This window comes from Acinetobacter junii (genome assembly GCF_018336855.1).
In the GTDB taxonomy this organism is placed as follows: domain Bacteria; phylum Pseudomonadota; class Gammaproteobacteria; order Pseudomonadales; family Moraxellaceae; genus Acinetobacter; species Acinetobacter junii.
In genome coordinates this window covers 2,595,211-2,652,881 of record NZ_CP059558.1, presented here as the reverse complement: position 1 = coordinate 2,652,881, position 57,671 = coordinate 2,595,211, and the positions used below count along the sequence as shown (strand labels likewise).

The window sequence follows — 57,671 nt, the reverse complement described above, 5'->3', positions numbered from 1 at the left end:
GCTTGGTTGTGCTGTTCTTTGACTGGCGCATGCCTTATGTGATTCAACCTGCAAGGGATGTCTTGTATGCCGCGTATAATCCAATTTATGCGCTGGCAAGCTATCCTGTACTGTCGAGAGAATGGCTTAACCAACAAACCAAATCTGAAGCCCAATTGCGCCGTGAAAACACCGCAATGCAAGCTGAACTTCTACAAGCTCAAGTTCGATTACAGAAACTATCTGAACTCTCTGCGGAAAATAACCGTTTAAGAGGGCTTTTGGATACGCCATTAATTATTGATGGGCGTATGCAGATTGCAGAAGTGATTGGAACAGATGCTGATCCATTACGTCACATTATTATTATCAACCGTGGTTCTGTTGATCATCTAAAAGTTGGACAAACAGTTTTGGATGATAAAGGGATTATGGGGCAGTTGGTTGATGTCTATCCGCATAGTTCACGCGTCATGTTGCTTTCCGATAAAGAACATTCATTGTCTGTTCGCTTAGAGCGTACGGGGATGCGAGCGATCGTTTCTGGTAAAGGCGATTTGGGTCAACTCAAAATGGATTATGTCCCAACCAGTGCCAATATTAAAATCGGGGATAAGGTCTTTAGTTCAGGTTTAGGTGAACACTTTCCTGCGGGTTATTTAGTTGGAACAGTGTCTAAAGTGAGTCGGCATACATCGGGTGAATTCGCTGAGATTGGTGTTCAACCAGCAGCACAATTGGCCAGTGGTCATCACGTCGTGATTCTGTTTTCAGAGTCTTTAGCGAAGGAGCAACCTTATGCCGATCGCTAGACTAAATTATGAGAAACGAAAAGATCCACTTTGGATGATCATTATTTCGATTTTGATTGGATCAGTACTGCTCATCTATCCAATTTCATACGAAGCAGCGGGTTGGCGCCCGCCAATCATGATGATGATCATGTTGTTTTGGATTCTTTATCAGCCTGTATGGTGTGGGGTGTGGTTTGCATTTGCAATAGGGATTTTTACTGATCTATTGCTCGATGCACCATTGGGATTGAACGCACTTAGTTTTGTGTTCATTACGTTTGGAACACGTTATTTTATTCGCGAAAGACGTATTCTCACTTTTGGCAATTCATGGGTAATTGCGATACTTGCGATTATCGCGCATTTGTTGTTTTTATGGATTAGTCAGACTATTTCAGGTACTCATTTCTCAATTGCTCGTCATTGGCAACCTATTTTGACGACAACTTTGGCATGGCCTGTTGTGTATTACTGTTTACATAAATGGCGAATATAATTCTTGCATCAAGCTCGCCTCGACGGCAGGAGCTGTTAACACAACTGGGCTTGGACTTTAAGGTTCATAGTCCTGATGTGGATGAGACGGTTTATCCTGATGAAAGCGTTGAGTGTTATGTTGAACGCTTGGCTCGTGAAAAAGCCCAAGCTGTTTTAACTCTGTATCCTGATGCAATTGTGATCGCTGCTGATACCAGTTTGAGTTTTGCAGGTAAAATTATTGGTAAGCCTGATTCAAAACAGCATGCTTTTGAGATTTGGACTCAGTTATCAGGTCAATGGCATGACGTATATTCAGGCATATGTGTTGCATCTCGATCTAAAATGTTAAGTGACGTGGTACGTACTCAGGTTGAGTTTATGCAGCTTAGCTCAAGCGCAATGGAAGCGTATTGGGAAACTGGTGAGCCTATAGGTAAAGCAGGGGCATATGCCATTCAAGGTATTGCTGCGCGATTTATCCCTCAAATAAGAGGGAGTTATAGCAATGTTGTGGGCTTGCCTTTACATGAGACAGCACAGTTATTAGAAAGCGTTAAGGCATTTGGCTAATACACTTTCGGGTATAAGAATTTTTATAAAAGTTTTGAGTTGGTTATGGCAGAAGAATTGCTGATTAACGTTACGCCGATGGAATGTCGTGTAGCTTTAATTGAAAACGGTACAGTAAACGAGTTATTTGTCGAACGTACTGTGAAACGTGGTCTCGTGGGGAATATCTATAAAGGTAAAGTTGTGCGTGTGTTACCAGGCATGCAAGCTGCTTTTGTGGATATTGGTTTATCTCGTACAGCATTTCTACATATCAACGACATGGTTTGGCCGCGTTCACAGCCTACGCCAAATGTTTTCGAGCTTTTGCATCCTGGGCAGACCCTTACTGTTCAAGTGATGAAAGATATGTTGGGGACTAAAGGCGCACGCCTGAGCACAGACCTTTCAATACCTTCACGTTATTTGGTTTTGATGCCATATGGAAATCATATTGGTGTATCGCAACGCATTGAACAAGAAGAAGAGCGTGATCGTTTACGCGGTATAATTGAGCATATTCAGACTGAACATAAACTACCCGGTAGTGTGATTGTACGAACCGCAGCAGAAGGTGTCGATGAAGCCTCAATTGCTCAGGATATGTGTTATCTGAGTAAATTATGGGAATTTATTCAACGCAAACAAAAAGAAGTTTCTACACCAGAGCTGATATTCGAAGAACTCCCTCTACCTCAACGTATTGTTCGTGATTTAGCTAGCGATGAAACTGCCAAGATATATGTCGATTCACGGGAAATTCATGGCAAGTTGAGTGAATTTGTCCATGAGTTTGTGCCTTCTATTGAAAACCGCTTAATCCATTATCCTGGTGAAAAACCGTTATTTGATTTATATAACGTTGAAGAAGACATCCAAAAAGCATTACAGACGCGTGTCGCATTGAAGTCTGGTGGTTATTTGATGATTGACCAGACGGAAGCGATGACCACGATCGATGTAAATACTGGGTCGTATGTAGGTGGTCGTAGTTTAGAAGACACTGTATTTAAAACCAATATGGAAGCAACACAGGTGATCGCACGCCAACTTCGTTTGCGGAATCTGGGTGGTATCATCATTATTGATTTTATTGACATGCAAGAAGCCGAGCATCGTGCCGAAGTCATGCGACAGTTTGAAAAAATGCTAGAGCGCGACCATGCTAAAACCAAAATTACTCAGGTTTCTGAGCTTGGTTTGGTTGAAATGACGCGTAAAAGAACACGCGAATCTTTAGAACATTTGCTTTGTGAATCCTGCCCAACTTGTCAGGGGCGTGGATATGTGAAAACAGCAGAGACAGTGTGTTACGAAATATTTCGAGAAATTTTGCGTTATGCGCGTGCTTTTGATTCGAAGAGTGGCTTTACTGTTGTTGCACATCCAGCCGTGATTGATCGACTTTTAACAGCAGAAGCCCCAGCCGTCGCGGATTTAGAGCATTTTGTGAACCGCGTCATAAAATTCCAAGTTGAAAATTTATATACGCAAGAGCAATACGATATCATTTTAAGCTAAAGTTGTAACAAGATTTCGCTTAATCCTTGTTACAACTGAAATTTTACTTTCTATCACGAATTTTAAATACTAGAACCATAAGATTAGCCATAGGCATCTTCGGATGTCTTAGCCAACGATAATGAGGTCTATAATTATGAATGTGAGTGAAAGATTAGTGAACCACGGTTTTAAACATGTTTTGGATAGTAACCCAGTAAATACATGTTACATGGTGGATAGCCAAGGTAAAGAAGTGCAGATCACAACTGCGATGATTCGATCAGCCTGCCATCAGCTTTTACAGCGTTGCAGAACGATTAAAAAATAAGGGGCAATTTAAAGCCCCTTAATTTTTTCAGGTTTAACCTTCAGTTGCCTGTTTAGGCAAACTCAAAATTGCGCTTTCAAAGCGTTGAATTTCGTCTTCTAGATGAGTCAGTAAGTTTTGCATTTTAGGTAATGCATTACGGCAAGCAATTAAACCTACTTCTAATTTATCTAAATAACTGGTCATTGTGATATTTAACGCCTGACCATCCATCACAATTGATGCTGGATAAAGTGCATCAAGCTTTGCTCCATTCCAATACAAAGGTTCACGTGGACCAGGTACATTGGAAATCACAAGGTTAAATGCTTGGCGTTTAGGCAACATACCCGAAACAATATTGAGTCCTGCTGGACCATATACAAGCGCACTATAATTCAAAATTTCATTAGCAGTCATACGGCTAAAACGTTGTTTAGAGTTTTGCACGCTACGACGAATGATTTTCAGACGCTCGATAGGATCTTCAATGTGTGTTGCTAGATTTGCCAAAATCATGGTGATGCGGTTACTTACATCAGAATCATCTGTACGCAGTGAGGCTGGAACCATTGCGATAAGCGGTTTCTTTGGTAAGCTTTCATGGCTAATTAGGTATTCACGTAAAGCACCAGCACAGACTGCTAATACAACGTCATTGATCGTCACACCTAATGATTTAGCAATATTACGGAAACGATCAAGCTCAAAAGATTGAGCTGCAAAACGACGTGAAGAACTGACACGTTGGTTTAAAATCGAAGGTGGTGCTTGGAATGTTGAAACGTAATCTGGATTTTTACCAATTTCTTTGAAGATGGTTTGTGAAAGCTCTTGCATGACTTTCGGCGTTACTTCAAGTTGTGACTTGATACCATCCATAATGCCTTTAATTTTACTAACAGATGGTGGTTTTGGTGCTTTTAAACGTTTTGTACGTTTACCCTCAACACACCACAAAGGCACTACATGCTTTTCATTTGGATCTTTAGATAATGATTTTTCAATTAGACGCATACCCGCTACGCCATCGACCATCGCATGGTGGATTTTGAAATACATTGCAAAGCGATTGCCTTCAATGCCTTCAATAATATCACATGTCCAAAGTGGCTTAGCGCGATCAATCAATGAGCTATGCTGTTGTGAAATATAAACCAGTAATTCACGAATACGGCCAGGGTTGGGTAGGGCGATATGGCGGAAATGGTGGTCAATATCAAACTCTGGATCTTCTCCCCAAAAAAGACCATTGAGCTGATTATTGAACGGTGGCACAGGAATGCTTTTCGATTGACGAATATCTTGAACTAAGTCATGTACAAAAGTAGGTGACGCATTTTCTGGAATCTCAAATAGAAAAAGACCGCCAACATGCATTGGCTGTTGTCGTTTTTCTAGAGATAGAAAAATGAAATCAATAGGGTGTAATGGGCGCATAGCAGATATAGCCTCTCATTGCATTTTTTCTAAGATACTCTTGGAGCTCTTAATTAGAATTATTGAACCGTTAAACGAAGTATATACGGTTTGTTCTGGTTAAAATATGACTTTGTACACAGTAGTCAATAAAAATAAAACCACTGATGAATCAGTGGTTTTAGTTATTAATCTCGTGATTTTTTATTTTTTGAGATTGCCTGCATGAAGCCCGCATTCTTTGTGGGTCGCTTCTTCCCACCACCAACGACCTTCACGTTCGTGTTGGTTCGGGAGAACTGCGCGTGTGCATGGCTCACAACCGATGGAAATAAAACCACGTTCATGTAGTGGGTTGTATGGAATTTCCATCATGCGGATGTAACTCCACACATCGGTACTTGACCAGTTTGCAAGTGGGTTGTATTTAATAAGTTGTTTACCTTCACCTGAGAATCCAACGTCAGCTTGAACTACAGGTACATCACTACGTGTCGGGCTTTGATCTTTACGCTGCCCTGTAATCCAACCATCTAAAGTCGCTAATTTTTTGCGTAGAGGTTGTACCTTACGTACACCGCAGCATTCTTGATGACCATCTTCAAAAAAGCTAAAGAGCCCTTTTTCATTGACCAATTGTTGCACTGCAGCAGATTCGGGAAAACAAATTTCAATATTGATATTATAGTGTTTACGGACTGTTTCGATGAATTGGTAGGTCTCTGCGTGCAAACGGCCCGTATCTAAACTGAAAACACGAAAAGGTTTGCCAATTCGAGATGCGATGTCAATGAGAACTACATCTTCTGCACCTGAAAATGAAATAGCAATTTCACCTTCTTGATTTAAGGCTAATTCTAAAATTTCTCTTGGTGATTTATCTGCATATTCAGCAGCGAGCGCATCTACATGGTCAATAGTCGGAATAACAGTCATGAATGTTCCTGGCGATAGGCTTGGGCACAATTGTAAATCATTCTAAGCAAAACCGTTTGCTTGCTTTCGACTTTAATCTTGCAGAATAAAATCGTTTTCTTCAACAACAGCGCAAAAGTGAAAATGTTAATGGTATGATACAGCAATTTTTAACCAACATTGGAAGCATTCATGGAAATCGTATGCCTAGATCTTGAAGGGGTGTTAGTTCCGGAAATCTGGATTAATTTTGCAAAAAAAACAGGGATTAAAGAGCTCGAGGCGACTACACGTGATATTCCAGATTACGATGTCTTAATGACTCAACGTTTAAACATCCTAAAAGAGCACGGTTTAGGATTAAATGATATTCAAGAAGTGATCGCAGACATGGGGCCTTTTGAAGGTGCTAAAGAGTTTGTTGAATGGGTACGCACACACTTTCAATTGATTATTCTGTCAGATACATTCTATGAGTTTGCACATCCATTGATGAAGCAGTTAGGCTGGCCGACAATTTTCTGTCATAAGCTTGAGACAGATGAAAATGGCATGATTACGGCTTATAAATTACGTCAACCTGATCAAAAGCGTCAGGCTGTAAAAGCATTACATGGTTTGAATTTCCGTGTGATTGCAGCTGGTGATTCTTATAATGATACGACAATGCTTGGTGAAGCTGATCACGGTTTCCTGTTCGATGCACCAGCAAATGTGATTGCTGAATTCCCACAATTTCCACCACTTCATGGTTATGAAGCATTGAAACAGGCGATTCGTTCTGTATCACAACGTAATATCCCTGAATAATCGATTTCCCTCAACTATCTTTTGAATATGTTGTGGAACATTAAAAATAAAAGGCGCTTAAATAGCGCCTTTTATCTTGAATAAATAATTAAAATTTATAACCAATTTTCATACCGTAAGCGATGGCATCATTATTCTCAAATTCAGCCACATAATTCGGTGTATCAAACTGAGAGCCTGATTGTGCTTTGGCATCACCCAACCAAAAATATTTTACTCCACCAGCAATAAAGTAGTTGGGAGCAGGGCTATATTGGATACCTAAACCAATATTCCAATATCCTTCTGTTGGTCCTAATGTGGTCACAGGGTTACCTGCACCTGAGTCCCAACCAATCGATACATTACCTGCCCAATGATCATTCACTTTACGACCTACACCAGCAGTAATTGAGTATTGATCTTCTGTATAGGCTACTAGATCAAAACCATCTTTTTTACCTGTTGCTGCAACAATTGGTGGTAATACAGAAGCGGCACCGAATTTGTAAGGGCGAATCGCAAAATCTTTCCAATTCACCCAACGTAGGTTGGCGAATGCCACTGTATTTTCCATAATGCCTGTCTGGAAATCAAAGTTCACTGATTGAGGTGTGGTGATTTCAGTTGTGCCTTCAGAATTATTAATTTTATTTAAAATAGCATCAAAACCAGCATTACCCGTCATTCCCGCAATACCATGATTTTCATAAGCATTCATCTCATGCTTGATTTTAGCGCGGTAAGTGATCGAGGCTTTGAGAGCGATTTCGGGGATTTGATATGCTGCACCTGCTAACCACCCTACGGCCTCATCTTTACCTGTTTTAAAGTCATAGCCACTATAAGCGCTATAACTCGTTCCACGTAATAGGACTGTACTGTCAAGTGTTTGGTAAACTGCGCCAGCATAAAGATTCCAGTTTTGGTTAGGTTGAAAACCAAATAATAAATTTAAATTTTCAGTATCAACAGTAACTGATGTACCACCTTTGAATGGTAGGGGGCGACTTTCAATGAAATTACTTTTTCCTATATATTCTGCATCAGCACCATAGGGTTGATCATAAATTAGTCCGACTGAGAGTTGTTCAGTGGCTTGAATCTTTAATGCAGCATGTGGAGAGTAGTAATGATTTGCCATATTACCAGTATTGTTTTGAGAGGTATCCTGACCTGTAACATTTGGATCAAGTACTGTTAGACCTGCTTCAAAATAATTATTGGGTTGTAGGAAGGGTGCAATCGACTGACCAGAGCGGTCAAGTGCAGCTGCAAATGTTGAACCTGCTGGAACCGTACACAAAAGAATAGCTTTAGTAATAGCATGAAGCTTCATTAAAAATGTCTCGTATTTCAAGATGGAACTAGAAAGGAGCGCAAAGTAACATAATTTTTTTCAATGCAAATATTCTACAAATGTCAATAAATGAACTGCTAAAGTCATGAAAGATGCTTGAGTTAAATAATTAATTTTGATTGTATTTTTATAGATAATATTTTACTGATTTATTTTTTCTATATTTGTATTTACGTGATAATGGTAGGTATAAAAAAGACCATCACTCGGATGGTCTTTTTGTTTATAGATTTTTGATTAGAAGCGGTAGCCCATTTTTAGACCGTAAGCGATTGCTTTATTGTCTTCGAATTTAGCCACGTAATCATTACTACCTGCTTGAGCACCAGTTTGAGCATCTGCATCACCTAACCAGAAGTATTTAACACCACCAGAGATGAATGTTGCAGGAGTAGGGCTATATTGAACGCCAAAACCAACGTTCCAGTAACCTTCAGTAGGGCCAAGTGTTGTTACAGGATTACCTGCGCCAGAATCCCAACCTACAGAAACGTTACCAGCCCATTTGTCATTTAATTTACGACCAACACCAGCATTTACAGACCATTGATCTTCAGAATATTCAACAAGATTGAAGCCATCAGGACGTCCTACAGCAGCTCCAACTTCTTTCGAAAGAAGACCAAATTTATATGGTTGGATTGAGAAGTCTTTCCAGTTCACCCAGCGAACGTTTGCAAAAGCCACAGTATCCGCCATGATGCCAGTTTGTAGGTCTAGGTTTACAGACTGTGGTGTAGTAATTTTTGTGCGTTCTGTACTGTTATTGATTACATCAATAGCATCACCACGACCTAAAAGTGCTAAAGCAGGCAAAGTAGGAAGTTCTTCATTTACTTTTACTTTGTGATCGATTTCAGAGCGATAAGTGATCGCAGCTCTTAATGCGATTTCAGGAATTTGATAAGCAGCACCCGCTAACCAACCTGTACCTGTTGTTTCTTTAATGTCAGCATCGTAGCCGTTATAGATACTATAAGCTTGACCACGAAGACTTACTTTACCTTTAACTGTTTGAAGTACAGGGCCTGCATAGAAGTTAAAGTTTTTATTTGGTTGGAAGCCAAAAATAAACGATAAGTTTTGTGAGTCAACTTCAACAGTTGTGTTGCCTTTACCTAATAGACCATTAACTTGTTGCAAGCCTTGATCAACTAAATTTGTTACACCTTGCTTAACAGCGGTATCAATTTGTGTTTTTACAGCTGGGTTGTTGTTATAAGCATTTAATGTATTTACAAACTGTTGTTGACCTGCTGGTGTTGTTAAATCAACACCTTGTGCTGTTAAAGCAGCACCAACACGTTGTTGCGCTGATAGGTTATTAAATTGAGTGTCGATAGTTGATTGGCGAATAACATCTAAACGATCTTGAGCCAAGATGGTATCAGTCGGGCTTGAAACAAAAACGTTATTGCCGTGGTAAGCCGCATCTGCACCAAATGGTTGATCGTAAATTAAACCAAAAGAAATATTGTCAGTTAGTTGAAGCTTTAATGCAGCGTTAGGGAACATGTAGTCATCGCCCATGTCGCCAATTTTGCGTTGAGTAGTAGAATCCCCAGCTTCTTTACCTTCAACTGTTGGATCTAGAACCGAAAGACCAGCTTCAAAATAATTACCTGGTTGGAAAAAAGCTGACATTGATTGACCTGAGCGGTCTAAAGCTGCTGCAAAAACTCCAGTTGCAGGTAGCGTCGCTAAGATCATGGCAGTGCTAAGATGTTTTAATTTCATTTTAAATCTTTCCTTGAATTTCAAGATTTTCTAAGTAAAGAAGCTATGATTGGCACGCCAAACTGATTATTAAATGTATTTGGCTATAACTTCATGTAACAAAAATACCATAATTAGAATAAGAGTAAATGTTCTAAATGAACTATCCAGTACGAATGATTGCATGAAAATGGATAAAAAAAATGCTATAAATAATTATATACATATGTGTTTTTATTGATAATATGATGAAATATATAAAGTATTAGTTTGAATTTTCGTACTCAAATAATTGCATTTTTGCAAAAAAAAATTTTTATTAGGTCAAAGATTTTTTGTAAAAAATTAGATTCTATCTACATAATTTGTCATATATGTGCAATTTCTCTGATCAAATAATTTTTCATATAAATTTTACAGAAAATTTACGCGGTTCACTTTTTCTAACATAGAGAATTTACGCAGTCAATTTCCATACTAGTGCTGACTTATTTTTTTAATGGCATGTGCTATGTGGGAATTTATTTCCGTATTTATCCTTGCATTGGTTTTAGCCTATCCATTAGGACGCTATCTTGCAGATGTGATGCAAGCTCAACCAATGAGAAGCGATCGTTTCTTTAAATGGATCGAACAACCAATTTATTCCATTTTGAACGTGAAACAAGTGGGTATGAATTGGCGACAATATCTTGGTGCATTTATCCTCAGTAATCTTTTGTTGTTGGGTATAAGTATAGCGATCTTGATGACGCAAGCTTGGTTACCGTTGAATCCAGATCGTATTCCAAATATGAATTGGGATTTAGCAGTACACACAACGATTTCATTTCTAACCAATACCAATCAGCAGCATTATTCAGGACAAGCTCAATTGTCTTATCTGTCGCAAATGACAGTGATTGTTGGTTTGCAATATTTATCTCCAATTATGGGTTTGGCTTTACTAACAGCCATGTTAAGAGCTTTATTTTTACAGCCCAAAGATCAAGCTTTGGAAAATATTGAACCCAAAAATGCGTCACAAATTAATCTTGGAAATTATTGGATGGATATGATCCGACCACTGTTCCGATTCTTTATTCCTTTGGGTTTAGTTTTTTCTCTATTACTGACTTTTCAAGGTGTGCCATCGACACTTTCTGCTAGTCCAACCGCGCAAGTTTTAGATCGAAGCACCGAAGTACAGACACAACATATTACACTTGGACCCGTTGCACCGATGGTGGCGATAAAGCAATTAGGTAGTAATGGTGGTGGTTGGTATGGTCCAAACAGTAGTGTGCCTTTAGAAAATCCAACGCCATTATCCAATGTGCTGGAGATGCTTGCGATCTTACTGATCCCAATGTCGGTTGTGTTTATGCTAGGTCGTTTTGTGCAACGCAAAAAATTAATGTGGATGATTTTGGGCACGATGTTGTGGATGTCATTGGCTTCTTCTTTATTCACTTTATGGGCTGAAAAATCCTCCTTGATTCCTAATGTTGCATTAATGGAAGGTAAAGAAGTTCGTTTTGGAGCTGAAGCTTCTGCTTTGTGGGGAAGTTTAACCACACAGGTAAATAATGGTTCGGTCAATATGATGCATGACTCAGCTTCACCATTAACGGGTTTGGTTGAGCTATGCAATATGCTGATCAATGCCATTTGGGGGGGGATTGGTTGTGGTTTATTACAGTTCTTTATTTATCTATTTTTAGCTGTATTTATTGCAGGTTTGATGACAGGTCGTACGCCAGAATTATTTGGACGAAAAATTGAAGTCACTGAAATTAAGTTATTGGCATTGGTCATTCTATTACAACCAGTGGTAATTCTTGGTTTAACTGCTATCGCCATCGCTTTCCCATCTTTAACAGGAAATTCAAACCCTGCATCGCATGCTATTAGCCAAGTCTTTTATGAATATGTGTCTGCGTTTGCCAATAATGGTTCTGGTTTTGAAGGCTTAGCCGACAACACTATATGGTGGAATCTAAGCACCAGTGTTGCGTTATTAGCAGGTCGTTATAGCGTACTGATCATTCCAGTTTTAATTGCAGTCAGCCTAGCAACTAAACCTAAAGCAGATGAGACCAAGGGTTCATTACAGATTGAGTCGCCTACATTTGCACTGACTTTAATCGGAATTGTACTGATTTTAACGCTATTGCAATTTATGCCAGTGTTGGTGATTGGACCAATTGCTGATTATTTATCTGTAAAGATCTAGTGGAGCAAGTATCATGAATCACTCTAATGCGACACAAATGGATATCTTGAATAAAGAAATTATTCAGCAAACCTTTTATAAATTATTACCGCAGCATGCTTTTAAAAATCCTGTAATGGCATGTGTATGGATTGGAACAGTGTTAACCATCGTGGCAACGTTGATGGGGAGTACCAGTTTTGGATTTGGTATTTTACTGAGCTTGATCTTATTGGTAACCGTTTTGTTTGCCAATTATGCAGAAGCAGTAGCAGAAGCCAAAGGACGTGGACAGGCATCTTCTTTACGCCAAGCCCGTGAAAACTTAATGGCAAATAAAATTGCTGATTTGAATGCTACAGCAACGGTGATTTCTGCAAATTTATTAAAAAGAGATGATTTGGTGATCATTAAAGCAGGTGAAATTGTGCCTGCTGATGGTGAAATTATTCAAGGTTTTGCCACCATTAATGAGTCGGCGGTGACAGGTGAGTCTGCACCTGTATTACGTGAAGCCAATACGGATCGGTCAGGTGTGATTGGTGGTACCAAAGTTCTATCTGATCAAATTATTGTTCGTGTCAGTAATGAGGCAGGCAATAGTTTTTTAGATCGAATGATCGCTTTGGTTGAAGGTGCAAACCGTCAAAAAACACCGAATGAAATTGCGCTGAGTATCTTACTCAATATCATGACCATTACTTTTATTGTTGTGGTTGCCACATTGCCGTTTATTGGTTCTATGGTGGGGATCAAAATCAGTCTGGTGATGTTGATTGCATTATTGGTCTGTCTCATTCCAACAACAATTGGTGGTTTGTTGCCTGCGATTGGGATTGCAGGGATGAACAGAGCCTTAAAAGCCAATGTATTGGCGAAGTCAGGTAAGGCAGTTGAGGTTGCTGGTGATATTGATGTATTGCTGTTGGATAAAACAGGCACAATAACCTATGGTGATCGCCAAGCGACCGCTTTTTACCCATTGGCTGGTGTGAGTCCAAGTGAATTACGCCAAGCAGCAATGCTCACGTCTTTTGCTGACCCAACGCCTGAAGGTAAATCGGTCGTGAGTTTAGGTAAAGAAATGGGTGAAAGTATCCGTGAACCTAAAGACGCAGAATTTATTCAGTTTAGCGCTTCAACACGGTTATCTGGTGTTGATTTAGCGACAGGGCAAAAGATTCGCAAAGGTGCAGTAGATGCTATTCTAAAATTTACTCAGCTAGAGATTAAAGACAATATTGAGCTGAAAACTCGTGTAGAACAAGTCGCGTCTAAAGGCGCAACGCCATTGGTTGTTGCATCGAATCATACAATTTTAGGTGTGATTGAATTGTCGGATGTGATTAAACAAGGAATTAAAGAACGCTTTGCATTGTTACGAGAGATGGGGATTAAAACCATCATGGTAACAGGGGATAATCCTTTGACTGCTGCCGCAATTGCCGCTGAAGCAGGTGTAGATGATTATATTGCTGAAGCTCGACCTGAAGATAAGTTAGCCTGTATTCGTAAAGAACAAGCCGCAGGAAAATTGGTCGCGATGGTTGGCGATGGAACCAATGATGCACCCGCTTTGGCACAAGCAGATATTGGTTTGGCAATGAACTCAGGAACGCAAGCTGCAAAAGAAGCTGGAAATATGGTCGATCTAGATTCTGATCCAACCAAACTGCTTGATGTAGTAGAAATTGGCAAGCAGCAGTTGATTACTCGAGGCGCTTTAACCACATTTTCTTTAGCAAATGATGTGTCTAAATACTTTGTGATTTTACCTGCATTGTTCGCCGTTGCGATTCCTCAGCTTGATGTCTTGAATATTTTACAGTTGAGTAGTCCAAGTAGTGCGGTGATTTCTGCATTGATTTTTAATGCGCTGATCATTCCGATGTTGATTCCTTTAGCGCTGAAAGGGGTGCAATTTAAACCTGCCAGTGCCTTACAGCTATTGCGTCGTAATATGCTGATCTATGGCGTAGGGGGCGTGGTTTTTCCGTTTATTGCGATCAAATTGATTGACCTTGTTGTGTCGTTGTGGATTTAGGAGTACATCATGAATACATTAGAAAATCTTCCCTTATCGACTGAAGCACAATCCATTTTTCGATCTAGTCTAGGTTTAGTGCTGGTTGGGTTCTTGATCGCAGGCGTATTGTATTGCAGTGTGAGTGTATCTTTGGCTCAATTGTTATTTCCAAAACAGGCCAATGGTAGTGTCATCGAGTTAAATGGAAAAATTGTCGGGTCAAGCTTGGTGGGACAGAACTTTGTGAGTGAACAATATTTCCATAGTCGTCCGAGTGCTGTGAATTATAATGTGGATGGCATGGCAGGAAGTAACTTGGCGGTTTCTAATCCTGAATTGCAAAAGAAAATTAAAGAAAGAACCTTGCAGTTTGCTCAAAACAATCAAATTCTTGAGCAACACGTACCACCAGAGATGATCACTGCATCGGGTAGTGGGATTGATCCAGATATTTCACCTGAAAGTGCACTATTACAAGTGAAACGTGTGGCACAACAACGTGCATTATCCGAGCAGAAAGTGAGAGATTTAGTGCAACAACAGATTCAACCTGTTCAATTGGGCTTGTATGGGCAGGCGCGAGTCAATGTGCTTCAGCTCAACATCGCTTTAGATCAATTGTCATCAAGTTCACGTTGATAGAGCTGAGCCTATGCAGATCGACCGAAATAACAAAGCAGATGCATGGTTGGCACATAGCCAACGTGAACAATCTGGACGTTTAACCATTTTCTTGGGTGCAGCACCTGGTGTGGGCAAAACCTTTGCCATGTTGTCGAGAGCACATGAGTTGATGCGACAAGGTCATCATGTGCTGGTGGGTGTGGTCGAAACGCATGGTCGAGCTGATACAGAAGCTTTGATTCAAGGGCTGAATGTTGTTCCTAAAAAGACTGTTGAATATCAAGATCGATTTTTAGATGAAATGGATCTTGATCAAATTCTGAAATTAAAACCTGAAATTGTTTTGGTTGATGAACTCGCACATCGAAACGTACCAAATAGTCGTCATAAATATCGTTGGCAAGATGTGAATGAACTATTAGATGCGGGTATTGATGTGTATAGCACATTGAATATTCAGCATCTCGAAAGTTTGAATGATGTGGTCTATCAAATTACGGGCATTCGGGTAACAGAAACGGTGCCTGATGCATTATTAAAAAGATTAAAAGATATTCGCTTGGTTGATCTTCCTGTACCTGAACTATTGGAGCGTATGAATCATGGCAAAATTTATTTAGCGGATGTCGCTCTACATGCCTTGCAAGGCTTTTTTAAGCCAGCCAATCTTATTGCTTTACGAGACCTTGCGATTCAAACAGTTGCAGGGCAGGTGGATATTGATTATCGGGAGAAATTTGTAGCTCAGGGACAAATTATTCCGATTCAAAATCATGTCATGTTAGCCATCGATGGAACTGAATTTTCTGAAGATTTGGTCAGACGAGCACATCGGATCGCTGAAAGGAGGAATGCAACTTGGAGTGTGATTTCAATTCAAAAAAGCAAGATTGAAAACACGCAAACTTTTGCTGTCACTAAAGCATTTAATTTGGCACGTAAGTTAGGTGCAGATACCTATTTATTGTATAGCAATCAAATCGCAGCAACGATTTTACAGGCTGCTTATGATTATGGCGCATCTAATATTTTATTGGGTAAGAGCGCTAAAAAATCTTTATGGCAACGTTTATCTTCAGATCATATTGCTGATCAGCTTTTAGAAAAACAACATCCTTTTGAGATTACTTTTGTTCAGCCTTTAAAGTCTAAGTCACAGGAGTTAAAAAACTCACTACTTGATATGGCTCAGTCTGAGCAGAAATTTAGTGTTGACCATAAAGAATTATTAGAAAGTTCATTCATTATTTTATTGGGATTGATGATTGCTGCGATCAGTGACCGATTTATTGGATATAGTGATTTAGCATTAATCTTTATTGTCACGGTCTTGCTTGTCGCAATTCGAGCAAAAATGTTGATTACGCTCGCTAGCGTATTTATTTGTTTTTTACTCTATAACTACTTTTTTATTGAACCACGCTTCACATTTATGATTAGTGCTGAACGCGGTGTGATTACAATTATTACTTTTATTATTTCAGCACTTTTGGTCGGGCGCTTAGCAAATCAGTTGCGTGCTCAGGTTTTGAGTTTACGTGCTGCCAATTCAGCTTCACTACAATTACAGGAATTAGAAAGAAAGTTATCCAGCTGTGTGGATATTCAACAAGTTCTAAATATAGCTACGCAACACTTAGAAAGCTCATTAAACGCATATGTATGGCTGAGAGTTGGTTCTCAAGTTTCTGGTGAAATCTCGATTCTAAATGACAAAGATCAAATCGCGGCAGATTGGGCTCAAAAAAATGCAAAACCTTGTGGACGTTTTACCAATACTTTAACGCAGACAGAGTGGTGGTTTAATCCACTGAATCTTGTCGAGAATCATGGGGTTATTGCCATTCGCTTTCGGGACCATCCACAGGCACTCAGTTTTGAACTACAGCGTTTGACTGAGTTGATGATCGAAGATATTGCGCAAACATTGTCTCGTGTACAGTTATCTTTGCAATTGGAAAATTCAAGAGTTGTAGCTGAAACGGAAAAGCTTCGTTCAGCTTTATTGTCTTCAGTTTCCCACGATTTACGTTCGCCGTTGGCGGCAATGATTGGCTCAGCAGACACGCTTAAATATTATGGCGAACAAATGCCTGAGATAGATCGGCATGAATTATTAGATACCATTCATATAGAAGGTGAGCGCTTAGATCGCTATATTCAAAATCTTTTGGATATGACTCGTCTAGGTCATCAAGGTTTGACTTTAAGTCGTGCTTGGATTGGTGTCAATGAGTTAATTACTTCTGCAACTGAACGTTTAAAACGATATCAACCTTATGTAAGCATTAAGACCACATGTGCTGAGGATCTTCCTCAGTTATATGTACATCCCGCTTTAATTGAACAAGCTATTTTTAACGTTTTAGAAAATGCAGCCAAATTCTCTCCAGATAATGTGCCGATAGAGGTGAACATTCAGCAGGTTGAGAGCTATTTACAGATCGAGATAGAAGATCAAGGTATCGGCATTCCTGAAAATGAACGAGAACAGATTTTTGATATGTTTTATACCATGCAAAGAGGTGATCGGGGTAAGACAGGAACAGGGCTTGGCCTTTCGATCGTAAAAGCGATCATCGGTGCGCACATGGGAAGTATAGAGGCTCAGAGTGGCAGACATGGTCATGGCACAGTTATTCGAATACGATTACCACTACATCAGGATTAAATACAGTTTTTATGCCGCAATTACTCAACTCAGACATGGCGATTCTCATTATTGATGATGAACCACAAATTCGAAAATTTTTGGATATTGCTTTGCGGGCGCAAGGTTATCGAGTGCAAGTTGCTGAAAATGGTATGAAGGGTTTAGAGATTTTAGCTACACGAGGTGCTGATCTTTTGATTCTGGATTTGGGGTTGCCTGATATGGATGGCCATGACGTACTTAAAGAATTGCGTCAGTGGTCTGATGTTCCAGTTATTGTGCTTTCTGCTCGACCTGATGAAAACCAAAAAATTAAATTACTGGATGCGGGGGCAAATGATTACGTTACCAAGCCTTTCAGTATTCAGGAACTCTGCGCGCGTATGCGTGTCTTGTTTCGTAATAAAGCGCCAACATCAGAGCAGAAGACGGTGTTTAACGATGGGAAACTGTTTGTTGATATTGCGGAACATATAGTTCGAGTTGAAAATGAAGAAATTATTCTAACTAAAAAAGAAATACAGCTTTTAGCATTACTGATTCGCCACCAAGGAAAGATTGTTACCCAAAAACAAATCATGGCTGAGCTATGGGGTGTCAGCCACGAAGAGGATACTCACTATCTCCGAATTTTAGTTAAAAAATTGCGTACTAAAATAGGTGATTCAGCACTCACGCCATCTTATATTTTTACAATTGCAGGCGTTGGATTACGTTTTTTAGATCCAAACTAAGGAAATAACCTGTTCATTCAGTTAAAAAAAGAGAGTTTTAAACTCTCTTTTTTTCAATTTTATTTGAGATTTGGATCGCCCTTTTTCAAAAAGAAATGCAAAGCGAGTTTTTGTACCCAAGTTCCGTAGGGTGGATAGAATAATTGGGTTGGGAAAAAGCGCTGACGGGTAAAAATAGTTTTTGCATGCGAAAGCTCTCGGAAACCTTCAACACCATGATAAGTTCCCATACCTGAGTTACCGATACCACCAAAAGGAGCATCATGGTTGACTACATGCCAACCCCAATCATTGATCGTCACACCACCTGAATGAGTTTGTTTTAAAATATAGTCACGTTCATTGGCATCATGGGTAAAGCAATACAGTGCTAATGGGCGTTCACCCACTTTGATGTAGGTAATCGCATCATCAATCGTATCGTATGCAACGACTGGTAAGATGGGACCAAATAATTCTTCCTTGAGAATGCGCATATCTGCTGTGCAATTCAATACGAGATGTACAGGCATACGACGAGCATCACGTTCTGGATGATATTCACCACATACAATAACCTCAGCACCTTTAGCCTTTGCATCCTCAAGTATCTCAAGCAGTCTTTTTAAATGACGATCATTGACGATGGAGGTGTAATTGCTATTTTCATCAATTGTGTTGCCATACATAGATGTGAAATGTGATTTACATTTTTCAGCAAACGCAATTACTTTTTCTTTTGGAACAAGTGCATAATCTGGTGCTACACAAATTTGCCCACAGTTGGTCGCTTTCCCATGCAGGATACGCATGGCAGCATCAGCTAATGGATAATGACGACTCACTAATGCTGGTGATTTACCGCCTAGTTCTAAGGTGACTGGGGTTAAATTCTCTGCCGCAGCACGCATCACCACACGACCGATCGCGGGTGACCCTGTGAAAACGATATGATTGAAAGGCAGGGTCGTGAATAGCGAAGGATCGGTAATTTCCTCGCCAAAAATAGCGACTTCATCTTCACTAAAAACTTCAGCAAGCATGCGTTTCATAACAGCATTGGTTGCAGGTGTGATTTCAGGTAATTTAATCATGACCCGATTGCCAGCAGCCAAGGCTGCCACCAATGGTCCTAAAGCCAAGTAAACAGGGAAATTCCAAGGTACAACAACACCGACCACACCTTTAGGTTGGTATTGGACTCTTAGTCGATTTGATAAAAAAAGTAATTCAGTGCTTCGTTTGCTTGGACGCATCCATTTTCTTAGATGGCGGATCGCATGTTCAGCCTCTAGAACAGAACCAAGTAAATCGAGCAGTTTTGATTCATCGATTGATCGAGAACTAAAGTCAGTATTAATGGCTTCGGCGATGACATCTTGATAACGAATAATTTGCTTTTTTAGCTTAAATAATTTGCTACGTCTTGAATCTAAATCGGGATATGGAAGAGCATTAAATGCGGAACGTTGTTGGTTGAAGATGTTAAAAAGTTGCTCATGGGCAGTATCGCGGTGTCCCTGAGATTCATAAAGATTCATTTTTTGTTCCTTCCATGCGTTATGTCTTTGTTTTATATCGTTTAGGATCAAACTATCTATGATTATAATTAAAATTATGATTTTAGACAGTATTCTTTTTTTGATTGTAATGTTATTCGTTAGAATGTTTTTTGAGGATTGTTTTAAATAATATTTTTATTATAAAAAAATAGATTTTTAATAAATAAATCTATTTTGGATTTTTATTATTTTTTCGGGTGTTAAATAAAATAATTGTTTGAATATTAATCTGGTCTCGGTTGGGTGTTATTTATTCATTATATGTGTTTTTCTAATTAGGTTTATTTGTTTTAATTGTTATATTAATAAAATAGTTAAAAAATAACCAATATTTGCACTATTATATTGCATAGATGTGGTAAATATATAGTATTTTTAAATATTATTTTTACCAATTTTTTATCACTTGGTTGTATTTGTTTTCATGTAAAATTATTAAAATCAATAACTTGTTTTTGATTTTTGATATTATATGTTTTTTGTTTATTTTTCATGTGAATGTATTTGTTGATTGTTATAATAAAATTAAATGAATTATTTTGATTTCTATCGCATAGAATCTCGGCTGGGTTAGGAGTTAACCAGTCACAATATTAATTATGCTAAGGATTGCTTAAAATGCTTACTTTTTTAGGTATTAGCATGATCATGTGCTTTATGTATTTGATCATGTCAAAACGTCTTAGTGCGTTAGTTGCATTAATTTTAATCCCATTCTTATTTGCAATTATTGCATGGGGATTGGGTTTTTATTTTGAAAGTCTTAGTCATATTCAATTAGCCGAGCTCGGCAATACCATGTTAGATGGTATTAAAAAACTTGCACCAACGGGCGTAATGCTTCTTTTTGCAATCCTTTATTTTGCATTGATGATTGATACAGGGTTGTTTGACCCATCGGTTAGATGGATTCTGAAGAAAGTCAAAGGTGATCCACTCAAAATTACCCTAGGAACTGTTTTTCTAACCTTATTGGTTTCCTTAGATGGTGATGGTTCCACGACCTACATGATCTGTGTTGCAGCCATGATGCCACTATATAAACGTGTTGGCATGAATCCACTCATTATGACTTGTTTGATGTTGTTGTGTAGTGGCGTTATGAATCTTACGCCGTGGGGTGGTCCAACAGCACGTGCCGCAAGCGCGTTGCAAGTGGATGCAAGTGAAGTATTCATTCCAATGATTCCCTCGATGATCGTTGCGGCTGCTTGGTTATTTTTCTTGGCTTATTTGTATGGCATGTACGAACGTAAGCGTTTAGGTGTTATTGAGCTGGTAGATATTAGTCATGCTGATGATATCTCGATCTCAAAAGACCCAGATGCGCAACGTCCACATTTACGCTGGTTCAACGGTATTTTAACCTTGTTGTTGATGGCATCTTTGGTGAAAGGGATTTTACCGATGTCGATCTTATTCATGCTTGGTTTCTGTATTGCTTTGGTTGTGAATTACCCATGCGTAAATATGCAGAAAAAGCGTATCGCGATGCATGCAGATAGTGTGCTTGCAGTCGTGGGTGTGATTTTTGCGGCGGGCGTATTTACGGGCATCTTATCGGGTACAGGTATGGTTGAAGCGATGTCGAAAGGCTTCGTCGCGATTATTCCACCAAGTATGGGGCCTTATCTTGCACCGATTACAGGTGTATTGAGTATGCCACTCACATTCTTTATGTCAAATGATGCTTTTTACTTCGGTGTGCTACCGATTTTAGCTGAAGCGGCTTCGCATTATGGTATTCCACCTGTTGAGATTGCGCGCGCATCGATTATTGGTCAGCCGATACACTTATTATCACCACTTGTTCCTTCAACTTATTTGTTGTGTGGTTTGGCAGCTGTGGAATTGGCAGATCATCAAAAATTCACTTTGAAATGGGCATTTATTACCTGTTGCGTATTGATGGGTAGTGCTTTGATTTTCGGTGTTTTCCCTTTTTATCATATGTAATTAAATTCTCGGAAAACTCATGTGTTGATTGAAATACATGAGTTTTCTCAAGTACTCACAATTCTTTTTTAAATCATAATTTTGCTGATATCAGCGAAATATGGGTTCTTTTTGTATTTTTTAGATGGTTAGGATGACTAGAATGAAGATGAAAATTGTATGTGCAGCGATCTTAAGTGTTGTCACTAGTTCAACATTTGCAGCACCAAAACTCTATGGTGAGATAGATGCAAGTTTAGATTATTTACCAGAAAATAATGCTAACTCATCTGATCGCGATGTATGGAAAATTAATAGCAATAGTTCATTTTTAGGCATTAAAGGCGAAGAAAAATTATCTGATCGTTTGAGCGCTGTCTATTTAGCAGAGTGGGCATTTTATGCTGATGGCGACAAGACTGATTGGTCTCAAAGAAATCGTTATATTGGTTTAAAAGATCAGCGTTTAGGAACTATTAAAGTCGGTAAGCATAATACTCCGCTCAAAGAGTTATCTAGTCCTGTCGATAGTTTTAATAACTATATAAGTAATAAAGCCGATATCACAGGCATTATGACAGGAGAAAATCGTGTCAATAATGTGGTGGTGTACGACTCTCCAGAGCTAGCTTTTCAAGGCGGTAATATTGAAGCCAGTGTTTTGTTGGCTACAGGTGAGAGTCGAGGTATTGAAGATGATAAACGCGGTGGTGTAAATACGGCTGGACGTGGATTAGGGGATGCATGGTCTGCTTCTTTGAGTTATAGCCATCCTTTATTTTTACTTGGCGTTGGTTATGACAAAGCTATTCCAAGTGATTTTTTGGGACACGGTTTATTAAATGCAAAAGATACAGAAACCAATGTAGATGAGGTTTTTGCAGCGGCAAATACATTGCGATTAATCGGTCGAATCACACCTGTTGAGGGATTGATGATCAAAGCGCTTTATCAAACTTCTGAGGTTGAAAATAAACTTGGAAATGATGAAGCTGCTGCAAATATTGATGATTCTAATGGTTGGTTGATTGGTGCTGAGTACAAAGTACCAAATTATGCCAATTGGACAGTCAAAGCACAGTACAGTCAGAATTCAACTTCATTTAAAACAGAACAGGCAGATTTTGATGCTCAGCAAATGTTGTTGGGTTTAGATTATGCTTTCAACAAACAAGTTAAAGTCTACGGATATACAGGTTACTCAACTTTTGAACAGGCTGATGCTAAGGATAAGCAACCTGTTGTGGGTACTGGCTTAGAATTTAAATTTTAAATCGATAAGACATTCTTGCAAATAGTTCTAAATGCTTCTATTTGCAAGAATAATTCTCAGTTACAAAATAAGTTTTTGATATCAATAATAATGTGAATAGTAAAGTATAATGATTTCATCATTCTTTCATCTTACTTGCCTACATTAAAACGAGTTTCTTTGTGATAGATATCAAGACCGTGGATAAACATAATATGATCTTTGAGGAAACAAATATTTATTTGTTTCATAGTATCAATTCACTCGCGACCCAATTCCCTATCATAGACAAGATCGCAGTTTTTTTAGCGGATGATCTAAATACTGTTTTTATCAGTTTGCTGGTTTTGATGCTGGTTCTAAAATGGAAAACACATCATCTAATCTTTGCTAAAACCTTATTTATAGTGCTTATCTCTTTGATATTAAGTGACTTAATCGAATATTTTTATCATCATCCACGTCCATTTCAGTTGGATTTAGGACATAAGCTGATAGGGCATGGCTTGAGTTCATCTTTTCCTAGTCAGCATACGCTAACCGTTGTCATTATTGCATTTGCTTATCTACTTGCTGGATTTAAGACAATTGGAATTATTGGCTTGTTCGTCAGTCTGGTTGTTGGTTTATCTAGAATTTATGTCGGTGTTCATTTTCCATTTGATGTGGTTGGTTCGTTTTTAATCGGCTTTTTACTGGTTGTTTTTAGCAACTATATGTTGAAAGAAATGAGCTTGCGTATAAGACGAATGAGGCTACAGCAGTTGTTTGATTAAATAGAAAATGCGATTTAATATTCATTTTATCTTTTTGAATTTATGATTTTTTTACTGGATAGGTAAAATAATTTATAAAGTCTTTACGTTACAACTTTTGTTGCATTCACTAAGCTGATTAGATCGAAATAACTTAGGTCTATAGCCATGAGTGCAGCATTAGCTGAGATAAATTCTGCGACTAAAATTAATAATAATCTTCAACCCTTAGTTGCACGCACTAGGGTTAATGACTCCATTCATAATCACAGCTTCCTCAATGAAGTGGATAGCTATTTAGATACTTATCCTAATACTAAGCACATCGATATTTTCCTTTATGATCTCAATGGGCATTTACGAGGCAAAAGGATAGATATCAGTTGTCTCAAAAGCTTAGATAAGGGTTGTTATCTACCGCTGTCTATTTACGCCATGAGTTTGGATGGAAATGTTGTTGAGGAAACTGGACTAGGCAAATTTGTCGGTGAACCAGATTATTTATGTGTACCTGTGTTGGGGTCATTACATCCCAATCCCATAGATCCACATATCAATGCCCAGTTACTTTTAACGATGAAAGAAAATAATGTACAAGATTGTCGTTATGAACCGCGCAATATTTTAAAGAAATTGCTGAATCGATTACATCAGTTAGATTATTTTCCATGTATTGCTGCTGAGCTTGAGTTTTACTTACAGCCTTTATCCCAAGAGAGCCAAAAGTCAGCCATCCCTAAACAATGTTTTGATTTAAACCCACATGCTGATATCCAAGCAGTGTTGGATGAAATAGAAACGATTGCTCAAATACAGGGAATACATATCACTGGAATCGTTTCTGAGTCATCGTCAGATCAGTATGAAATTAATCTGCCGCATGGAACTGATATTTTGAGGCTCTGTGATCAAATCTTGATGTTAAAACGGAGTATTAAACAAGTTGCAAATAAACATGGCTTTAAAGCTAATTTTTTAGCAAAACCAGATTTGCATAAAGCAGGGAGTGGAATGCATTTTCATATGAGTCTACTTGATGCTAACAAACATAATATTTTTAGCTGTTCTGAACGTGACTTTGCAAAGCCATTATTAAATGTAATCAGTGGATTGATTCATTTTATGCCAGATTCTATGGCGATCTTAGCCCCCAATTTCAATTCATATCGCCGATTTAAGTTAGGTCAGCATGTCCCTTTGGAAGCAAACTGGGGGTGGAATAATCGTAATGTCGCACTGCGCATCCCATGTGCGGATTCAGAAAATCAAAGAATCGAATATCGAGTAGCTGGAGCCGATTGCAATCCGTATTTAGCAGTCGCCATCATATTAATGGGAACGCTGCATGGCTTGACTCACATATCGGCAATCCCTAAATCGGTGAATCAATCTAAGCAGATTGGTGAACATTATTTTCTTCCGACAGAACAAATGGATGCATTGAAGAGATTTAAAGCTAATCATTGGATGAGTGAATATTTAAATCAAGATTTTGTTGCATTGTGGTGTACTGTTAAACAGGCAGAGTATCAGCATGTCTTGAGCCAGATCACTGCTATTGAAAAAAATTGGGATATTTAAGTCATCACATATTTTGATGTCGGACTCAAAAAGGCTGCTAAATGCTTTAATTGGAACAGCATTTATTTAGGCATAGCTTTGTAATGAGTTAAATTTAGGCTCAAAATTCTATGAGTTTTAAGGCATAACTCAGCGAAGGACATAACAAGTCTTTATAGGACAAATAACACTGGTATATGAAAAACAAATTGACAGCATTCAGAAGAGGCTATAATTTAATATTTAGTTCCAATTTGGAACTTTGTGTAGCCTCTATTTAATTTCAAATAGTTGAGCTAATGTTTTGATTGAAGTAGTAGATCAATAAGAGATGTAAGTCATAAGACTTGCTCATGTGATTTAGTGTTTGCTTACAGAAATGTTATGCGTGAGGAGAGCGACGATGTCAAATGATGTGAATACAATTACAGTGCGCCAAACGCAATTCAAAGCCGAAAAAATTACCACGCAATACACTGAATCTACTTTGATGTCACATTTTCTCACAGCTCTATCCATGAGCTTCCCACAGGGTGAACGCTTTTTTGTAGAAACCGTCCGAAATGTGCGTGATCAAATCCATGATGAACAACTACAAAAAGATATCTCAGGTTTTATTGGGCAAGAGGCGCATCATGCGCGAGCACATGAGCAGTTTAATCAACTGGTGCAAAGTAATGATTATCATCTAAAAAAGTTTGAAAAGGCTTATGAGCAGGAAATGATCCGCTTAAGAACTTTAAGTCAGCGCCGTCAATTGGCTGCTACAGTCGCACTTGAGCATTTTACGGCGATGATGGCAGGTTATATGCTTGAATATCCAAATATTATGTTTAAAGGCTTATCTGAAAATATGAAGAATCTTTGGCTTTGGCATGCTGTTGAAGAAATCGAACATAAGCATGTGGCATTTGATGTATATCAGCAAGTCTTTGCCAACTTAGCTCAACGTCGTAGAAGTATGCGAACAATTACGGTGGGATTCATCAGTAGCACGATCATAATGACAGGTCATTTAGTCTGGCAAGATCGAAAGAATACCTTATATTCACCGAAGCAGCTGTTCAAGAACACACAAACACTTATGGGTCTTGTCCACATGATGTGGCGTTTATTACCTGACTATTTAGCATTCTATAAAGCAAGTTTTCATCCATCTGAGATTGATCAGCAGGATTTATTGATCAAAGCGAGAGCCTTATTAGCTAGCTAATTTAATGATTGAGATTTAAAAGTACTGTATTTTTTAGCGTTTGCTTGGTAAATAATTTACGGCATAAAAATGCGCATCTATTTTTGATTTTAAAAAGCTTAAATGATTTATCAACTGTTACTTCAATGTACAAAGCTGATCTTTTTATGCAGGGTATGAATTTCTATATCACTGGCGTCGACCATATTAAAAAATATTGACTTCAACAGCTAAATGGTGCGCTCAGCGGGACTCGAACCCACGTCGGTCGCTTAGGAGGCAACTGCTCTATCCAGTTAAGCTATGAGCGCATAATTAAATGATTATAAACAAAAAAGTGATTGCCTTAGCAATCACTTTTTGATGAAACCGACTAGCTGTGTTTAGCTCTTATTTTTCAAATTTAAAACACGATAGAGCACAAACATTAGAACGATCCAAATAGGAATCATGAGCACAGATTCTTTAAAGCCTTGCTGCCACATGATGTAAAGTACAACCGCAATAAATGCGAGTACAAGATAATTGCTGAATGGTGACCATAAAGCAGGGAAGCTCGTTGTTAATGCTTTTTGTTTGACCATCGCTTTAAATTTCAAATGAGTCAAACTGATCATTGCCCAGTTTAAAACTAAAGCACCCACCACCACATACATCAAATGACCTAAGGCATCTTCTGGTACGAAGTAGTTTAAAAGTACACATCCGAAGATGAGCAATGCGGAAAGCAATACGGCTGGAACAGGAACACCTTGTTTATTCACTTTAGCAAATACTTTAGGTGCATTACCTTGTTCAGCTAAACCAAACAACATGCGGCTGTTTGCATACATACCACTGTTATATACAGATAATGCTGCGGTTAAGATAATGAAGTTAAGTAGGTGAGCAGCCCAACCAATTCCCATTTGACTGAAAATCATTACAAATGGGCTTTTATCTAAGCCACCTAAATCAAGCTGATTCCAAGGCACAAGTGATAATAAAATTGTGAGTGAACCGATGTAGAAAATCAGAATACGGAACACAACTTGGTTGATCGCTTTAGGAATCGTTTTCTTTGGATCATTGGCTTCAGCCGCTGCCATACCGATTAATTCAATACCACCAAATGCAAACATCAAGAATGCCAGCATGAAGAATAGACCTTCAAACCCATTCGGGAAGAATCCACCATGACTCCAAAGGTTGGTAAATGAAGCCGTAGAGTTGGCATCCGCAGTGAACAGCAAGAACAGACCAAATAAAATCATCGCTACAACAGCGGTAACTTTAATAATGGCTAACCAAAATTCTGACTCACCATAGAATTTTACATTGGTGAGATTGATCGCTGTAATAATCACAAAGAAGAATAAAACTGACTGCCATGCAGCAATATGGGGCCACCAGTAATTGATATATTTTGCGACTGCCGTGAGCTCACTCATCGCAACGAGGATATACAATACCCAATAATTCCAACCTGATAAAAAGCCTGGAAATTTACCCCAATATTGATATGCAAAATGACTAAATGAACCTGCTACAGGTTCTTCTACGATCATTTCACCGAGTTGACGCATGATTAAAAAAGCAATCAAACCGCCAATCGCATAACCCAAAATAATAGATGGTCCAGCAGACTGGATGACTTGCGCAGAACCTAAAAATAAGCCCGTACCAATAGCCCCACCCATCGCGATGAGTTGGATATGGCGGTTTTTTAGTCCACGCTGAAGTTTAGAAGAATCGTTGTTCAAAGGACTGAGCTCGACGAGGAATAAGTGGATTATTCTAATAGATTGAATGATTTTCGACTAGTAAAAGTACAGGCGGGCTATGACTGGAAAGTTGTTTTTAAAATTCATTTAAAATCTTATATTTGGGTGAATAGTAAACTAAGTGGAGTTTGTTTTCTGAGCATTTAATTCGGGCACTTGATTTTTAAACCGCGTATAAATGTTTCGATGCCATTGTTAATTTGTACAAAAATACTCAATATAGTGAGCACATTTTACCCATAACAATTGACCGAAAAGCAATTGGTCGTATGGCATATTTTATTGCTGTGCAGTAATTTTAGACTCAAGATTTACTTGCACCAAGAACATGATAAAAGGATGAAATTGACATGAGCTCAGTACCGCAAATCAAAGTCCCTGCAACATATATGCGTGGTGGCACAAGTAAGGGTGTTTTTTTCAAACTTGATGATTTACCTGAAGCGGCACAAGAAGCAGGCAAAGCACGTGATCAACTTCTTCTCCGTGTGATTGGTAGTCCAGACCCATACGGTAAACAAATCGATGGTATGGGAGGGGCGACCTCAAGTACCAGTAAAACGGTAATTTTGGCTAAAAGTACACAGCCTGAACATGATGTTGATTATTTATTTGGACAGGTTTCAATCGACCAGCCTTTTGTAGATTGGAGTGGTAACTGTGGAAACCTCACTGCTGCTGTCGGTTCTTTTGCAATTTCAAATGGTTTGGTGGATGCAGCTCGTATACCTGAAAATGGAATTTGCACAGTTCGTATTTGGCAGAAGAATATTCAAAAAACCATTATTGCGCACGTTCCAGTGACCAATGGTCAAGTTCAAGAAACAGGTGATTTTGAATTAGATGGTGTCACTTTCCCTGCGGCAGAAGTTCAAATCGAATTTTTAGATCCTGCTGATGATGGTGAAGAAGGTGGGGATATGTTCCCTACAGGAAATGTTGTTGATGAATTGGTGGTACCTGAGATCGGTACTTTCCAAGCAACTTTCATTAATGCAGGTATTCCAACTATTTTCTTAAATGCAGAAGCGATTGGTTATCAAGGCACTGAATTACAAGATCATATTAATAGTGATGCCGCAGCATTGGCTCGTTTTGAAAAAATCCGTGCGTATGGTGCTGTTCAAATGGGTTTGATTAAAGACATCTCTGAAGCTGCTGCGCGTCAGCATACTCCGAAGATTGCTTTTGTATCTCAACCAAAAACCTATACATCATCAAGTGGTAAAACAGTTGAAGCTGCTGATGTTGACTTATTAGTTCGTGCATTATCTATGGGTAAACTTCATCATGCCATGATGGGAACTGCTGCAGTTGCAATTGGTACTGCTGCAGCGATTCCTGGTACGTTGGTGAATTTAGCTGCTGGTGGTGGTGAGCGTGAAGCGGTTCGTTTTGGACATCCTTCAGGCACGTTACGTGTTGGTGCTCAAGCTGAGTTGATTGATGGAAAATGGGCTGTGAAAAAAGCCATAATGAGTCGTAGTGCACGTGTTCTGATGGAAGGTTGGGTTCGTGTACCAGGTGATACCTTCTAAGCCGTTTTCATCAGTTTTAAACACCTCCATTTGGAGGTGTTTTTATTTTGTATAGCTTGAAAATACAAAGATAATCTATCGGGATAAATAGTGATATGATGTTGCCATTCTGACAGATGCTGTCACTTCTTCATTTATTCATTTTTCGAGGCAATTGTGTCGTCTATTTCTCCAGTTAATGCGGATGTTTTAAAACAAGCTCAACAACGTATTCAACAAGATTTATTGACAGCATTGGCTGCATTTTCTCTCCCAGAACCACTCAAAGCAGCTGTTCACCATGCCGTCATGCTTGGTGGTAAAAGAATCCGCCCAGCTTTATGTTATGCAGCTGCTTCGTTACAAGCCAACCAAAACTTTGCTGCCGCACGTCGTGCAGCTGTCGCAGTAGAACTGATTCATTGCTACTCACTCGCACATGATGATTTGCCTTGCATGGATAATGATTTACTGCGTCGTGGTCAACCGACTTGTCATGTTGCATTTGGTGAAGATACTGCTTTGTTGGCAGGTGATATTCTGCAATCGATGGCATTTGAGATTTTAGGCAGTCGTTTATTTGACGATCAGGCACAAGGTACAGATGCCGCTATTGTTCTCAAGCAAATGCAAATCTTAGCTACAGCAAGTTCAAAGATGGTTTGCGGTCAGGTTTTGGATCTCCAAGCTGAAGGTAAGCATGTTGCCCAAGATGAATTGGAAAATATTCACCGTAATAAGACAGGTGCTTTAATTCAGGCTGCCATCATGATGGGCGCTGTGACTATTTACTCTGGCACAGATCAGGCGATTCCAAAATTACGTCAGTTTGGTCAGAGCATTGGTTTAGCTTTCCAAGTTCAGGATGACATTTTGGATATCACTGCGAGCACTGAAACCTTAGGTAAAACCGCAGGCAAAGATGAACAAGTCCAAAAATCAACATATCCTGCTTTAATGGGGTTAGAACAAGCACAAGCCTATGCACAAACCTTACATGATCAAGCATTTGAAGCATTAGAATACTTTGGTGAAAATGCCAAAGAGTTGATTGAGATTTCTAAATTTTTATTAGATCGAAAAAATTAATTTGGGGAAGTATATGAACGTACAAGCTTTACGGTTTGTGGGAACGCTTGAAGGCATTTCATTTTTATTATTGCTCGGCGTTGCCATGCCGATTAAGTATATTTGGGGAAATCCTGTTTTTGTCAAATATATTGGGATGGGACATGGCGTTTTATTTGTACTATTCCTTGTGATGCTTTTAGTTGTTTGTCATCGAATGAAATGGTCTCTGTCGATCTTTAATTTGGGCTTGATTGCTGCCATTTTACCATTTGGCCCTTTTATCTTTGATCGTAAAGTTAAGCAATTAGCCGAAAAAGATCATTCAGCGTTGATCGCAGAGTAAGATGTACTCAAGCACAAAAAAAGCCATGATGATCATGGCTTTTTTTGCAAATAAAACGTTAAAAACAATTAACGTCCCATAAGACCACGAATTGTATTTAAAACATCGGCTGGTAAAACCACTGTTTTTGCATTATTCGATTTCGCCATATCTTGCATAGCTTTTACATATTGTTCGCCCAATAGGTAAGCAACAGGAATTTCTTTGTCGCCAACAGCATTGGTCACCATATTAATTGCTTTCGCTGATGCTTCTGCAAGAACAACTTGAGCTTCTGCATCACGACGAGAGGCTTCGAGACGTCCTTCAGCTTCCAAAATCGCTGCTTGTTTTTCACCATCAGCTTTAGTAACAGTTGCACGACGCTGACGTTCAGCTGCAGCCTGTGCTTCCATTGCAGATTGCATCGTATGTGATGGTTGAATATCTTGAATTTCTACAGTTTTAAGTGTAATCCCCCAATCAGAAATATCATCTGAAATAGCAGCCTTTAATTTCGCTTTGATATGATCACGTGATGACAAGGCATCATCCAAATCCATTTCACCTACGATCGAGCGCAGAGAAGTTTGTACAAGATTTTGAATCGCCCAAGTATAGTTTTCGATACCATACACAGCTTTTTCTGGTGTGGTCAGATTGATATAAGCAACGGCATTCATCACTAACACAGCGTTATCACGTGTGATCACTTCTTGTGATGGAATATCTAACACAATATCTTTCGTCGTGATTTTATATGCAACTTCATCTACATATGGAATCACAAAATTGAGACCTGGATTCAACGTGGTATGGTATTTACCAAGACGTTGAACAATCCATTTATAACCTTGGGGAACAATTCGAACCCCTTTAAAAATGGTTATACCAACAAAAGCGAAGAGCGCTAAAACAACAATAGTACCGACAGACATTAGAAACCCTCTTTATGTTTATGAAGTGCTATGCGGTTGAACAACTAAATCATTACCCATGATATCAATAACACGAACACGATCTCCGACTTTTACAGGAGCTGTGCTTCGACAGTTCCACTCATCAGAGCCGAGTACAGGCATTGGAAAACGCACCACGATTTGACTGTGATCCAGTCCAGTTTGGATGACCATTCCTACTTGACCAATGGTTGCTTCACGGGATAAACCCGCTTTGGTCTTATCAATTGAGAGTGGTTTTATAAATTTAAACCAAAGAATCGTACATAAAATCGATAAAATCCCCCAAGTGATCACTTGAGTGGTAAAGCCCATCATTGGGAAAAGCCAAAGTAAAATACACACCATCACTGCTGCTATACCAAACCATAGTGCAGCAAATGCAGGTAATACCAATTCTGAAAGAATTAACAAAATACCTAATACCAACCAGTGCCAAGGCTCAACTACAAATTCCATAGATTTGCTCGTATCGTTAAACGGTAAATAGAGGTGAAAAAATATTCACCTCTAGCACTGTAACAGATGATTATCTTTATGAATATATAAAGATAATGAATGTGTTTTAGAATTTTGGTCGAGGGGCAGGTTTAAATGCTGCAGGGGATTTTTTGAAGTTAGTAATTGCAGCTCGGATCGCTGTGATCTTGGCTTGAGCCGCCTTTTCACCTTCTAAGATAGCTTGGTTACTTGATTTTAGATCAAGTACACCGAGATGACCGACTTTCGGCTGAATCACGACAGTAGCTTGATTAAGTTCTTCGTTAATACTTTGCTGACCCATGATATTAATCGTCTGATCTAGTAATCCCCACATATTCATGGGTTTATCACCTGTAGGACGCGCAGAAATATCAACCGCGATTACGATATCAGCACCCATATCTTTCGCTGTTTTTACAGGAATAGGGCTGACTAAACCACCGTCGACATATTTGGTACCACCGATGACCGTTGGCACAAAGACATTTGGAATACTACATGATGCACGTACAGCTTGACCTGCATTGCCTTTAATAAATTCAGCTTTCTTGCCGTTGTCTAAACGAGTTGCTACAGCAGCAAAACGTATTGGGAATTTCTCAATCGGTTTGTTGGCAACTTGACTGTTGACATAATTCTGAAGTTTTTGCCCCATGATAAAACCTTGGCTATTTAAGGTGAGATCACGGATGTCAGACTCTTGTAGTTTTAATGCAAGACTTTGCATCTGATAAGGCGTTTGCCCACTTGCATAAATGCTACCAACAAAGCTGCCAGCACTGGTGCCGGTCACAATTTTAGCTTTAATGCCATGTGACTCAAGGACTTTGATGACGCCAATATGTGAAAAGCCTTTAGCACCGCCACCGCCTAATGCTAAAGCAATCACGGGCTCACGTGCTTTTAAGGTTGAAGTTGGTGGCGTTTTTTTTGCAACTTGATCACAACCAAATAATGTCAAGCTAACAAGTGCTAAACAGGAGAGTTGAGCAATTTTCATATCAAAAGGAGATAAAATCGACGAAAAGATGGGCACATCTCAGCAGATTTGCCCTCGATTTTCTAGTTTTTTTTCACAAGTTTTTGTAATGGCTCTGCTAACCAATTGGGATTTTTGGGAGAAAAATGTCCTTTGTAAAAACCCATAATTTTTTCAAGATCTTGTTGATAATGACCTGTTGGCGTAAAGGCACCTAAGCAGTAAATCGTTTTGTGGTCATAATCAAAAGAAAACATCACAATCGGAATGCCTGCTGCATGTGCAATATGGTAAAAGCCACTTTTCATTTTTTCGGCTTTTTTACGCGTCCCTTCAGGTGCCATTCCGACCCAGATTCGATCGCACTTTTGAATTTCCGCAACGACCTGTTCAGTCAAACCATTGGTACTATCACGATGCACAGGGATTAATCCCGCCCAGTTGAGAAGGGGCTTAAACGGAGGCTTAAATAGTGTATCTTTGCCTAGAACCGTAATCTTGAGCCCCAAACCGCCAATCGCAAGAAAACCGTACCACCCATCAATATTAGACGTATGTGGTGAGATAATAGCGACTGCTTTGGGTAAGTTTGGAATTTCACCAACCACTTTCCAACCTTGACTTAGAAAGAGTTTCTTACACAATGCACGGCTATAATTGGTTCCTCTTTGTGGTACTAGAGGCGGTAATTCAGGAAAATGTTGTGACATAGGTTCAGAAAAATAATGACAACTTTAACCATCTTAAACTCTCACTATCTGCATCGCATTGGCAAAAAATGAGATTTTAATGTGGTGGTTTTGAGAGGATTAGATAGTTGAAGTTACAAAGAAATACTTTAGGAACAGCCTTACATGCCTAATCTTCGTCAAATCTATTTATTGCTATTTTCGTTGTATTGGGCACAAGGATTACCTGTCGGTTTTATGACACATGCTTTACCTGTGATTTTAAGATCTCAAGGTGTATCTCTAGCACATATCGGCGGTTTTGGATTATTGATGTTGCCGTGGTCGATCAAAATCTTTTGGGCTGCATATGTTGATCGTTATGCAATCTCGAATTTAGGTCACTATCGCAGTTGGATTATTCCTACTCAATTCGCTAGTGTTATTATTTTGGTGATATTGTCCTTTTTTCCGATTCATGCACTTGATCAACCTCTGTATTTATTAATCTTCTTTACTTTGCTGTTATGTATAAATCTTACAGGTGCAACACAAGATATTGCGACGGATGCTTTAGCTGTTAATTTACTTAAAAATGATCAATTACACTGGGGTAATACCTTTCAAGTGATTGGTTCTCGGTTAGGGTTTATCGTCGGTGGAGGTGTCGTACTTTGGTGCTTGGATTGGTTATATTGGCAAAAAACATTTTTATTGTTGGCGGTTTTAGTATTCCTGAATACCATTCCTATTTTATTTCATAAAGAACCTGAACGAATTAAATCGATAAGTTTAAATAACAGCTCAAATCATTCAAAAATTGATGCGATTAAACAATATCTTCATTATTTTAGCTCGTCTCCACAGTTAAAAGCATGGTTGCTAGTATTAATCACTTTTAAGATTGTTGATGGATTGACAGGCCCTATATTAAAACCACTTGCTGTTGATTTAGGTTTAACTTTTTCTCAAATTGGACTTTATATTACAATTTTAGGTGCTGTGGCTGCATTGTTAGGTGCAGCAATTGCAGGGGGGGTGTTAAAATATCTGTCTAAGGCTTATGCCTTGATTATATTTTCTATGTTAAAAATTCTAAGTCTATTTTTCTATGTTTATTTGGGTTATGTATTTGAACATAATAAAAAAATTGATTCTTCTGTAATATATGCAATCAACGCCTTTGAAGATGCATGTTCCGCGATGTTGTTGGTGGTCATGCTCAGCTTAATTATGAACTACAGCCGTAAACACTTTGCGGGAACTGACTTTACTTTGCAGGTTTCAGTTATGGCGACAGTCAGTGGTTTATTATATTTACTAAGTGGATTACTTGGTGATTTGCTTGGATATTACTATTATTTGTCTGTAATTTTTCTAATATCATTCATTTGTTTGCTACCAATTTTTAATTGGAAGAAATATGTAAATATTAATCAAGGTTGATTACAAATTTATAAACCTTAGATATTAAACTGTAATATTTTAAGGTGGCAATCTAAGGCTTTTCGATAAATTTATTTCTTCATTCAATTGTTTTTTAGCTCTATTTCTTGAGTTTAAAATATGATGGATAACATTATAAATCACTGACTAATAAATATTTTTTGGTGTGGATATAATAAAAAAAGATAAGGTGTTAGTCTCGGCTAAAAATTAAACTTTAGTCGAAAATGAAATAAATAAATAAGATTTTAATCGTTTTGTCATATAAAGTTAATGTGTAGGATTTGTTACAAATTTAACTAGGATGGCAAAAATGAAAATCAAAATTGTAACAGCAGCAGTATTAGGTTTACTTGCAACCTCTACTTTTGCAGCACCAACAATCTACGGTGAAATCGACGCGAGTGTTGATTATCTACCAGAAAAAAATGCGACAAAATCAAACAAGGATGTTTGGGAAATTAGTTCGAACAGCACCTTTATCGGATTCAAAGGTGATGAGAAATTAACAGAGCGTTTAAGTGCTGTTTATGCTGCTGAATGGGGATTCAGTGCAGATGGTGACAGCAGTGATTGGACTCAACGTAACCGTTTTGTTGGCTTAAAAGACAGCAAGTTGGGTACAGTGAAAATTGGTAAACATGACACACCAGTCAAGCAACTCTCTAGTGTTGTAGATACCTTCAACAACTATGTTGCTAACAAAGCAGATGTAACAGGGATTTTTACTGGTGAAAACCGTATTGATAATGTAGTGATCTATGAGTCACCTGCAGTCAAAGTTCTTGATGGTGCATTTAAATTTAATGCTTTACTGGCAACAGGTGAGGCGACTGGAATTAAGCAAAGCAGTGGTGGTGCCAAAGTTGAAGGTCAGGGCTTAGGTGATGCTTGGTCAGCTTCGGTAACTTATGAAAACCCACTTTTTGTTGCGGGTCTCGGTTATGACAAAGCGATCCCAAGTACGTTCTTAGGTAAAGGTATTTTAAATGCATCTGATCCTGAAATTGCAGGTGGATCAGTGTTTGCTGCTGCAAATACAGTTCGTGCGATTGGTCGATTAAATCCAATTGAAGGTTTAGCGCTTAAAGCACTTTATCAAAGTTCAGAAGTTGAAGAAACTTCTTATGCTGATGCGGGTGATGCAACTAAATGGGCTGCAAAAGCTAAAAATATTGATGATGCACAAGGTTGGTTAGTTGGTGCTGAATATAACATTCCACAGTCTAAAAACTGGACAGTGAAAGCTCAATACAGCCAAAACGATACCAGTTTCAAAGACAACAGTGCTGACTTCAAAGCTAAGCAAGTCATTGCAGGTGCGGATTATGCATTTAGTAAGCAAGTAAAAACTTATGGTTATGCTGGCTATTTAACGCTTGAGCAAGCGGACAAAAAAGACAAGCAACCTGTAGGCGGCATAGGTTTAGAATTCAAATTCTAAACCATGTAATTCTAAAAACACCCATAAGGTTCTTATTGGGTGTTTTTTTTATTGGCTCAAATGACATTTATTTTAAATATAATATATGATTTTTGATAATGATTATTATTAACTCTAATTAATTATTATCTATATGATAAATATTGTTATTTTTTTAAGGTAAATTCTGCATTTTTTGCACGAGTCATGTTGCTTTAAGTGATTTTTAAGTTTCAGCTTCTATCTTTGTCGCATACAAAATTATCTCTCCGATTGTGACGATGACTATGCTGCTGAAAAAACTAAGGGCAAAGCCTATTTCGCTACTCACGTTTAACCTATTGCTTTCAATTTGGTTAGGACTTTTCTTAAATTTTGCTTTTTATGAAAAGCTTCAGTCGCTTACACCTTATACAGGTATTAAAGCAGGGTTATTCGTAGCCGCTTCAGCTGTAGTCGTTGTCTCAGCCTATTTCTTTCTTTTTCAACTTTTGAACTGGAAATGGACAGCCAAGCCTGTTGCAATCGCCATGGTATTTATTGGTGGATTTGCTTCATATGCTGTCAGCACATTAGGGGTGTTAATCACTTCAGATCAGATTCAGAATTTGATGCAAACAGATATCGCTGAAGCAAGAGATACGTGGTCCATACATTTGGTCACTTGGACACTGGGCATGACCGTATTACCGATTATTGCCATATTGATCGTAAAACTGAAATCTGAACCGATCTTGAAACAGTTGTTGAAGAAGGTCATGGCGACGATCGTATCACTAGCGATGGTGGGTGGGTTGTTGTTCGTATTTTACGTGGATTTTGCAGCAATCTTTCGTGAAAATCGTGATTTAAAAGGGATGATCTCTCCACAAAATATGATTGCTTCTTTTGTGTCTTATTATAAAAAGAAAGCGCCTAAAGAAAATTTACCATTGGTCACTTATGGAACTGATGCAAAACTTGGAAAAGACAATACTACTCGTCCGAAATTGATGGTTTTAGTGGTAGGTGAGACGGCTCGTGCTGAAAACTTTTCTTTAAATGGTTATGCGAAAAATACTAACCCGAAATTATCAAAACAAGATCTTATTAACTTCTCTCAAGTAAGTTCATGTGGTACAGCAACGGCGGTTTCAGTGCCATGTATGTTCTCTGGTATGCCTCGTAAAGATTATGATGAAGGGCTTGCCAGTCATCGAGAAGGTTTACTTGATATCGCACAACGTGCTGGCTATAAAGTTACTTGGATTGATAATAACTCTGGATGCAAGGGCGCTTGTGACCGCGTTGAGCAGTTTAAAATACCTGAACCTATCCAGCAGAAATGGTGTGAAGAAGGTGAATGTTTTGATGATCTTTTAATTGATAGTTTGAAAACATATATCGCAACTATTTCTAAAAATGACACGCAACCTCGATTGATCGTTTTACATCAAATGGGTAGTCATGGACCTGCGTATTACAAACGTGTTCCGCCGCAGTTCAAAGTCTTTAAACCAACTTGTGATACCAATGCCATCCAAGGATGTAGTCAAGATGCACTGATTAATAGTTATGACAATACCTTGTTGTACACTGACTATGTGTTAGATTCATTGATTGAAACATTAAAAAATACAACGCAGTATGAGACAGGTTTGTGGTATTTATCAGATCATGGTGAATCAACAGGTGAAAGTGGTATGTATCTTCATGGCGCACCATATGCGATTGCACCAAGTCAGCAAACACATGTACCGATGTTGATGTGGTTCTCTGATGCGTGGAAGCAACAAGCCAGTCGTCAAGTCCAGTGTTTAACACAGCAAAAAACTAAAGCATTAAGCCAAGACAATTTATTCCCAACTTTATTGAGCTTGCTGAATGTCAAAACGAAAGTAATTGATTCACAAAATGACATGCTGTCTGCATGTTCAAATTCCTAAGAATGAGGAAATCATGACTAAAATCTTGATGATCGAAGATGACTTTATGATCGCAGAGTCAACCTTGACTTTACTGCGCTATCATCAGTTTGAAGTGGAGTGGGTCAATAATGGTGTGGATGGTTTAACAATGTTGACCAAACAACCATTTGACTTAGTACTGCTAGATCTAGGATTGCCTCTGATGGATGGCATGCAAATCTTAAGACAGATTCGTCAGCGATCTTCTATACCTGTTTTAATTATCTCAGCGCGTGATCAACTCCAAAATCGAGTGGATGGACTGAATCAAGGTGCTGACGATTATTTGATTAAGCCTTATGAGTTCGACGAATTACTCGCACGTATTCATGCTTTGTTACGACGTGGCGGTGCTGAGAATGCACAATATAAACAACAAACCCAATTGCTCAAAAGTGGTGATTTAGTTCTAGATGTGGAACAACATTTAGCGACCTTTAAAGGGCAGCAGATTGAATTATCCAATCGTGAGTGGGCGATCTTGATTCCATTAGTCAGTCATCCCAACAAGATTTTTTCTAAAGCAAATCTAGAAGATAAGTTGTATGATTTTGACAGTGAAGTCACGAGTAATACCATCGAAGTCTATGTCCATCATTTACGAGCAAAGTTGGGTAAAGACTTTATTCGTACTATTCGTGGATTGGGCTATAGATTAGGACAAGCATAATTATTATGAAGTTATCCAAGCAATATTCCCTCAAGAAAAGATTAATCTGGGGGACATCAGTTTTTAGTTTATTGCTTGGATGTTTATTAATTTTCACTGCTTATAAGATCGCTTTACATGAAGTTGATGAGATCCTCGATACGCAAATGCAATATATGGCTGAACGGTCTACTACTCAGCCTTTAACCACCATCACCAGTAAAATCGAATTGCATCGGACATATCACGAGGAAGATTTGCTGGTTGATATTTGGGCGTACAAAGATCAAAGTCACTTATGGCATCAAACACATCTATTGATCCCACCAGTGAAGCAAGCAGGTTTTTACACGCAAGAAACACCACAAGGAAAATGGCGTGTTTATGTCATTCCGTTAAAAGATTATCAAATTCAAGTTAGCCAACAAGAGCAGGTACGCAAGAACTTCGCTTGGGAGTTGGCAGGCAGTATGTTTGTGCCATATGTGCTGTTACTGCCTTTCGCAATTATTATCTTAGCATTCATTATTAGTCTCAGTTTAAAACCTTTAGAAGACTTCAAGGCCGAATTGCGCAGTCGAGATTCGGATGGCTTAGCACCGATTGATAGCCAAGATTATCCGCAAGAGTTAATTCCAACCATTGAAGAAATGAATCATTTGTTTGGACGAATCCAACAGGCACAGGCCGAACAAAAGCAATTTATTGCAGATGCTGCACATGAACTCAGAACACCTGTAACCGCATTAAATCTACAAACCAAGATTTTAATGAGTCAATTCCCTGAGCACGAAGCTTTAATTAATCTAAGTAAAGGATTGGCGAGGATTCAGCATCTGGTGACGCAATTACTGGCATTGGCTAAACAAGACGTAGGTTTAAATTTGATTGAGCCAAATACGGAGTTTCGCCTAAATGATGTTGCACTCAATTGCGTCGAGCAATTGGTCAACTTAGCCATGCAAAAAGAAATAGATTTGGGTTTTGAGCGTAATGATGTGATTGAAATGAATAGTTTGGAGTCAACGATTCATTCGATTATTTTTAACCTGATCGATAATGCGATTAAGTATACGCCTAATCAAGGCATCATTAATATTTCAGTCTATAGTGACCAAGACAATTTTGCATGTGTGCAAATTGAAGACAGTGGTGTTGGCATCGACCCTGAAAACTACGATAAAGTATTAAAACGTTTCTATCGTGTGCATCACCACTTAGAAGTGGGTAGCGGCTTAGGACTTTCCATCGTTGATAAAGCTATTCAACGTTTAGGTGGTACTCTGCAACTGTCTCGTAGTATTGATTTGGGTGGCTTATCCGTTTTAGTACGCTTACCAAAAATCTTAAATCATCACTGAGTCACTTTGATTTAAGTATTGCTTTCCGCATGCTCTCGAAGATAACGCAGAAACAACACACATTTTTGGATGCGTTTACCATCATTGCCGACGCGGTTTACATTGAGTCTGAGCACCCAGTTTAAGCGTTTTCCAACTTTACAAATGTCTTTATACACTTGTGGTTCAGCGAGTAGAGCTTGGTAAAGGATATAGCTTGCATCCTTAAGCTGTTCAAATTCGAAATGATAGGCAGTTGAGAAAATATATAAAATCCAATCACGGACAAAACAATCGTGCAAGCTGAGCACGGATGCAGGATCAGTTTCGAAATCAATAAAACTAAAATGTCTTTCTTGATCGACTAAAATATTACGTGCAAAAGCTTCGCTTAAATAACCACCTTGCAAATGAACATATTGAACGGCTTGAATCGCTTGGGTAAATAAAGTGGTTTTAGCTGCTAAATCATTTTTGCAGTATGCAAGTGCTTGATCTAATTGTTTAACTTTACTTTGATGTTGAGCGCCAATATCTTCCAGTAAAATCCCTTTGTCAGAATGAGCAAGCACATTGGGTGTTGATACACCAAGTTGTTTGAGCTGTTGAATACGCTGATATTCACATCGAATCGCCGCCGCACCACCTTGATTCGGGACGGGCATAATGGCACCAAGATTGAAAATCTTGGCAAGCCATTTCAATGGCGTATATAACCATAGACCATGACGTTCAGATGCTTTTTTTAACCATACTTTACCAGTATCGAGCTTATAAGCCTGAATAGATGCTTGTTGGGTTTTTAAGGTATTGTCTAAAAAAGTCTGAAAGTCATCCATTCGCAGCAAACTATAATTAGGTGATTGTATAAGAGTGTTTGAGTAATCACTTTACCACATCAGGCAAAACTTTCGGAGTATCAATTATGTTCGAGCGTATGAGATGGCGTTGGTAGGTTAAAGCATATACAACAAGATTGATTGCAAAGCAGATCCACGCTGTCCATAAATTATGGCTGAGAAAATGAGCACCACGCATCATCTGCGCCCATCCCATCGCAAAACCAAGTAGGATACCTGCAAATAGATAAAACCATCCTCGTTTTTGTTCATCGAGTCGATAGACAAAATAACCTGTTACCAGTGCAAAGCCTGTACTAGCATGTCCACCAGGAAAACAATGTCCTGCTGTAGCAGAAAAATCCCATGTGAAACCTGTGGTTGTTGCAGTCGTCATTGCCCAAGGACAAGCATGAGCAGCATTTGCTTTGATTAGCCCGATCACACAAGTACATAACATGCTGACCCAAAACATATAGCCATATTTCCAGCGGTTTGCTTTGAGTTTTTCAACTTTGAAAGATGCTATCCATAATAAGAAAAAACTAATGTAGACCAGCGTTAAAACCTTTTTGACATAGGTGTGATTGAGCTTTGCTAGATACCAATCGCCTTTTAGCGCAAAATCACCAAATGTACCCACCCAAGGTTGAATTAAGTACATATCTATGCTGCCCCCTACAGGAAAGACCCACCACAAAATAAAAAAACTGATTAAAAGTAAGAAACTGGTCAGTAGAAAAAATGGCGTTTTAATAATCATAGAATCAAACGTCGAAAAGTAAACAATCTATGATTTATTAAACTGTTTTAATCTTAAACAGCTCTTAAAATTGACATAAAAAAAGCGGCGTTTCCGCCGCATAAAACATTAAAACTTAAAACATTGATTCTTCAGAATTCGCTGAAATCTTATGAATCGAAAGGTCAGCACCACGATACTCATCTTCTTGAGATAAACGGATGCCCATAGTGACTTTCAAAATACCATATATGACAAAACCACCTACCAATGCGATAGCAACACCTAAGCCAGTTCCGATGATTTGAGAAATAATCGATACTCCACCTAAACCGCCAAGTTCTTGCTGACCAAAGATACCTGCTGCAATACCACCAAAAGCACCACAGACACCATGTAATGGCCAAACCCCCAAGACATCATCAACTTTGAGTTTGTTTTGCGTGTAAGTAAATAGATAAACGAACATGCCACCAGCAGCCCCACCAATAACCAATGCACCAATAGGATGCACGATGTCAGAGCCAGCACAGATCGCCACTAAACCAGCCAAAGGACCATTGTGCAAGAAGCCTGGGTCATTTTTACCCATAAAGTTCGCTGCCAAAGTACCGCCAACCATCGCCATCAATGAGTTGATTGCAACTAAGCCAGAGATGGCATCAACACGTTGAGCACTCATTACGTTGAAGCCAAACCAACCTACGATCAGAATCCATGAACCCAAAGCTAGGAATGGAATAGATGAAGGAGGGTGAGCACTTACACGACCGTCATTTTTATAACGACCATTACGCGCACCTAACAAGATCACTGCAGCTAAGGCAATCCATCCACCCATCGCGTGTACAACTACAGAACCAGCGAAATCATGGAAAGTTGCACCAAAAGAGCTTTCAAGCCATTTTTGGAAACCATAGTTTCCATTCCAAATCATCCCTTCAAAGAACGGGTAGATCAGGGCAACTAAAAGTAAAGTTGCGATCGCTTGTGAACGCATTTTGGCACGTTCAGCAATACCCCCAGAGACAATCGCTGGAATGGCAGCAGCAAAGGTCAATAAGAAGAAGCAACGCATCAGGTTATAACCATGATCAGCAGCTAAAACTTCGCCTGCATGAAAAAAGTTTTGTCCGTAGGCAATCCAATAACCAACAAAGAAGTAGGCAATTGCGGAAATGGCAAAGTCAGTCAGAATTTTACTGAGTGCATTGACTTGGTTTTTGTGACGAACGGTGCCTAGCTCTAAAAATGCAAAGCCTGCGTGCATTGCCAAAACCAGTACTGCACCGAGCAGTAAGAAAAATAGATCTACGTTTTGCATAGTGGTGCTCAAAAAAAGTGCTAAATTTTATTTTAGTGCAAGTATTTGATTCGTTTTTTGCACCAAAATAGATTTAGTAAATCTAAAAACTAGAGCAATCTTAAAAATGCTCATTTCTCTGTATTTTGATAAGCAAAAAACGCACCAATTTAGAAATTAAATTGTAATTTTGATGAAAAGTGGTGCATTTTGATTAAAAATAGCACAGAAATTTAAAGGTGTAGACCTAAATAGCAGCATTTTAGCGGATGTTATTTGTTTTAATTGATTTTAGTGTGGAGGCGTTCTACTTGCTAATCATCATGCAAAAGACAAGCTGCTATTTTCCAAGAGTGATTGTTGCTACAATTTTAATTTTTCAGGTGGATGAATATGTCCTTTGATCTCAAAGTTAGTTTCAAACAAAGGTCTGAACCATCTGCACAGCAGAAAAAGCTCAATCAATTAATTGCTCAAATTGAACAGCAAAAAATCAGTCTAGCCACATGGAAAAATGCACAAGACGAGATTCAACAGCATACCCGACAGAAGCTCATGCCCCTGTACCGTGAACTACATGAGGTATTATTTTTACAATTAGAGCAACTTTGGCACTTGTTGCAATCGCATACATTTTCCAAAAACGATTTACAACAACTCGATGAAAAAATCGCACAACTTGCCTGTATTTTGAAACGCTCACAACTGTTGAATGAAGAACAACTCACGCTTGTAAAGCAGACCGACACCTTTTATCAGCAACATACTCAACAATCTGTTAAAAAGCCTAAAAAAGCACAGTCAGAAAAGTTCGAGTATCAAACATCTTCTGAGCAGAGCATCGAGCAACATGCAGAACAAAGGAGTGAACAAGAAGACGACTTTGAGCAATATGCGGCGGAACAACAACAGGCAAGAGAGAAAGCCAAGCAGTTACGCCAGCAACAGAAACGTGAACAAGCTGAGAAACTAGCAGCACAGTCACTTAAAACGGTGTATTTAAAAATAGCTGCGATGATTCATCCTGACCGTGAGCAAGATGAAACTAAAAAAACAGAAAAAACCGAATTGTTTCAGCAAGCGAGTCAGGCGTATGAACAGCAGGATTTATTTTATTTGTTGAAACTCCAGTTACAGCTTGAACAGAATAAAGGTGTAGGAACTAAAGAGCTATCAGCGGAGCAAGTGAAGTTTTATAAACTGGCTTTGGATGCACAAAGTCAGCAGCTTGAAAGTCAAATCGAAGAAATTTTAGATTCTTTTCAGTTGGCGAAGAAAGTCAAAGCCGAGCATCTGCATATGAGTGATGTGTATAAAGCCATAGATATGGATTGTGCTGAGTTAAAGCTGCAGTTGAAATGGGAAAAAGAGCGTTTAAAGCATATGAAAAAGGTGAGTGGGGTGGAGATGTTATTAGGGCATGGGGAGTTATGATTGAGCTAATTTTTTTAATTTTAAGTAGATGTTATTGATTGAAAAGCTTTAACCTATTATAGATTTAATTTGGGAAGCTCTTTTTCTAAATCAGAGTAAACCGATGATTTATTTCTCATATTAACATCGATTTACTCATCAATTAATAAATTTTATTTGTAAATATTACCTGTAGAAAAAGAACTTACTAAGTTGTTCACAACTTCACGATATAAATTCAAATATTCAGCTTTAGCAATATTTTCGGGTTTTTCTGAGCTACTGATACCAATTGCCTCACCAGAAGCAATAGCAGTTCGTAATTGTTTGTTATTTGGTTCATATGCTTGACAACCATATAAACCATATGAATCATCGCAATACAGATTAACAGCAATTTCTTTAGTTTTAATATCTGGTTCAGATGCTTTAGTCCAACGGTAGTACCAAATAGTTTGTCCTGTTGCCACCTCAATAGCAGCAGCATCAAGGGTTACTGCGTAAGCATATGTAGACTGTTGTTTCTCTATAGGAGCTAAAAATCTATTTGATAAAAGAAGGCGTTGATCAGGATTTAATAATAATGGACTTTGTATATCACCAGCATAGGTAGAATTATAAAAGTTGCGTTCCCAACGAGCATCTTGACCTAGATTTTTAGTCGAATTTTCTAGTGAGTTAATTTGAAAAATTATCTGAGCTCCAAGATTTTTAGCTGCAGACATGATATTTTTTTCTGATTCGATTTGTTGATTGAATGCTTTCCAAGAAATTACATTATATCCAGTTTTAGCAAGAGCTCTTTCAATTTCTCCCATTTCAAGACCACAGTCTGTTTTTAAAATAGTTTCTGAGGCTTGAGCAGTACCAGTACGTTGATCAGCTGTATAACTGATACATTGATCAGGAGCTTTTACAGCTACTGTAACATTATTTTTTTGCATACTTTTATATGTTTGTGTAGCAATAATTTCAGGCATCTTTTGATCTTGAGGAGATGCTACAAAAGATGACTTAATTTGATAATAACTGATCGATGTGCATGCAGACATTGAACTTACTAAAGTTAAACAAGCTGCTAGTTTAAGTGAGGTGTTCTTGAATGATTTCATTAAATAATCTCTCTATCGAATTTTCCATGAGAACGGGTACTGATTTTTAATATTCCATTGCTTGGCAACAGTTTTACCATTTTTATCTACAGCTTTTAAATTGATACATGAATACATTAAAGGAATTTCAATTTGTTCTTGCGCATTGATTGGACCATTTGAAAAGCTCTGCCACATATTTTCTGTGTCCGAGCATTGCTGAAAATATATATTTTCAATAGTTGTATTAGAGTGATTGCTAATTGTTGCATTAATCACATTAGGAATTTCCACTGGAGTGGCACAAGCTGTTAACACCCCAAAAATAATGGAAATAAAACTAATTTTTTTTAAGTTCACTGTCCTAGTCCATGTTGATTTTTATTCATTATATATTGTTCAGTATGTTTGTTGTTGTTTTATATTTTTTTTGTTAAGAAGGTAATGTTCATGAAAAGGGCTGAATAAATCAGCCCTTTTATGAAATCTAGATCAAAATAGCAACATCTTAAAGCGCAGCAATTTGCTCCATGCTTGCTTTAATTTTACGTAACTGATCAGCAAACTCAGCTAATTTCACTTTTTCACCTTCAACTACGGCTGCTGGTGCTTTAGCAACAAAACCTTCGTTAGAAAGTTTAGTTGCGATTTGGTCATGTTGCTTTTGAACCTTATCCAAGTCTTTCTGCAAACGACCCAATTCAGCTTTAGGATCAATCAAACCTTTCATCGGTACAAATACAGAGGCATGGCTCACAACACTAGAGCATGAAAGAGGTGGCTCTTGCTCATTGGTCAAGAACTCAATGCTTTCAACTTTTGCGAGTGCTTTGAACAACGCTTCGATACGGATGATTTGTTCACGTTCTGCATCAGAAATATTCTTAAGCAATACAGGCAATAAACGTGCATTACCTAAGCCCATTTCACCACGAATATTACGTACTGCACCGATCAAACCCTGTAACCACTGCATATCTGCTTCCGCTTGATCATTGATCTTCGCTTGTTCAGGAACAGGGTATTGTGCAGTCATAATCGTTGCACCACCTTTGCCTAACATCGGCGCAAGGGTTTGCCAGATTTCTTCTGTCAAATACGGCATTAACGGATGAGCCAAACGTAAAGATGCTTCCATTACCGCAAGAAGTACACGGCGAACTTCAGCTTTACGCTCTTCAGATACATTCGCATCATTCAGAACAGGCTTGGTTAACTCAACGTACCAGTCGCAGTATTCATTCCAAATAAAGTCATAGATCGCTTGTGCTGCAAGGTCTAAACGATATGTTGCAAATGCTTGATGTACCGCAGCTTCAGCTTTTTGCAAACGGCTGATGATCCATTGTTCTGGAAGTTCCCAAAGATCAGGACGTGCTTCTTGACCAACAGTTTGACCTTCAACATTCATCAGAACGAAACGAGTAGCGTTCCAGATTTTGTTACAGAAGTTACGGTAGCCTTCAACACGTTTTAAGTCGAACTTGATGTCACGTCCCGTGTTTGCAAGCGCACAGAAGGTGAAACGTACTGCGTCCGTACCATAAGCATTGATGCCTTCTGGGAATTCTTTGCGCGTTGATTTCTCAATCTTCGCAGCATCTTTTGGATTCATTAAGCCAGTGGTACGTTTCGAAACAAGGCTTTCTAAATCAATACCGTCGATCAAATCTAATGGGTCAAGGACGTTACCCTTAGACTTCGACATTTTCTGACCTTCACCATCACGTACTAAGCCGTGAACGTAAACCGTCTTGAATGGAACTTGTGATGAACCATCTTCATTCTTCATGAAGTGCATGGTCATCATGATCATACGTGCAACCCAGAAGAAGATAATGTCAAAACCAGTCACCAACACATCTGTTGGATGGAAGGTTTTAAGGAAATCATTTGCTGCATCTTTTTGTGCGTCGCCAGTCCAACCTAAAGTTGAGAATGTCCAAAGTGCAGATGAGAACCATGTGTCCAAAACGTCTTCGTCTTGTTTAAGTTCTACATCAGCAGCGATGTTGTTCTTGCTACGAACTTCTTCTTCGTTGCGACCCACGTAAATATTGCCTTCCGCATCATACCAAGCAGGGATACGGTGACCCCACCAGAGTTGACGAGAGATACACCAGTCCTGAATATCACGCATCCAAGACATATACATATTGGTATATTGCTCAGGAACAAATTTGATACGACCATCTTGAACTGCTTCAATTGCAGGCTCAGCAAGTGGTGCAATTTTCACATACCATTGGTCTGTCAATAATGGTTCAACGATTACACCTGAACGGTCACCGCGTGGTGCTTTTAAGTCATAAGGTTGAATTTGATCTAACCAGCCTTCAGCCTCAGCTTGTTCAACCAATTTCTTACGTGCTGCAAAACGCTCTAAACCGATATAGTCAGCAGGCGCAGGAAGTAGTTGTGAAATTTGCTCACCCGCTTTAGCGATGTATTCAAACTCAGCCAAAACTTCTGCATTTTTGTTGAAGATATTGATAATCGCTAGACCACAACGTTTACCTACTTCATAGTCATTGAAGTCATGCGCAGGCGTGATTTTTACACAGCCTGTACCGAAGTCTTTTTCAACGTATTCATCTGCAACAACTGGGACTAAACGACCTGTGATTGGTAGAACAATGTTTTTACCGATAAGGTGTGCATAGCGTTCATCTTCAGGATGTACCGCTACGGCTGTATCGCCCAATAATGTTTCAGGACGTGTCGTTGCTACCACAAGGTAATCATTACCATCTTTGGTTTTAAGCGATTTGTCTTCAAAGAAATATTTAAAGTGCCACAATGAGCCTTTTTCTTCTTTGCTTTCAACTTCAAGATCAGAAAGGGCAGTTTGTAGATTTGGATCCCAATTCACCAAACGTTTACCACGATAGATCAAACCATCTTCGTGAAGTTTAACAAACACTTCTTTCACAGCATTGGATAAACCTTCATCCATCGTGAAGCGTTCACGTGACCAATCGACTGATGAGCCTAAACGACGGATTTGACGTGTAATTGTTCCGCCTGATTGTTCTTTCCATTCCCAAACTTTGTCGATGAACTTTTCACGACCTAAGTCATGGCGGTTAATCCCTTGGAGACCAAGTTGACGCTCGACGACCATCTGCGTTGCAATTCCCGCATGGTCAGTTCCAGGTTGCCATAAGGTATTTTTACCCATCATACGGTTATAACGAGTCAGTGCATCCATGATGGCATTGTTAAAGCCATGACCCATGTGCAAGCTACCCGTAACGTTTGGTGGTGGAATCATGATACAGAATGATTCACCTTGACCTGATGGTTTGAAATAACCGTTTTGTTCCCAGATTTGATACCACTTCTTTTCGATCTCGGTTGGATCGTAAGTTGTTGCGATATTTTGAGCAGATTGAGCGTCAGTCATAGTACAGAAGATCAAAATAGAATAAAAAATTGCGTCTATTGTAGCAAAAAATCCTCGCTTCTGTAGGCATTTCGGTCATGTGGACCGGTTTCAAATCTAAGCAGATGCATTCTTATTTAGATCGATCCATCCAAGTGATCAACTTGTTATGTGTCATCATAAATTAGCCTTACTTTTTTAGTTTAAAAAATAAGTGGTTTGTCTCCGAATGAGAGTAGATACGATGCTGTATGTGCTTAATTCAGAAAGCCGACGAAATGCGTTGGTTTTTTTAGACAAAAACGTTAAATTTATGTGTACTGGATCACATAAATAAAAAATGTAGATGCATAAAACAACAATATAAAATGCGAACATAATAGGGATAACGGGTATGAGCTATTCAATTTTGTTGAAAATTGACCAAGGTACACATGGACGATTCGAAGCTATTCGTCAGCAGTTAAATCTAGGGATCAAGGAAAGTCAGTCACGTGTATTGGGTGAGGTTCTTTCAGAAATTGCATGTGATATCGTCGAGCAAGTTTTTTCTGTGTTATTGATTCAAAATCGTCAACCAACTTTGCTTTCACAAAAATATACTGCTGAATCTGAGAAGGTGATTCAGCAAATTATTGCTGCTGTGCGTAAATATATGCCGTGGTCAATCGCTTTATTTAGCAATGAACGTTTATGTCCTTTTGTGAATTATTTTTCGGATATGATCAAATATCACGATGAACAGGTTTACGTATCCTATCCGATTGATCGTGGTTTGGTACAACAGGTACATTCACTAGCCAATCGACTTCATAATAATGAAATTCATGACATGGTTGATGTTTTTCAGACCTTGATTCAAATCGTGGATTCAGGGGTGACGAATCTTGTTCGAGAGCCAAAGAAATGTTTGAATTTCAACATGATGATTGATAAAACTTTAAATGGTGTCATCAATATGACAGCACATTTAAGTTATAAGCGATTGGAAAAAATGAGTGATCAAGTCGATAGTAGTGCAGCATCAGATTGTGTGAATCACTTTTTGGCATTTATGCATGTCGATAGCGAACAGAATATGCTAAATTCAGCGAGTACAAAGCCAAAAATGATATAAAAACAGATTGATGGATAAAAAAGAGGCTTCTAAATAGCCTCTTTTTTTATTAAGAAGTCTAAGAATTAGGGTTATTAGAATGAATACCGCTGTTTATCTTAATATTCACACAGATACTTATGCTCGATTTGCTCATATTCGAGATCAACTCTTGCAGGGAAGTAAGGAAAGTCAGGCAAATGCTTTGGGGAATGTGTTGTCTGAAATGGCCTGTGAGGTGATCGAACAGGTATTTATGGTGTTGTTGCAGGAAAATCAACATTATTCACAAACAGGTGAATCTGAAAAAGTGATTCAGCAAATCTTGGAAGCAATACGTAAATACATGCCATGGTCAGTTTCTTTTTTTGGTAATGATCGCTTAGTTCCTTTGGTTGAATACCTGTCGAAAACTTTTCAGCTTGAAGATCAACGGATCTATATGACTTATCCAATTAGTCAACAGCTCGAAAACCAAATCAAAGCATCTAGTCAGAAGTTAGCACAAGGGGATCAGACTGAAATTTCCAATGCCTTGAAATTATTAACTGATGTAATTGATGTTGGTGTAACACACTTAATTCGTGAGCCGAAAAAGTGTTTGAAATTTAATTTTGTGGTCGATAAAACTTTAAATGGTGTGATCAATATGACCACGCATTTGGGATATAAGCGTCTTGAGAAACTTGGGACTCAACTTGATCAGGATGTAGCGTCTAAATATGTTGATTATTTTCTGAATTTCATGCGACACCAAGCATAGAGGAAACCGATATGGCGAAGTTAAAAAGTCTTGCGGATAAAGTAGTTTGGATTACAGGTGCTTCATCAGGTCTAGGTAAAGCTTTAGCACGAGAGTGCGCACTTCAAGGTGCTCAAGTGGTACTGACCTCACGTCGCTATGATGAATTGGAGTCTGTTCGTGTTGGCTTACTCAAGCCTGAACAACATCTTTCGATTGCAGCAGACATTACGGATGAATCACAAGTACGTCATGCCTATGAACAAGTTCTCGCGTGCAAAGGACGTATTGATTGGCTGATTAATAATGCAGGTTTGAGTCAACGTGCATTGATTCAAGATACGACTATGCAAACTGAACGTGCGATCATGGAAGTAGATTATTTTTCACAAGTATTTTTTACCAAAACTGTGTTACCAACCCTGTTAAAGCAAAAATCTGGACGGGTTGTTTTTGTATCGAGCGTTGCGGGTCTATTAGGTACCCAATATCGAGCGAGTTATTCTGCGGCGAAAGCAGCGATTCACATGTGGGCAAATAGTTTACGTGCTGAGGTTGCGAAAGAAGGTGTGGAAGTTGCTGTTGTCTTCCCTGGTTTTGTGAGAACCAATGTTTCGTTTAATGCTTTAAATGGTGAAGGTAAACCGCAAGGACATCAGGATGAAGCCATTGAAAATGGACTTGAAGCGGATGTATTTGCTGAACGAGTGGTGAGTTCATTAATGGCAGGTGATGAATATATTGTTGTTGGCGGGAAAAAAGAACAACTCGGAGTATTAGTCTCTCGCTTATCACCAAGCTTATTATATAAAATGATTCGTAAAACACGAGTTAAATGATAGTGCAAACACCTAAGAAAGCCGTTTTTAATTGGAGTGGTGGAAAAGATTCCGCCCTCGCACTTAATACCGTCTTACAGCAAAAACAATTCGAAGTGGTTGCTTTGTTGACCACAGTCAATGAGGAAACGGAATTGTCATCTATGCATGCGATTCCATTTTCATTATTGATGAAACAAGCGGAAAGTATTGGTATCCCTCTTTATCCTGTATTTTTACCCAAGAACCTGCCTGTTTATGAACAACGCATGTTAGATGCTGCTCATCATTTTAAAGCGCAAGGGGTAGAACACTTTATTTTTGGTGATATTTATCTCAGTGACGTGCGTAAATATCGAGAAGACCGTTTACATCCTTTAGGAATTGAAGTGGTTGAGCCAATCTGGAATCTTGATTCGACTGAAGTGATGAAACACTTTTTGGATTCAGGCATTAGAACTAAAATCATCGTCACAGATGCCAGTAAATTGGATCGTTCTTTTATTGGTCAAGATATAGATGCAGCATTGATAGAACGGATGCCTGAGGATGTCGATATCTGCGGAGAAAATGGCGAATACCATACTTTTGCTTATGCTGGAGCATTGTTCAAACAACCCGTTGAATTTGAGATTGTAGAAACTCGTCAAATGTCTTATGACTTTAAATTAGAGAATGGGGAAGAAAAAACCTATCAATATTGGCAAGCGATTTTTGCAGAGTAACTGAGTTGTCCTTGCAGCATGTGCAACAGGACATAAGTCTTCAAGATGGCTGATAGATCGCTGTTCCATATACAAACACTTCAACCATCCCACCCTGCATACCGAGTTCAGTCGTGCTGAGACGAACCCCCATGATATGGCTAGCACCGATTGCATGTGCTTCTTGTTTGAGTCGAATGATTGCTTCACGGCGTGCTCGTTCAACAATACTTTCATAACTGGTCAGACGACCACCTAGAAAATTTCTAATCGTCGCAAGCACATATTTAAAGTAGTCATGTGAAATGACGACATTGCTACTTACCAGTTGTCCATTTGATTGAGTTTCAACGAATCGATTGCTATCAATGCGAATATGAGCAAATTGTTTTTCTTTTTCATCTAATTCACGAAGATGTTTTTGTTCGATATGACGACCGAATCCCCAACCTACAGTGAACAGAATTAAGAAAAGAACGATTTGTAAAATTAAACCATCCATATATTTGCCTATGCACTAAATGGGTCTGGAAGTGTGGGTGCTTTAGGTTGAACAATAACCGCAGTGCCGTAAACAAAAAGTTCTGATGCACCTTGTGCGATATTTGATGTCGAGAAACGAATGCCGACGATAGCATTGGCACCTAAAGCACGTGCTTTATCGATCATACGTTGTGTCGCTTCTTGGCGAGATTCTTCAAGCAACTCTGTATAGCCAGTTAGTTCACCACCAACAATGTTTTTTAATCCTGCCATAAGATCTCGACCAACATGTTTACTGCGTACCGTACTGCCGTAAACGACATCTAGCTGACGTAAAATCTCGTGACCAGGAACTGATTCTAAACTGCTTAATAACATAGCATTTTTCTAAGTCTTTAATATTTCAGTATTGAAGATAAGAAATATTCCGCATGCATGCAATAAAAAAGCTCACCGAAGTGAGCTTTTTTATGACAAAGTTTTTTATTATTGAGCGCTATTTTTTTCAGCGCTAGATGGTTGGCGTGCAATCGTCTCAGTTGAAGACGCTTTAAGTCCACCACCTAAGGTTTTATAAAGCTCAACCTGATTATTTAAATCAGCTTGTTGCAATAATAATAAGCCTTGTTCTGCTGAATATGCTGAACGCTGAGCATCTAACACCGTTAAGTAGCTATCAATACCAGCACGGAAACGAGCATTAGATAGTTTATAAGTGGTGTTGGTGGCATCAACTAAGCGGCGTTGAGCACTCAAACGATCACCAATATTGGCACGAGTTGCTAAAGCATCATTCACTTCACGGAATGCAGATTGAACTGACTTTTCATAATTTGAAAGGGCAATCTTCTGATCTGTTTCAGAAATTTTGACATTCGCACGACGTGTACCCCAATCAAAGATTGGCATATCGATGCTCGGACCAATTGACCAAAGTGCGTTGCCAGATTTAAACAAATCACTTAAATCCGTTGATGCATAACCTGCTGAACCCGTCAGACTAATCGTTGGAAATAGTCTTGCTTTCGCAGCACCTATATTTGCACCCGCAGCACTGAGTTGATACTCAGCCACTTTGACGTCAGGACGATTATTCAACAAGTCACTTGGTAAGCCTGCTGTCAACACATTCTTTTGTGTGATACGAGCGACTTGTTGTTTTGGTAACAGGTTTTCAGGAACTGGTTGACCGACCAATAAATTCAACAAGTTTTGAGCTTGTGCAATCTGGGTTTTGTAGTTAGCTACATCGTTACGTGCAGTTTCAACTGAAATCTGAGCCTGACGAACAGGAATTTCACTATCAATTCCGACATCGAAACGTTTTTTGTTCAAGTTAAACGACTCTTGCTGTGCTTTAAGCGTTTGCTCTGCAAGTTTGAGTTGTGCACTGGCGAATGAATAATTCAACCATGCTTGTGTCACTTGTCCAATTAAGCTGATCTGAGTCGCATCACGTGAACTTTGTGTCGCAAGATAACTGTCTAAAGCAGCGTCTTTCAAACTACGAACTCGACCCCAGAAATCTAACTCGTAAGCCGTTAAACCTAAACCAACTTGGTAAGTCGAGTAGGGGTTGTTAGGATCACGAGATGGCGTGACTTGGCGAACCGCACTACCACTTGCCCCAATCGTTGGTAATTGGTTGTTTTCTGAAATTTGGTACTGCTGTTGCGCTTTTTGAATATTCAACGCCGCTGTACGCAAGTCGCGGTTATTGGCAAGTGACATATCAATCACTTGTAATAAACGAGGGTCTGCAAAGAAGTCTTTGTAGCCTTGTTCTGCGATAGAAGTTCCAGAAGCATTACTATATGACGCAAAGCTTTCAGGAATCGCTGTGTTCACAACAGGCTCTGGCCCACGCATGCTTTGGCAGGCAGCCAAAGACAGCGCGAGTGCAGAGATTGCAATGCCACGACTGGAAATAGACCAAACAGTTTGCATCACGATCAATGCTCCTGAGTATTTAAAGTTTTAGGTTTGTACTTAAAGATACTACGAATCCACACGAAGAATACAGGGATGAAGAAGATACCTAAAAGTGTTGAAGAAATTACGCCACCCAGTACACCATAACCAACAGAATGTTGACTACCTGCACCCGCACCACTTGCAAGGGCTAATGGTAAAACACCAAATCCGAATGCAAGTGTGGTCATGATAATCGGACGTAAACGCATTTTTGCAGCATGTAATGTTGCTTCAAATAACTCTTCGCCTTTTTCTTGCAACTCTTTTGCAAACTCTACGATCAAGATCGCATTTTTTGCAGAAAGACCAATCACGGCTACGATTGCGACTTGGAAATAAATGTTAAAGGATAAGTTTGGATCACCTTTAATCACCATACCTAACCATGTCATCGTGAAAGCACCAATAATACCTAGTGGCACAACCAACAATACTGAAATTGGAATCGCCCAGCTTTCATACAATGCTGAAAGACACAGGAACACGATCAATAATGAAAGAATGAGTAATGGAACTGTTTGGTTACCAGAATCACGCTCTTCCAAAGATAAGCCTGTCCATTCATAGTCGAAACCTTGTAAGCCCATCGATGGTAACTTACCAATGATTTCTTCCATTGCTAACATCGCATCACCTGAGCTGACACCTGGTGCAGGAGAACCCTGAATGTTCACAGAAGATACGCCGTTGTAACGTTCTAAACGTGGTGAACCATATGTCCATTCACCTTTAGCAAAAGCTGAGAATGGAACCATTTCACCTTTGTTATTACGTACATACCATTTGTTTAGGTCTTCAGGCATCATGCGAGTATCCGCTTCACCTTGAACATAAACTTTTTTCACACGACCACGATCAACGAAGTCATTGATATAAGAACCACCCCAAGCCATGCTCATGGTGCTGTTAATATCACTAATACTCACACCCATTGCACCAGCTTGCGCTTGGTCAACTGTGATTTTGTACTGAGGAGTATCCTCTTGACCATTCGGACGTACACCTGCAAGACGTTTGTCTTGTGATGCCATACCTAAAATAGCGTTACGAGCAGCAATCAGTTTTTCATGACCTTGACCACTTACATCTTTCAACTGAATATCAAAACCAGATGATACGCCCAATTCAGGCATTGCAGGAAGCTGTAATGGCATGATGTAAGATGCATCTTTTACGATCATGTTCAATGCCATACCACGTTGAATGATGGCACCAATTTGTGATTCAGGTGTTGTACGCTCGCTCCAGTCTTTCAATTTGATAAAAGCAAGACCAGCATTTTGACCAACCCCTGTAAATGAGAATCCAGACACAGTAAAGATCGACTCTACATGCTCTTTTTCCTTATTTAAGAAGTAATCAGTCATAGTGGTGATGACTTTATCTGTTCTCTCAAGACTTGCACTCGGTGGTAATTGAACAAGTGTCATAACTACACCTTGGTCTTCTTCAGGTAAGAAAGACGAAGGCAACATCTTGTATAAACCAACTAAAGCAGCAATAACAACGATATAAATGACTCCAGAGAACAACTTATGATGGGTCATACGGTTGACACCACCTTGATATTTCTCTGAAAGTTTTTCGAACCCACTATTAAAACCACGGAAGAAACGCGCAAAGATGCTGTTGCTTTGTTCTTTGTTTGGATCATGTTGTTTTAATAACGTTGCACAAAGGGCAGGGGTAAATGTTAACGCAACGATCAAAGATAAAATCATTGCCGTTACTAAAGTGATAGAGAATTGACGGTAAATTACACCAGTTGTACCCCCGAAGAAGGCCATTGGTACGAATACCGCCGTTAATACACTAGTGATACCAATCAAAGCACCAGAAATTTGACCCATCGACTTTTCAGTAGCAGGTACAGGTTCAAGGTGTTCTTCTTGCATAACACGTTCGACGTTCTCGACGACTACAATCGCATCATCGACCAACAGACCAATGGCAAGCACCATCGCAAACATGGTGAGCGTATTGATTGAGAAGCCGAAAATATTGATTACCGCAAAAGTTCCCAATACAACTACAGGGACTGCAAGTGTCGGAATGATCGTCGCACGCCAGTTCTGTAAGAACAGGAACATGACGATAAATACAAGAACAACAGCTTCAATCAGTGTGTGTACTACACTTTCAATCGAAAGCTTAATGAATGGTGTCGTATCGTAAGCAAGTTTATCTTTTAAACCACTTGGATAGTTAACACGTAATTCTGATAAACGTTTTTCAACT

At 38.9% G+C, this 57,671-nt stretch carries 49 protein-coding genes and 1 tRNA gene (2 of these 50 only partly in view); 29 read left to right on the top strand and 21 right to left on the bottom strand.

From position 1 onward, the window contains the following. The 5 genes from mreC to H2677_RS12180 form a co-directional block, all read left to right on the top strand. On the top strand, positions 1 to 791 hold the 3' portion of the coding sequence (gene mreC, locus H2677_RS12200) for a rod shape-determining protein MreC (protein WP_004908644.1). Its footprint begins 67 nt before the window's first position; the window shows 791 of its 858 coding nt (coding positions 68-858); its start codon lies beyond the left edge, outside the window; it ends in the stop codon at positions 789 to 791. Next, positions 778 to 1,269 (top strand): rod shape-determining protein MreD, encoded by a 492-nt coding sequence (mreD, locus tag H2677_RS12195; protein WP_004908641.1) that lies wholly within the window; start codon positions 778 to 780, stop codon positions 1,267 to 1,269. Before mreC ends, mreD begins: the two co-directional genes overlap by 14 nt. Then, positions 1,257 to 1,823, top strand: a complete 567-nt coding sequence (locus H2677_RS12190) for a Maf family nucleotide pyrophosphatase (RefSeq protein WP_212638653.1) — start codon at positions 1,257 to 1,259, stop codon at positions 1,821 to 1,823. Before mreD ends, H2677_RS12190 begins: the two co-directional genes overlap by 13 nt. A 45-nt stretch (positions 1,824 to 1,868) precedes the next feature. Then, a complete protein-coding gene (gene rng, locus H2677_RS12185) occupies positions 1,869 to 3,323 on the top strand; it encodes a ribonuclease G (protein ID WP_004908637.1) in 1,455 nt (484 codons plus the stop codon). A 136-nt stretch (positions 3,324 to 3,459) separates the two neighbouring features. Further along, on the top strand, positions 3,460 to 3,633 hold the full coding sequence (locus tag H2677_RS12180; protein WP_004775299.1) for a PA1571 family protein: 174 nt from the start codon (positions 3,460 to 3,462) through the stop codon (positions 3,631 to 3,633). Between the two features lie 33 nt (positions 3,634 to 3,666). Here the strand turns inward: H2677_RS12180 and H2677_RS12175 are convergent, their stop codons facing one another. Together H2677_RS12175 and H2677_RS12170 are read right to left on the bottom strand one after the other, a co-directional pair. Then, on the bottom strand, positions 3,667 to 5,052 hold the full coding sequence (locus tag H2677_RS12175; RefSeq protein WP_212638652.1) for a WS/DGAT/MGAT family O-acyltransferase: 1,386 nt from the start codon (positions 5,050 to 5,052) through the stop codon (positions 3,667 to 3,669). Between the two features lie 183 nt (positions 5,053 to 5,235). Continuing rightward, positions 5,236 to 5,967 (bottom strand): phosphoadenylyl-sulfate reductase, encoded by a 732-nt coding sequence (locus H2677_RS12170; RefSeq protein WP_199955616.1) that lies wholly within the window; start codon positions 5,965 to 5,967, stop codon positions 5,236 to 5,238. 171 nt (positions 5,968 to 6,138) lie between these two features. Here H2677_RS12170 and thrH point away from each other — a divergent pair, with 171 nt between their 5' ends. Then, on the top strand, positions 6,139 to 6,756 hold the full coding sequence (gene thrH, locus H2677_RS12165; protein WP_004908629.1) for a bifunctional phosphoserine phosphatase/homoserine phosphotransferase ThrH: 618 nt from the start codon (positions 6,139 to 6,141) through the stop codon (positions 6,754 to 6,756). 88 nt (positions 6,757 to 6,844) lie between these two features. Here the strand turns inward: thrH and H2677_RS12160 are convergent, their stop codons facing one another. After that, a complete protein-coding gene (locus tag H2677_RS12160) occupies positions 6,845 to 8,074 on the bottom strand; it encodes an OmpP1/FadL family transporter (protein WP_212638651.1) in 1,230 nt (409 codons plus the stop codon). Positions 8,075 to 8,332: 258 nt separating this feature from the next. Continuing rightward, the gene (locus H2677_RS12155; protein WP_004950657.1) at positions 8,333 to 9,832 is read right to left on the bottom strand and encodes an outer membrane protein transport protein; all 1,500 of its coding nucleotides are present in this window, start codon (positions 9,830 to 9,832) and stop codon (positions 8,333 to 8,335) included. A gap of 490 nt (positions 9,833 to 10,322) precedes the next feature. On the opposite strand from H2677_RS12155, the gene kdpA reads away from it, so the two are divergent. From kdpA to H2677_RS12130, 5 genes are read left to right on the top strand one after another with little or no spacing between them, the layout of a single operon-like run. After that, a complete protein-coding gene (kdpA, locus tag H2677_RS12150) occupies positions 10,323 to 12,026 on the top strand; it encodes a potassium-transporting ATPase subunit KdpA (protein WP_212638650.1) in 1,704 nt (567 codons plus the stop codon). A gap of 13 nt (positions 12,027 to 12,039) precedes the next feature. After that, the gene (gene kdpB / locus H2677_RS12145) at positions 12,040 to 14,049 is read left to right on the top strand and encodes a potassium-transporting ATPase subunit KdpB (protein ID WP_212638649.1); all 2,010 of its coding nucleotides are present in this window, start codon (positions 12,040 to 12,042) and stop codon (positions 14,047 to 14,049) included. Positions 14,050 to 14,058: 9 nt separating this feature from the next. Beyond that, on the top strand, positions 14,059 to 14,670 hold the full coding sequence (kdpC, locus tag H2677_RS12140) for a potassium-transporting ATPase subunit KdpC (RefSeq protein WP_212638648.1): 612 nt from the start codon (positions 14,059 to 14,061) through the stop codon (positions 14,668 to 14,670). A 13-nt stretch (positions 14,671 to 14,683) separates the two neighbouring features. After that, the gene (locus H2677_RS12135) at positions 14,684 to 17,326 is read left to right on the top strand and encodes a sensor histidine kinase (protein WP_212638647.1); all 2,643 of its coding nucleotides are present in this window, start codon (positions 14,684 to 14,686) and stop codon (positions 17,324 to 17,326) included. A gap of 11 nt (positions 17,327 to 17,337) precedes the next feature. Next, positions 17,338 to 18,042 carry a response regulator gene (locus H2677_RS12130; RefSeq protein ID WP_212638646.1) on the top strand — a complete coding sequence of 235 codons (705 nt, stop codon included), beginning with the start codon at positions 17,338 to 17,340 and terminating at the stop codon, positions 18,040 to 18,042. A gap of 59 nt (positions 18,043 to 18,101) precedes the next feature. On the opposite strand, the gene H2677_RS12125 is transcribed toward H2677_RS12130, so the two are convergent. Then, positions 18,102 to 19,562, bottom strand: a complete 1,461-nt coding sequence (locus tag H2677_RS12125) for a coniferyl aldehyde dehydrogenase (protein WP_212638645.1) — start codon at positions 19,560 to 19,562, stop codon at positions 18,102 to 18,104. A 639-nt stretch (positions 19,563 to 20,201) separates the two neighbouring features. On the opposite strand from H2677_RS12125, the gene H2677_RS12120 reads away from it, so the two are divergent. The 5 genes from H2677_RS12120 to H2677_RS12100 all read left to right on the top strand — a co-directional run bounded on the left by H2677_RS12120 (position 20,202) and on the right by H2677_RS12100 (position 26,298). Next, positions 20,202 to 21,539, top strand: coding sequence for a CitMHS family transporter (locus H2677_RS12120; protein WP_004908617.1), 1,338 nt, complete (start codon positions 20,202 to 20,204; stop codon positions 21,537 to 21,539). A gap of 142 nt (positions 21,540 to 21,681) precedes the next feature. Further along, positions 21,682 to 22,791 carry a porin gene (locus H2677_RS12115; protein WP_212638644.1) on the top strand — a complete coding sequence of 370 codons (1,110 nt, stop codon included), beginning with the start codon at positions 21,682 to 21,684 and terminating at the stop codon, positions 22,789 to 22,791. A 194-nt stretch (positions 22,792 to 22,985) separates the two neighbouring features. Next, positions 22,986 to 23,546, top strand: coding sequence for a phosphatase PAP2 family protein (locus H2677_RS12110; RefSeq protein ID WP_004963780.1), 561 nt, complete (start codon positions 22,986 to 22,988; stop codon positions 23,544 to 23,546). A 147-nt stretch (positions 23,547 to 23,693) separates the two neighbouring features. Next, positions 23,694 to 25,106 (top strand): glutamine synthetase family protein, encoded by a 1,413-nt coding sequence (locus H2677_RS12105; RefSeq protein WP_212638643.1) that lies wholly within the window; start codon positions 23,694 to 23,696, stop codon positions 25,104 to 25,106. A 382-nt stretch (positions 25,107 to 25,488) separates the two neighbouring features. After that, positions 25,489 to 26,298: a metal-dependent hydrolase gene (locus H2677_RS12100; protein WP_004950682.1), complete on the top strand. Its 810-nt coding sequence runs from the start codon at positions 25,489 to 25,491 to the stop codon at positions 26,296 to 26,298. A gap of 214 nt (positions 26,299 to 26,512) precedes the next feature. On the opposite strand, the gene H2677_RS12095 is transcribed toward H2677_RS12100, so the two are convergent. Both H2677_RS12095 and H2677_RS12090 read right to left on the bottom strand, forming a co-directional pair. Beyond that, a tRNA-Arg gene (locus tag H2677_RS12095) sits at positions 26,513 to 26,588 on the bottom strand. Positions 26,589 to 26,660: 72 nt separating this feature from the next. After that, entirely contained in the window at positions 26,661 to 28,019 is a 1,359-nt protein-coding gene (locus H2677_RS12090; RefSeq protein WP_004950684.1) for an amino acid permease, read from the bottom strand. A 371-nt stretch (positions 28,020 to 28,390) separates the two neighbouring features. Between H2677_RS12090 and prpF the strand changes: the two genes are divergently transcribed. From prpF to H2677_RS12075, 3 genes are all read left to right on the top strand, one after another. Beyond that, the gene (gene prpF, locus H2677_RS12085) at positions 28,391 to 29,578 is read left to right on the top strand and encodes a 2-methylaconitate cis-trans isomerase PrpF (protein WP_212638642.1); all 1,188 of its coding nucleotides are present in this window, start codon (positions 28,391 to 28,393) and stop codon (positions 29,576 to 29,578) included. 156 nt (positions 29,579 to 29,734) lie between these two features. Continuing rightward, positions 29,735 to 30,646 (top strand): polyprenyl synthetase family protein, encoded by a 912-nt coding sequence (locus H2677_RS12080; protein ID WP_212638641.1) that lies wholly within the window; start codon positions 29,735 to 29,737, stop codon positions 30,644 to 30,646. A 13-nt stretch (positions 30,647 to 30,659) separates the two neighbouring features. Beyond that, positions 30,660 to 30,971, top strand: a complete 312-nt coding sequence (locus H2677_RS12075; protein WP_004908508.1) for a DUF3817 domain-containing protein — start codon at positions 30,660 to 30,662, stop codon at positions 30,969 to 30,971. A gap of 68 nt (positions 30,972 to 31,039) precedes the next feature. Here the strand turns inward: H2677_RS12075 and H2677_RS12070 are convergent, their stop codons facing one another. From H2677_RS12070 to H2677_RS12055, 4 genes are all read right to left on the bottom strand, one after another. After that, positions 31,040 to 31,888: an SPFH domain-containing protein gene (locus tag H2677_RS12070; RefSeq protein ID WP_212638640.1), complete on the bottom strand. Its 849-nt coding sequence runs from the start codon at positions 31,886 to 31,888 to the stop codon at positions 31,040 to 31,042. A gap of 18 nt (positions 31,889 to 31,906) precedes the next feature. Continuing rightward, positions 31,907 to 32,368, bottom strand: a complete 462-nt coding sequence (locus H2677_RS12065; protein ID WP_004908503.1) for an NfeD family protein — start codon at positions 32,366 to 32,368, stop codon at positions 31,907 to 31,909. Positions 32,369 to 32,474: 106 nt separating this feature from the next. Further along, entirely contained in the window at positions 32,475 to 33,392 is a 918-nt protein-coding gene (locus H2677_RS12060; RefSeq protein WP_005402178.1) for a patatin-like phospholipase family protein, read from the bottom strand. Positions 33,393 to 33,454: 62 nt separating this feature from the next. Further along, entirely contained in the window at positions 33,455 to 34,081 is a 627-nt protein-coding gene (locus tag H2677_RS12055) for a lysophospholipid acyltransferase family protein (protein WP_212638639.1), read from the bottom strand. 144 nt (positions 34,082 to 34,225) lie between these two features. Here H2677_RS12055 and H2677_RS12050 point away from each other — a divergent pair, with 144 nt between their 5' ends. The 5 genes from H2677_RS12050 (at position 34,226) to H2677_RS12030 (ending at position 40,864) form a co-directional block, all read left to right on the top strand. Next, the gene (locus H2677_RS12050; RefSeq protein WP_212638638.1) at positions 34,226 to 35,485 is read left to right on the top strand and encodes an MFS transporter; all 1,260 of its coding nucleotides are present in this window, start codon (positions 34,226 to 34,228) and stop codon (positions 35,483 to 35,485) included. 313 nt (positions 35,486 to 35,798) lie between these two features. Beyond that, the gene (locus H2677_RS12045) at positions 35,799 to 36,929 is read left to right on the top strand and encodes a porin (RefSeq protein ID WP_087540607.1); all 1,131 of its coding nucleotides are present in this window, start codon (positions 35,799 to 35,801) and stop codon (positions 36,927 to 36,929) included. Positions 36,930 to 37,195: 266 nt separating this feature from the next. Then, the gene (locus tag H2677_RS12040) at positions 37,196 to 38,833 is read left to right on the top strand and encodes a phosphoethanolamine transferase (protein WP_212639611.1); all 1,638 of its coding nucleotides are present in this window, start codon (positions 37,196 to 37,198) and stop codon (positions 38,831 to 38,833) included. 13 nt (positions 38,834 to 38,846) lie between these two features. Beyond that, positions 38,847 to 39,524 (top strand): DNA-binding response regulator PmrA, encoded by a 678-nt coding sequence (locus H2677_RS12035; protein WP_004950703.1) that lies wholly within the window; start codon positions 38,847 to 38,849, stop codon positions 39,522 to 39,524. 5 nt (positions 39,525 to 39,529) lie between these two features. Then, complete coding sequence (locus tag H2677_RS12030) at positions 39,530 to 40,864, top strand: ATP-binding protein (protein ID WP_004950706.1); 1,335 nt, start codon at positions 39,530 to 39,532, stop codon at positions 40,862 to 40,864. Positions 40,865 to 40,875: 11 nt separating this feature from the next. Here H2677_RS12030 and H2677_RS12025 read toward each other — a convergent pair whose 3' ends face one another. The 3 genes from H2677_RS12025 to H2677_RS12015 form a co-directional block, all read right to left on the bottom strand. Next, complete coding sequence (locus H2677_RS12025) at positions 40,876 to 41,682, bottom strand: serine/threonine protein kinase (RefSeq protein ID WP_212638637.1); 807 nt, start codon at positions 41,680 to 41,682, stop codon at positions 40,876 to 40,878. Positions 41,683 to 41,728: 46 nt separating this feature from the next. After that, positions 41,729 to 42,445 carry a phosphatase PAP2 family protein gene (locus tag H2677_RS12020; protein ID WP_212638636.1) on the bottom strand — a complete coding sequence of 239 codons (717 nt, stop codon included), beginning with the start codon at positions 42,443 to 42,445 and terminating at the stop codon, positions 41,729 to 41,731. Positions 42,446 to 42,560: 115 nt separating this feature from the next. Further along, positions 42,561 to 43,748 (bottom strand): ammonium transporter, encoded by a 1,188-nt coding sequence (locus H2677_RS12015; protein WP_199955599.1) that lies wholly within the window; start codon positions 43,746 to 43,748, stop codon positions 42,561 to 42,563. A 372-nt stretch (positions 43,749 to 44,120) separates the two neighbouring features. Here H2677_RS12015 and H2677_RS12010 point away from each other — a divergent pair, with 372 nt between their 5' ends. Then, positions 44,121 to 45,161, top strand: coding sequence for a coiled-coil domain-containing protein (locus tag H2677_RS12010; RefSeq protein ID WP_212638635.1), 1,041 nt, complete (start codon positions 44,121 to 44,123; stop codon positions 45,159 to 45,161). A 152-nt stretch (positions 45,162 to 45,313) separates the two neighbouring features. Here the strand turns inward: H2677_RS12010 and H2677_RS12005 are convergent, their stop codons facing one another. From H2677_RS12005 to H2677_RS11995, 3 genes are all read right to left on the bottom strand, one after another. Then, positions 45,314 to 46,120, bottom strand: coding sequence for a hypothetical protein (locus tag H2677_RS12005; RefSeq protein WP_125298503.1), 807 nt, complete (start codon positions 46,118 to 46,120; stop codon positions 45,314 to 45,316). 144 nt (positions 46,121 to 46,264) lie between these two features. Further along, positions 46,265 to 46,591, bottom strand: coding sequence for a hypothetical protein (locus H2677_RS12000; RefSeq protein ID WP_125298502.1), 327 nt, complete (start codon positions 46,589 to 46,591; stop codon positions 46,265 to 46,267). A gap of 148 nt (positions 46,592 to 46,739) precedes the next feature. Continuing rightward, positions 46,740 to 49,637 (bottom strand): valine--tRNA ligase, encoded by a 2,898-nt coding sequence (locus tag H2677_RS11995; RefSeq protein WP_212638634.1) that lies wholly within the window; start codon positions 49,635 to 49,637, stop codon positions 46,740 to 46,742. Positions 49,638 to 50,010: 373 nt separating this feature from the next. Here H2677_RS11995 and H2677_RS11990 point away from each other — a divergent pair, with 373 nt between their 5' ends. The 4 genes from H2677_RS11990 (at position 50,011) to H2677_RS11975 (ending at position 52,997) form a co-directional block, all read left to right on the top strand. Then, entirely contained in the window at positions 50,011 to 50,733 is a 723-nt protein-coding gene (locus H2677_RS11990; RefSeq protein WP_004950727.1) for a hypothetical protein, read from the top strand. Between the two features lie 79 nt (positions 50,734 to 50,812). Then, on the top strand, positions 50,813 to 51,475 hold the full coding sequence (locus H2677_RS11985) for a hypothetical protein (protein WP_199955594.1): 663 nt from the start codon (positions 50,813 to 50,815) through the stop codon (positions 51,473 to 51,475). Between the two features lie 11 nt (positions 51,476 to 51,486). Beyond that, the gene (locus H2677_RS11980; protein ID WP_212638633.1) at positions 51,487 to 52,293 is read left to right on the top strand and encodes an SDR family NAD(P)-dependent oxidoreductase; all 807 of its coding nucleotides are present in this window, start codon (positions 51,487 to 51,489) and stop codon (positions 52,291 to 52,293) included. Then, on the top strand, positions 52,290 to 52,997 hold the full coding sequence (locus H2677_RS11975; protein ID WP_212638632.1) for an adenine nucleotide alpha hydrolase: 708 nt from the start codon (positions 52,290 to 52,292) through the stop codon (positions 52,995 to 52,997). The genes H2677_RS11980 and H2677_RS11975 overlap by 4 nt, the downstream gene beginning before the upstream one ends. A gap of 40 nt (positions 52,998 to 53,037) precedes the next feature. Here the strand turns inward: H2677_RS11975 and H2677_RS11970 are convergent, their stop codons facing one another. The 4 genes from H2677_RS11970 to adeJ form a co-directional block, all read right to left on the bottom strand. Further along, positions 53,038 to 53,478, bottom strand: a complete 441-nt coding sequence (locus H2677_RS11970; protein ID WP_212638631.1) for a YbjQ family protein — start codon at positions 53,476 to 53,478, stop codon at positions 53,038 to 53,040. Positions 53,479 to 53,486: 8 nt separating this feature from the next. Continuing rightward, the gene (locus tag H2677_RS11965) at positions 53,487 to 53,837 is read right to left on the bottom strand and encodes a YbjQ family protein (RefSeq protein WP_004950740.1); all 351 of its coding nucleotides are present in this window, start codon (positions 53,835 to 53,837) and stop codon (positions 53,487 to 53,489) included. Between the two features lie 108 nt (positions 53,838 to 53,945). After that, a complete protein-coding gene (gene adeK, locus H2677_RS11960; RefSeq protein WP_004963657.1) occupies positions 53,946 to 55,406 on the bottom strand; it encodes a multidrug efflux RND transporter AdeIJK outer membrane channel subunit AdeK in 1,461 nt (486 codons plus the stop codon). Positions 55,407 to 55,411: 5 nt separating this feature from the next. Then, on the bottom strand, positions 55,412 to 57,671 hold the 3' portion of the coding sequence (adeJ, locus tag H2677_RS11955; RefSeq protein ID WP_212638630.1) for a multidrug efflux RND transporter permease subunit AdeJ. 914 nt of this gene lie beyond the right edge of the window; the window shows 2,260 of its 3,174 coding nt (coding positions 915-3,174); its start codon lies beyond the right edge, outside the window; it ends in the stop codon at positions 55,412 to 55,414.

Bases quoted from the DNA above. Each gene is read 5' to 3' on its own strand.
- mreD (WP_004908641.1), top strand. From the start codon at position 778: ATGCCGATCGCTAGACTAAATTATGAGAAACGAAAAGATCCACTTTGG.
- H2677_RS12190 (WP_212638653.1), top strand. From the start codon at position 1,257: ATGGCGAATATAATTCTTGCATCAAGCTCGCCTCGACGGCAGGAGCTG.
- rng (WP_004908637.1), top strand. From the start codon at position 1,869: ATGGCAGAAGAATTGCTGATTAACGTTACGCCGATGGAATGTCGTGTA.
- H2677_RS12180 (WP_004775299.1), top strand. From the start codon at position 3,460: ATGAATGTGAGTGAAAGATTAGTGAACCACGGTTTTAAACATGTTTTG.
- H2677_RS12175 (WP_212638652.1), bottom strand. From the start codon at position 5,052: ATGCGCCCATTACACCCTATTGATTTCATTTTTCTATCTCTAGAAAAA.
- H2677_RS12170 (WP_199955616.1), bottom strand. From the start codon at position 5,967: ATGACTGTTATTCCGACTATTGACCATGTAGATGCGCTCGCTGCTGAA.
- thrH (WP_004908629.1), top strand. From the start codon at position 6,139: ATGGAAATCGTATGCCTAGATCTTGAAGGGGTGTTAGTTCCGGAAATC.
- H2677_RS12160 (WP_212638651.1), bottom strand. From the start codon at position 8,074: ATGAAGCTTCATGCTATTACTAAAGCTATTCTTTTGTGTACGGTTCCA.
- H2677_RS12155 (WP_004950657.1), bottom strand. From the start codon at position 9,832: ATGAAATTAAAACATCTTAGCACTGCCATGATCTTAGCGACGCTACCT.
- kdpA (WP_212638650.1), top strand. From the start codon at position 10,323: ATGTGGGAATTTATTTCCGTATTTATCCTTGCATTGGTTTTAGCCTAT.
- kdpB (WP_212638649.1), top strand. From the start codon at position 12,040: ATGAATCACTCTAATGCGACACAAATGGATATCTTGAATAAAGAAATT.
- kdpC (WP_212638648.1), top strand. From the start codon at position 14,059: ATGAATACATTAGAAAATCTTCCCTTATCGACTGAAGCACAATCCATT.
- H2677_RS12135 (WP_212638647.1), top strand. From the start codon at position 14,684: ATGCAGATCGACCGAAATAACAAAGCAGATGCATGGTTGGCACATAGC.
- H2677_RS12130 (WP_212638646.1), top strand. From the start codon at position 17,338: ATGCCGCAATTACTCAACTCAGACATGGCGATTCTCATTATTGATGAT.
- H2677_RS12125 (WP_212638645.1), bottom strand. From the start codon at position 19,562: ATGAATCTTTATGAATCTCAGGGACACCGCGATACTGCCCATGAGCAA.
- H2677_RS12120 (WP_004908617.1), top strand. From the start codon at position 20,202: ATGCTTACTTTTTTAGGTATTAGCATGATCATGTGCTTTATGTATTTG.
- H2677_RS12115 (WP_212638644.1), top strand. From the start codon at position 21,682: ATGAAGATGAAAATTGTATGTGCAGCGATCTTAAGTGTTGTCACTAGT.
- H2677_RS12110 (WP_004963780.1), top strand. From the start codon at position 22,986: ATGATCTTTGAGGAAACAAATATTTATTTGTTTCATAGTATCAATTCA.
- H2677_RS12105 (WP_212638643.1), top strand. From the start codon at position 23,694: ATGAGTGCAGCATTAGCTGAGATAAATTCTGCGACTAAAATTAATAAT.
- H2677_RS12100 (WP_004950682.1), top strand. From the start codon at position 25,489: ATGTCAAATGATGTGAATACAATTACAGTGCGCCAAACGCAATTCAAA.
- prpF (WP_212638642.1), top strand. From the start codon at position 28,391: ATGAGCTCAGTACCGCAAATCAAAGTCCCTGCAACATATATGCGTGGT.
- H2677_RS12075 (WP_004908508.1), top strand. From the start codon at position 30,660: ATGAACGTACAAGCTTTACGGTTTGTGGGAACGCTTGAAGGCATTTCA.
- H2677_RS12070 (WP_212638640.1), bottom strand. From the start codon at position 31,888: ATGTCTGTCGGTACTATTGTTGTTTTAGCGCTCTTCGCTTTTGTTGGT.
- H2677_RS12065 (WP_004908503.1), bottom strand. From the start codon at position 32,368: ATGGAATTTGTAGTTGAGCCTTGGCACTGGTTGGTATTAGGTATTTTG.
- H2677_RS12060 (WP_005402178.1), bottom strand. From the start codon at position 33,392: ATGAAAATTGCTCAACTCTCCTGTTTAGCACTTGTTAGCTTGACATTA.
- H2677_RS12055 (WP_212638639.1), bottom strand. From the start codon at position 34,081: ATGTCACAACATTTTCCTGAATTACCGCCTCTAGTACCACAAAGAGGA.
- H2677_RS12050 (WP_212638638.1), top strand. From the start codon at position 34,226: ATGCCTAATCTTCGTCAAATCTATTTATTGCTATTTTCGTTGTATTGG.
- H2677_RS12045 (WP_087540607.1), top strand. From the start codon at position 35,799: ATGAAAATCAAAATTGTAACAGCAGCAGTATTAGGTTTACTTGCAACC.
- H2677_RS12040 (WP_212639611.1), top strand. From the start codon at position 37,196: ATGCTGCTGAAAAAACTAAGGGCAAAGCCTATTTCGCTACTCACGTTT.
- H2677_RS12035 (WP_004950703.1), top strand. From the start codon at position 38,847: ATGACTAAAATCTTGATGATCGAAGATGACTTTATGATCGCAGAGTCA.
- H2677_RS12030 (WP_004950706.1), top strand. From the start codon at position 39,530: ATGAAGTTATCCAAGCAATATTCCCTCAAGAAAAGATTAATCTGGGGG.
- H2677_RS12025 (WP_212638637.1), bottom strand. From the start codon at position 41,682: ATGGATGACTTTCAGACTTTTTTAGACAATACCTTAAAAACCCAACAA.
- H2677_RS12020 (WP_212638636.1), bottom strand. From the start codon at position 42,445: ATGATTATTAAAACGCCATTTTTTCTACTGACCAGTTTCTTACTTTTA.
- H2677_RS12015 (WP_199955599.1), bottom strand. From the start codon at position 43,748: ATGCAAAACGTAGATCTATTTTTCTTACTGCTCGGTGCAGTACTGGTT.
- H2677_RS12010 (WP_212638635.1), top strand. From the start codon at position 44,121: ATGTCCTTTGATCTCAAAGTTAGTTTCAAACAAAGGTCTGAACCATCT.
- H2677_RS12005 (WP_125298503.1), bottom strand. From the start codon at position 46,120: ATGCCTGAAATTATTGCTACACAAACATATAAAAGTATGCAAAAAAAT.
- H2677_RS11995 (WP_212638634.1), bottom strand. From the start codon at position 49,637: ATGACTGACGCTCAATCTGCTCAAAATATCGCAACAACTTACGATCCA.
- H2677_RS11990 (WP_004950727.1), top strand. From the start codon at position 50,011: ATGAGCTATTCAATTTTGTTGAAAATTGACCAAGGTACACATGGACGA.
- H2677_RS11985 (WP_199955594.1), top strand. From the start codon at position 50,813: ATGAATACCGCTGTTTATCTTAATATTCACACAGATACTTATGCTCGA.
- H2677_RS11980 (WP_212638633.1), top strand. From the start codon at position 51,487: ATGGCGAAGTTAAAAAGTCTTGCGGATAAAGTAGTTTGGATTACAGGT.
- H2677_RS11975 (WP_212638632.1), top strand. From the start codon at position 52,290: ATGATAGTGCAAACACCTAAGAAAGCCGTTTTTAATTGGAGTGGTGGA.
- H2677_RS11970 (WP_212638631.1), bottom strand. From the start codon at position 53,478: ATGGATGGTTTAATTTTACAAATCGTTCTTTTCTTAATTCTGTTCACT.
- H2677_RS11965 (WP_004950740.1), bottom strand. From the start codon at position 53,837: ATGTTATTAAGCAGTTTAGAATCAGTTCCTGGTCACGAGATTTTACGT.
- adeK (WP_004963657.1), bottom strand. From the start codon at position 55,406: ATGCAAACTGTTTGGTCTATTTCCAGTCGTGGCATTGCAATCTCTGCA.